The sequence below is a fragment of the Corallococcus sp. AS-1-12 genome (assembly GCF_020036995.1).
In the GTDB taxonomy this organism is placed as follows: domain Bacteria; phylum Myxococcota; class Myxococcia; order Myxococcales; family Myxococcaceae; genus Corallococcus.
The window spans coordinates 1-57,671 of record NZ_JAIQDD010000039.1 but is presented as its reverse complement, the minus strand read 5'-3'; the positions used below and the strand labels follow the sequence as shown (position 1 = coordinate 57,671).

The 57,671-nt window shown below is 71.7% G+C and carries 48 protein-coding genes (1 of these 48 running past the window's edge); 17 read left to right on the top strand and 31 right to left on the bottom strand.

Annotated features, from left to right (window positions below):
- The 8 genes from ileS to K8556_RS35930 form a co-directional block, all read right to left on the bottom strand.
- Positions 1-1,004 carry the 5' end (the start) of an isoleucine--tRNA ligase gene (ileS, locus tag K8556_RS35965; RefSeq protein ID WP_223744642.1) on the bottom strand. Its footprint begins 1,891 nt before the window's first position, so only the first 1,004 of its 2,895 coding nucleotides appear in the window; it begins with the start codon at positions 1,002-1,004; its stop codon lies beyond the left edge, outside the window.
- A gap of 53 nt (positions 1,005-1,057) precedes the next feature.
- Entirely contained in the window at positions 1,058-1,348 is a 291-nt protein-coding gene (locus K8556_RS35960; RefSeq protein ID WP_223744641.1) for a hypothetical protein, read from the bottom strand.
- A gap of 30 nt (positions 1,349-1,378) precedes the next feature.
- On the bottom strand, positions 1,379-2,068 hold the full coding sequence (locus K8556_RS35955) for a hypothetical protein (RefSeq protein ID WP_223744640.1): 690 nt from the start codon (positions 2,066-2,068) through the stop codon (positions 1,379-1,381).
- 10 nt (positions 2,069-2,078) lie between these two features.
- Entirely contained in the window at positions 2,079-2,402 is a 324-nt protein-coding gene (locus K8556_RS35950; protein WP_223744639.1) for a hypothetical protein, read from the bottom strand.
- Positions 2,403-2,404: 2 nt separating this feature from the next.
- Entirely contained in the window at positions 2,405-3,400 is a 996-nt protein-coding gene (locus K8556_RS35945) for a TadE/TadG family type IV pilus assembly protein (protein ID WP_223744638.1), read from the bottom strand.
- The gene (locus K8556_RS35940; RefSeq protein WP_223744637.1) at positions 3,400-5,067 is read right to left on the bottom strand and encodes a pilus assembly protein TadG-related protein; all 1,668 of its coding nucleotides are present in this window, start codon (positions 5,065-5,067) and stop codon (positions 3,400-3,402) included. The genes K8556_RS35945 and K8556_RS35940 overlap by 1 nt, the downstream gene beginning before the upstream one ends.
- Positions 5,068-5,072: 5 nt before the next feature.
- On the bottom strand, positions 5,073-5,879 hold the full coding sequence (locus K8556_RS35935; protein WP_223744636.1) for a TadE/TadG family type IV pilus assembly protein: 807 nt from the start codon (positions 5,877-5,879) through the stop codon (positions 5,073-5,075).
- A gap of 168 nt (positions 5,880-6,047) precedes the next feature.
- On the bottom strand, positions 6,048-7,481 hold the full coding sequence (locus tag K8556_RS35930) for a sigma 54-interacting transcriptional regulator (RefSeq protein ID WP_223744635.1): 1,434 nt from the start codon (positions 7,479-7,481) through the stop codon (positions 6,048-6,050).
- Between the two features lie 77 nt (positions 7,482-7,558).
- Here K8556_RS35930 and K8556_RS35925 point away from each other — a divergent pair, with 77 nt between their 5' ends.
- Positions 7,559-8,578, top strand: coding sequence for a RimK family alpha-L-glutamate ligase (locus tag K8556_RS35925; protein WP_223744634.1), 1,020 nt, complete (start codon positions 7,559-7,561; stop codon positions 8,576-8,578).
- A gap of 195 nt (positions 8,579-8,773) precedes the next feature.
- Positions 8,774-9,445, top strand: coding sequence for a DsbA family protein (locus K8556_RS35920; protein WP_223744633.1), 672 nt, complete (start codon positions 8,774-8,776; stop codon positions 9,443-9,445).
- Positions 9,446-9,509: 64 nt separating this feature from the next.
- Here K8556_RS35920 and K8556_RS35915 read toward each other — a convergent pair whose 3' ends face one another.
- Complete coding sequence (locus K8556_RS35915) at positions 9,510-10,493, bottom strand: hypothetical protein (protein ID WP_223744632.1); 984 nt, start codon at positions 10,491-10,493, stop codon at positions 9,510-9,512.
- Positions 10,494-10,677: 184 nt separating this feature from the next.
- Here K8556_RS35915 and K8556_RS35910 point away from each other — a divergent pair, with 184 nt between their 5' ends.
- The 3 genes from K8556_RS35910 to K8556_RS35900 all read left to right on the top strand — a co-directional run bounded on the left by K8556_RS35910 (position 10,678) and on the right by K8556_RS35900 (position 14,771).
- A complete protein-coding gene (locus K8556_RS35910; RefSeq protein ID WP_223744631.1) occupies positions 10,678-11,574 on the top strand; it encodes a hypothetical protein in 897 nt (298 codons plus the stop codon).
- A 219-nt stretch (positions 11,575-11,793) separates the two neighbouring features.
- Positions 11,794-12,642 (top strand): carboxypeptidase-like regulatory domain-containing protein, encoded by an 849-nt coding sequence (locus K8556_RS35905; protein WP_223744630.1) that lies wholly within the window; start codon positions 11,794-11,796, stop codon positions 12,640-12,642.
- Positions 12,643-12,809: 167 nt separating this feature from the next.
- Positions 12,810-14,771 carry a cell wall metabolism sensor histidine kinase WalK gene (locus K8556_RS35900; protein ID WP_223744629.1) on the top strand — a complete coding sequence of 654 codons (1,962 nt, stop codon included), beginning with the start codon at positions 12,810-12,812 and terminating at the stop codon, positions 14,769-14,771.
- Here K8556_RS35900 and K8556_RS35895 read toward each other — a convergent pair.
- Positions 14,768-15,814, bottom strand: coding sequence for a tolB protein precursor protein (locus K8556_RS35895; RefSeq protein ID WP_223744645.1), 1,047 nt, complete (start codon positions 15,812-15,814; stop codon positions 14,768-14,770). The genes K8556_RS35900 and K8556_RS35895 overlap by 4 nt on opposite strands.
- A 76-nt stretch (positions 15,815-15,890) precedes the next feature.
- Positions 15,891-17,510, bottom strand: coding sequence for an N-acetylmuramoyl-L-alanine amidase (locus K8556_RS35890; RefSeq protein WP_223744628.1), 1,620 nt, complete (start codon positions 17,508-17,510; stop codon positions 15,891-15,893).
- Positions 17,511-17,907: 397 nt separating this feature from the next.
- Between K8556_RS35890 and K8556_RS35885 the strand changes: the two genes are divergently transcribed.
- On the top strand, positions 17,908-18,645 hold the full coding sequence (locus K8556_RS35885) for a metallophosphoesterase (protein WP_223744627.1): 738 nt from the start codon (positions 17,908-17,910) through the stop codon (positions 18,643-18,645).
- A gap of 172 nt (positions 18,646-18,817) precedes the next feature.
- Complete coding sequence (locus K8556_RS35880; RefSeq protein ID WP_223744626.1) at positions 18,818-19,399, top strand: DUF2378 family protein; 582 nt, start codon at positions 18,818-18,820, stop codon at positions 19,397-19,399.
- 4 nt (positions 19,400-19,403) lie between these two features.
- On the opposite strand, the gene K8556_RS35875 is transcribed toward K8556_RS35880, so the two are convergent.
- Both K8556_RS35875 and K8556_RS35870 read right to left on the bottom strand, forming a co-directional pair.
- Positions 19,404-20,420, bottom strand: coding sequence for a hypothetical protein (locus tag K8556_RS35875; protein ID WP_223744625.1), 1,017 nt, complete (start codon positions 20,418-20,420; stop codon positions 19,404-19,406).
- 399 nt (positions 20,421-20,819) lie between these two features.
- Positions 20,820-22,817: a potassium transporter Kup gene (locus K8556_RS35870; protein ID WP_370640022.1), complete on the bottom strand. Its 1,998-nt coding sequence runs from the start codon at positions 22,815-22,817 to the stop codon at positions 20,820-20,822.
- 182 nt (positions 22,818-22,999) lie between these two features.
- On the opposite strand from K8556_RS35870, the gene K8556_RS35865 reads away from it, so the two are divergent.
- The gene (locus tag K8556_RS35865; protein ID WP_223744623.1) at positions 23,000-25,570 is read left to right on the top strand and encodes a GAF domain-containing protein; all 2,571 of its coding nucleotides are present in this window, start codon (positions 23,000-23,002) and stop codon (positions 25,568-25,570) included.
- Here the strand turns inward: K8556_RS35865 and K8556_RS35860 are convergent.
- The 3 genes from K8556_RS35860 to K8556_RS35850 form a co-directional block, all read right to left on the bottom strand.
- Positions 25,567-26,553, bottom strand: a complete 987-nt coding sequence (locus tag K8556_RS35860; RefSeq protein WP_223744622.1) for a hypothetical protein — start codon at positions 26,551-26,553, stop codon at positions 25,567-25,569. The two genes, K8556_RS35865 and K8556_RS35860, sit on opposite strands and share 4 nt — an antisense overlap.
- A 34-nt stretch (positions 26,554-26,587) precedes the next feature.
- Positions 26,588-27,133: a hypothetical protein gene (locus K8556_RS35855; RefSeq protein WP_223744621.1), complete on the bottom strand. Its 546-nt coding sequence runs from the start codon at positions 27,131-27,133 to the stop codon at positions 26,588-26,590.
- Positions 27,134-27,223: 90 nt separating this feature from the next.
- Positions 27,224-29,257: an alpha/beta fold hydrolase gene (locus tag K8556_RS35850; protein WP_223744620.1), complete on the bottom strand. Its 2,034-nt coding sequence runs from the start codon at positions 29,255-29,257 to the stop codon at positions 27,224-27,226.
- Positions 29,258-29,583: 326 nt separating this feature from the next.
- Here K8556_RS35850 and K8556_RS35845 point away from each other — a divergent pair, with 326 nt between their 5' ends.
- A complete protein-coding gene (locus K8556_RS35845) occupies positions 29,584-31,071 on the top strand; it encodes a DUF4397 domain-containing protein (RefSeq protein WP_223744619.1) in 1,488 nt (495 codons plus the stop codon).
- A 2-nt stretch (positions 31,072-31,073) separates the two neighbouring features.
- On the opposite strand, the gene K8556_RS35840 is transcribed toward K8556_RS35845, so the two are convergent.
- The 12 genes from K8556_RS35840 to ureA all read right to left on the bottom strand — a co-directional run bounded on the left by K8556_RS35840 (position 31,074) and on the right by ureA (position 48,355).
- Entirely contained in the window at positions 31,074-31,748 is a 675-nt protein-coding gene (locus tag K8556_RS35840) for an autotransporter outer membrane beta-barrel domain-containing protein (protein WP_223744618.1), read from the bottom strand.
- A gap of 144 nt (positions 31,749-31,892) precedes the next feature.
- The gene (locus tag K8556_RS39900) at positions 31,893-35,474 is read right to left on the bottom strand and encodes a M1 family aminopeptidase (protein ID WP_223744617.1); all 3,582 of its coding nucleotides are present in this window, start codon (positions 35,472-35,474) and stop codon (positions 31,893-31,895) included.
- Positions 35,471-36,367, bottom strand: a complete 897-nt coding sequence (locus K8556_RS35830) for an ABC transporter ATP-binding protein (protein ID WP_223744616.1) — start codon at positions 36,365-36,367, stop codon at positions 35,471-35,473. Before K8556_RS35830 ends, K8556_RS39900 begins: the two co-directional genes overlap by 4 nt.
- An 85-nt stretch (positions 36,368-36,452) precedes the next feature.
- Positions 36,453-38,030, bottom strand: a complete 1,578-nt coding sequence (locus tag K8556_RS35825; protein ID WP_223744615.1) for a response regulator — start codon at positions 38,028-38,030, stop codon at positions 36,453-36,455.
- Positions 38,031-38,167: 137 nt separating this feature from the next.
- Positions 38,168-38,533 (bottom strand): VOC family protein, encoded by a 366-nt coding sequence (locus K8556_RS35820; RefSeq protein WP_223744614.1) that lies wholly within the window; start codon positions 38,531-38,533, stop codon positions 38,168-38,170.
- Between the two features lie 33 nt (positions 38,534-38,566).
- On the bottom strand, positions 38,567-39,340 hold the full coding sequence (locus K8556_RS35815) for a helix-turn-helix domain-containing protein (RefSeq protein ID WP_223744613.1): 774 nt from the start codon (positions 39,338-39,340) through the stop codon (positions 38,567-38,569).
- A complete protein-coding gene (locus K8556_RS39600; protein WP_370640021.1) occupies positions 39,340-41,814 on the bottom strand; it encodes an ATP-binding protein in 2,475 nt (824 codons plus the stop codon). The genes K8556_RS35815 and K8556_RS39600 overlap by 1 nt, the downstream gene beginning before the upstream one ends.
- A 71-nt stretch (positions 41,815-41,885) precedes the next feature.
- Entirely contained in the window at positions 41,886-44,366 is a 2,481-nt protein-coding gene (locus K8556_RS35800) for an ATP-binding protein (RefSeq protein WP_223744612.1), read from the bottom strand.
- 73 nt (positions 44,367-44,439) lie between these two features.
- A complete protein-coding gene (ureG, locus tag K8556_RS35795) occupies positions 44,440-45,156 on the bottom strand; it encodes an urease accessory protein UreG (RefSeq protein ID WP_223744611.1) in 717 nt (238 codons plus the stop codon).
- A gap of 28 nt (positions 45,157-45,184) precedes the next feature.
- A complete protein-coding gene (locus tag K8556_RS35790; protein ID WP_223744610.1) occupies positions 45,185-45,847 on the bottom strand; it encodes an urease accessory protein UreF in 663 nt (220 codons plus the stop codon).
- A gap of 13 nt (positions 45,848-45,860) precedes the next feature.
- Positions 45,861-47,576: an urease subunit alpha gene (gene ureC / locus K8556_RS35785; protein ID WP_223744609.1), complete on the bottom strand. Its 1,716-nt coding sequence runs from the start codon at positions 47,574-47,576 to the stop codon at positions 45,861-45,863.
- Positions 47,573-48,355, bottom strand: a complete 783-nt coding sequence (ureA, locus tag K8556_RS35780) for an urease subunit gamma (protein ID WP_223744608.1) — start codon at positions 48,353-48,355, stop codon at positions 47,573-47,575. Before ureA ends, ureC begins: the two co-directional genes overlap by 4 nt.
- A gap of 122 nt (positions 48,356-48,477) precedes the next feature.
- Here ureA and K8556_RS35775 point away from each other — a divergent pair, with 122 nt between their 5' ends.
- Positions 48,478-49,683 (top strand): cell division protein ZapB, encoded by a 1,206-nt coding sequence (locus tag K8556_RS35775; protein ID WP_223744607.1) that lies wholly within the window; start codon positions 48,478-48,480, stop codon positions 49,681-49,683.
- Here K8556_RS35775 and K8556_RS35770 read toward each other — a convergent pair whose 3' ends face one another.
- A complete protein-coding gene (locus K8556_RS35770) occupies positions 49,684-50,514 on the bottom strand; it encodes an urease accessory protein UreD (RefSeq protein ID WP_223744606.1) in 831 nt (276 codons plus the stop codon).
- Positions 50,515-50,705: 191 nt separating this feature from the next.
- Between K8556_RS35770 and K8556_RS35765 the strand changes: the two genes are divergently transcribed.
- Positions 50,706-52,067: a hypothetical protein gene (locus K8556_RS35765; protein ID WP_223744605.1), complete on the top strand. Its 1,362-nt coding sequence runs from the start codon at positions 50,706-50,708 to the stop codon at positions 52,065-52,067.
- Positions 52,068-52,290: 223 nt separating this feature from the next.
- Positions 52,291-53,682: a hypothetical protein gene (locus K8556_RS35760; RefSeq protein ID WP_223744604.1), complete on the top strand. Its 1,392-nt coding sequence runs from the start codon at positions 52,291-52,293 to the stop codon at positions 53,680-53,682.
- A gap of 109 nt (positions 53,683-53,791) precedes the next feature.
- Here K8556_RS35760 and K8556_RS35755 read toward each other — a convergent pair whose 3' ends face one another.
- Positions 53,792-53,995: a YtxH domain-containing protein gene (locus tag K8556_RS35755; RefSeq protein ID WP_223744603.1), complete on the bottom strand. Its 204-nt coding sequence runs from the start codon at positions 53,993-53,995 to the stop codon at positions 53,792-53,794.
- Positions 53,996-54,207: 212 nt separating this feature from the next.
- Here K8556_RS35755 and K8556_RS35750 point away from each other — a divergent pair, with 212 nt between their 5' ends.
- From K8556_RS35750 to K8556_RS35730, 5 genes are all read left to right on the top strand, one after another.
- A complete protein-coding gene (locus K8556_RS35750; protein ID WP_223744602.1) occupies positions 54,208-55,749 on the top strand; it encodes an alpha/beta hydrolase-fold protein in 1,542 nt (513 codons plus the stop codon).
- Positions 55,746-56,078, top strand: coding sequence for a hypothetical protein (locus tag K8556_RS35745; protein ID WP_223744601.1), 333 nt, complete (start codon positions 55,746-55,748; stop codon positions 56,076-56,078). Before K8556_RS35750 ends, K8556_RS35745 begins: the two co-directional genes overlap by 4 nt.
- 259 nt (positions 56,079-56,337) lie before the next feature.
- The gene (locus tag K8556_RS35740) at positions 56,338-56,739 is read left to right on the top strand and encodes a hypothetical protein (RefSeq protein ID WP_223744600.1); all 402 of its coding nucleotides are present in this window, start codon (positions 56,338-56,340) and stop codon (positions 56,737-56,739) included.
- Between the two features lie 7 nt (positions 56,740-56,746).
- Positions 56,747-57,109 (top strand): hypothetical protein, encoded by a 363-nt coding sequence (locus K8556_RS35735; RefSeq protein ID WP_223744599.1) that lies wholly within the window; start codon positions 56,747-56,749, stop codon positions 57,107-57,109.
- Positions 57,109-57,408 (top strand): hypothetical protein, encoded by a 300-nt coding sequence (locus K8556_RS35730; RefSeq protein ID WP_223744598.1) that lies wholly within the window; start codon positions 57,109-57,111, stop codon positions 57,406-57,408. Before K8556_RS35735 ends, K8556_RS35730 begins: the two co-directional genes overlap by 1 nt.
- Before the next feature lie 51 nt (positions 57,409-57,459).
- Here the strand turns inward: K8556_RS35730 and K8556_RS35725 are convergent.
- On the bottom strand, positions 57,460-57,671 hold a 212-nt coding region (locus K8556_RS35725; RefSeq protein ID WP_223744597.1), incomplete at its 5' end, for a hypothetical protein.

The window sequence follows — 57,671 nt, the reverse complement described above, 5'->3', positions numbered from 1 at the left end:
TGCTGATACGTCACGTGCTCCAGGTCCTCGCCCGTCGCGTACGCGAGGATGCGGGATGGGTCCACCAGCGCCGGGGACGACACCTCACCCGTGGGCAACTGCACGTGCTTCACGGCCAGCTCGTCCGACTTCACCTCCGCCAGCACCTTCGCCAGCAGGTCCTTCGCCACGCAGAGGACGCGGTCCTCCAGCCGGTAGAACACGTATTCGAACGACGGGTTCACCGCGATGGCCAGGTTGGCCGGCAGCGTCCACGGCGTGGTGGTCCAGATGACGAAGGACACGCGCTGCCCCTTCAACTGCGGCAGCTTCTCCACCAGCGCCGGCCCCGCGTCGAAGGCCACGTACGTGGACGGTGACGTGTGCTCCGCGTACTCCACCTCCGCCTCCGCGAGCGCGGTCTGGTCCTGGAGGCACCACGCCACGGGCTTCTTGCGCCGGTACAACATGCCCCGGCGCGCGAACGCGGCCAGCTCGCGGACCTCCTGCGCCTCGTAGCTGAAGTCGAGCGTCCGGTAGGGCGCGTCCCACGTCCCGAAGACGCCCAGCCGCTGGAACTCCGCGCGCTGGATGTCCACGAACTCCAGCGCGTACTCGCGGCAGCGCTCCAGCAGCGCGTCGCGCGACAGCGTGCGCTTGTCCAGCTTCTGTTCCTTGAGGCGCTTCTCCACCGCCTGCTCGATGGGCAGCCCGTGGGTGTCCCAGCCGGGGATGAAGTCGCAGGGACGTCCGGAGAGGTTCCGGAACTTCACCACGATGTCCTTCAGCACCTTGTTGAGCGCATGCCCGGCGTGCAGGTGGCCATTGGCGTACGGCGGCCCGTCCGCCAGCACGAAGGGCTCACGGCCCGCGTTCTTCTGGAGCAACCGCGTCCACACGTCCTGCTCCCGCCACCAGGCGAGCAGGCGCGGTTCGAGCTGGCCCAGGTTCCCCTTCATGGGGAACTCCGTGCGCGGCAGGTGGACGGTGGCGTCGAGGTCCTTGCGGGAGGGGGCGTCGCTCATGGCTTCAGCGCCCGTAACACCCTCCCGCCGGTCCTTCAATCACAGCCAGGGGCTCACTCGTCGTGGTCGTCGTGGTCGTGCGAGTGCGGCTGGGGCGTGGACTTGCCCTTGCCCTTGGGACACTTCTTCGCGCACTTCGCCTTCGCGGCCTGGAATGCCTTGGTGCACTTGTCCGTGCAGTTCCTGTCCTTGGCGGAGCACTTCTTCACACAGGCCTGCATCGTGGGGCCGGCGTTGATGGAGCACTTCTCGTCGCACGTCTGCGCGAGCGCCTGGGGCGCCACCAGCACGGCTCCCAGCGCCATCAGTCCCAGCCATCCCCGCACCGCGATACGCGTCGTCATGTCACTCCCGTCTTCCGTTGCCCGCTGGCGTCACTCGCCCGGGCGCATGTCATCGTCCGGCGTCGCGGCCCGGCGCACCAGCCGCACCGCCACCGGGCCTTCCTTGGTGACCGCCAGCTTGAGCGAGACCTCCTCCGTGGAGGACTTGAACACGCGGGGTTCGATCTCTTTGAAGCCCGCCTTGGTGAGCACCTCGCGGTAGAAGGCCTCCACGTCCGCGGTCGTCTTGCCCGGCACCGAGTAGCTCACCGTGTGCGCGCCCTCCGTCTGCGCCGTCAGCACCCCGGAGCCGCCGGGGAACACGGGCAGCCCCGCGGGCTGGGGCGGCTTCGCGGCGCCCAGGTTCGCCTGGCCCAGGAACACCGTGGTGGTGTTGTCCGGGTTCACCTGGAGGATGGCCGTGTAGGAGATGAAGTTGCGCGTGTCGATGGCGGTCACCATCGGCTCGCGCAGGAGCTGCGGCTGCTTGTACGCCTCCGGCACCACGAAGCCCCAGGAGAGGAAGCGGTCCACCACGCTCTGGAGGATGACCTGCGCCTTCTCCTTGCTGCGCACCGCGAGCAGCTTCACCGGCACGCCGTTGGCGTCCACCTGCCCCGGCACGTCCACGACGCTGACGGTCTTCGGGATGTCCCAGGTGAAGTTGGCCCGCTGCGCCCAGGCAGGCGCGGAGAGCCCCAACACCAGCACCAGGGCCGCCCCACGAATCGCGCGCATCATCCCGTCTCCCCTAACCGCGGTTCGACCGCGCGGCCTTGACGGACTTGCCCGACTTCGGCCCCGTGTCGCCCTCCGGCTTGGGGCAGCGGGACTTGCACTGGTTGAACTGGGCCTGGAACTTCTGCGCGCAGCGCGCGGAGCAGGTGCGGCTGCTGTCCTTCGCCGCCCCCGGGCTGCTCGGCGCCGGACAGGCGGTGATGCAGGCGTTGAGCGTGTCCCCGTTCTTCGTCGCGCAGTCCGTGTTGCACGAATTGCTGTCCGCGCGCGCGGGGGACGCCGTCAGGCACAGCACGAACGCCAGAACTCCACCCGACAGCAGGCTTCGCATCTTCATCTTCAGCAATCCTTTCCAAGGAAACAGCCGTTACGGTCCAGATAGCCCAGACCGTAGTGGGGCGTGGTGATGCCAATCAGCGCGCCGGGGGACGTGTTCCACAGGTTTCCCAAGGGCGCGGGCTTGAGGGCAAAGGCCTGCATGAATTGGCTCTCCTCACCCGCAGCGCTCATCCAGAAGGTGTTCTCCCGCTGCATCAAGACCAGGGGCGGCAGCGGGTTGAAGAAGAGGGCATCCATCGCCAGGAAGCTGGCGTAGGTCGGGATGGGCAGCGTGGTGGGCTCGTAGACGCCCTTCGTGGCCGTGTAGAACGGCACATTGGTGCACGGCACCGCCAGGTCCTGGAACAACAAGCAGGTGGAGGACTCGACCTCGTTCGACAGGCCCCAGTCATCCACGAGCATGGAGAAGCGGCCCCGGCAGGTGCCGCCCACCGCGCGGCCAATGCCACACACCTGGATGTTGGCGTGGGCCGGGTCCTGGTGCTGCTCCTTGTACAGCCCCGTCTCCGAGGTCTGGTCCAGGTACCGGGTGGGGATGTTCCAGGAGCTCAGGTTCGCCTGGGACGTGCACCCCGTGCCGCCCTCGTCGCGGTACATCAGCCGGGTCAGCACGGGGCCATCCCAGTCCAGCCCCCCGTTGCGGTCGCAGCTCACGCGCAGGTCCGAGCCCCGCGTGAACACCTGCGTGATGGTGTCGCCGCGGTTGACGGACGACAGGCCGTTGAAGTCCGCGTACCGCGCCTGCGCGTCCTCACCTGCCCGCCGCATGGAGTCATGCGCCGAGCCGTAGTCCACGGGGATGTCATGCATCTCCCCGTGCGTGCCGTTCCACAGCGCGGACACGGCGGCCTCCTGCACCTTCAGCGACAGGAAGCCCACCTCCGCGAAGTGGATGCCGAACACCAGGATGGTGATGAACAGCGTGACGCCGAGGGCCGCCTCGACGATGGACTGGCCCCGCGCCTGCCTGCGGTGACGACGAAGGTGGCTGTGCATCACTGGAACCCCCTGAAGCCCACGCGCCGCAGCTCCTGGATGGTGGCGGCGGAGGCAGGAGAGCTGGAACCCAACGTGTCGATTGCGTCCTGAAGCCCCGTCTCATCCGTGTCCACCGGCACCAGCGTGGCGCGCCAGTACGGGTTGAGCAGGTTGGGCGGCTCGCTCCAGTGGGAGACGCCCAGGCTGCGGCCACGGTGGTAGTACGCAATGCCCGTGGACAGCGCCGTCTGGATGCCCAGCGGCGTGCCGTCCGCCATGGTGGCGCTGCGGTTGTCGAACTTGCCCGCGTTCGGGTTCGGGTTGTTGGCCTCGAAGCGGAAGCGGAACGCCAGGTTCCACGGGTCCTGCTGCGCCGCGGGCATGTTGCTGCGGTCTCGCTGGATGACCGCGAAGTTCTTCGGCTGCCCGAAGTTGTTGTCCTCGCCGTTGGGCCACAGCTCCGTCAGGTTGTAGTCCATGAACGGCGGCCAGATGCCCGGGCAGCTCGACGGACCGCCCAGACACGGCGCCAGCATGTGCCGCGCGAAGGGCGCCGGGTCCGTGCCGCCAAACCACATATGCGTGGGCGTGGGCATGACGCCGCCGGAGGCCGCGAACAGGGCGAGCGTCGGCACCGTCCCGCCCACCATCACCGGGCACGGCGGTCCACCGCCATGCGCGATGTGGTTGTAGACGAAGGCCACGGTGCTCTGGTCTTCAGCCGTGACGGCGGGAGCGTAGGGAGGAAAGAGCCCGTACTGGAGGATGGGCTTGCCGAAGTGCGCCGTGCCAGCGGCATGCAAGAGCGTGACGATGTCCGGCGGCGTGATGACGAACGCCAGGTTCGCCTCGTGCGCGATGTACTGCTCGATGGTGCGCGACGTGACGAAGGTGAAGCCGCGGCTGCCCATGGCCGCGTCCACGCTGTGGGCCACCGTCAGCGGCAGCGGGTCACACACCGCGCCTCCACCCAAGCACGCCGTGTTGTCCGCCAGCTCGTTGCGGGAGACGTTGCCCGCGGACGGCGCCAGCCACCCGGCGTCGCGCGGGTTCTTGCCCGGCACCAGGTCCCCCAGGATGTCGTTGGCGAACCCCTGGTTGCCAATCTTGTCCTCGAGGTTCATGTAGTCGTTCAGGGAGGAGGCATACAGCGCGCCCGCCGCCACCTGGTGCAGGCGCATCTGCAGGCCCACCATGGGGTCCAGGGACTGGAAGACGGCCTCCACGCGCAGGTCCTCGCGCTGCAGCTTCGTCATCAGCCGGCCCAGGTCCGACACGCCGCGCGTGCCGCAGCGGCACATGCGGGCGCAGAAGCCGTTGCTCCAGGCGCAGGGACAGCCGGCGATGGCGAAGGCCTGGTAGACGGGCACCCACGCCGCGTAGCCGGCCTTCGCCGCGTTCAGCTCGCCGCGGTAGAGGCTGGCCCAGTTGAGCAGGCTGGCCGCGCCGGCGTTCGCCACCATGTGGGCGATCTCCGCGCGGTTGCTGACGGCGATGGTGTTGAACGTGCGCGCCGTGGCCACCGCGTTCGAGTACGCGGCCGCGTCCGCCACCGTCTGCACCTCGATGCGCTCGCGCACCTTCATGGTGAACGACAGCGTGAGGGCCACCATCAGCAACAGCAGCAACATGCTGAGGACGAACAGCACCAGGGTCTGACCGCGCTGGAGGGGGGAGCGCTTCATCGTTTTCACCGGGGACAGGCCATGGTGGCGAAGAAACGCGACTTCACGGGCGTCATCATTCGCATGGTGAACGTGGTGATGATGGGGAAGACGTACTGCCGGTTGAGCACGCGGTCCGCCAGCTCCGCGCCCAGCTCGCCGTCCAGCACGTGCGACGCCGTCACGTCACTGCCGTTCCAGTTGGCGTTGCGCTCCGGGACGATGAGCGGGTTCGCGTCCGTGTAGGAGCGCAGGCTGAAGTGCGCCAGGAACATGCGCGACATCACCCAGTTGGCGAACGGGATGCGCAGCGGGTACCAGAAGACCAACTGCACCTCCAGCCGCCGCAGGTGCCCCGGCCGGTCGAAGTCGCTGTCCTCCGGGCTGTCCACGCCGCCGCCCGCCAGGTCCCGCTGGATCCACACGATGCTGCGGTTGTGCACGCCGTCCAGGCCCGGGCCCGGACCGCCGGAGCCCGCGTAGCGGTTGTTCATCCGCGCCGCGAACGCCTCCGCCAGCAGCCGGGGCGCGTCCGAACCCGCGCCGCGGCCCAAAGGACCGTTGAGCGACCCCGTCCCCTGCCCCATGAACGAGTGGAAGGTCGGAATCAGCGCCAGGATGGCCGCGTGGGTCATCCGCTCGCAGTCCCCGTGCGCCACGCTGCCCGCGCGCGTCGCCCGGAAGGCCGCGTAGTGCGTCATCACCCGCGCCTGCATCATCAGGAAGAGCTGGAGCGCGCCCAGAATCAGGAACACGACCAGCGGCAGCGACAGGGCGGCCTCCACCAGGGCCTGGCCGGATTCGCCTGCTTCACGGGGGGATCGTGCGCTCATACGGAGGCTCATCCTGCGGGACGGGGGAATCTCGCAGTATCCGTCAAGTGACCGCCGACACACTGCGTCGGGGTCGGAAGGGGGAACCGGGAGTGTCTCAGAGGACGGGCCCGGTGAAAACTTCCTGGGGATGAAATACCCCCAGTGAAACCGTGTAACGACGCTGTTTCAGCGCGGTTTCAGCCCCTTGGCGTCGAGTTGATACTTCTTCACCAGCCGCTCGATGGACTTGCGGTGCAGCCCGCTCTCCCGGGCGGCGCGGGAGAGGTTGCCCTCGCAGCGGGTGAGGACGCTGGTGACGTACTCGCGCTCGAAGTTCTCCAGGAGCAGCTCCTTGGCGTCCTTGAAGGCCAGGTGCTCGTTGAAGGGCAGCGGCCCCTCGCGGGCCTGGCCCCGGACGCGCGGGGGCAGATGGGAGGGCAGTATCTCCTCGCCCTCGGAGAAGGTCAGCACGTGGGAGAGCACGTTCATCAGCTCGCGCACGTTGCCGGGCCAGGCGTAGGCCATGAGCAGCCCCAGGGCCTCCGCGGAGAAGCGCTTGCGGCCGTGCTTCTCCACCACCTCCGGCTCCGCCAGCGCCTGCTTGAGGATGAGCGGGATGTCGTCCCGGCGCTGGCGCAGGGGCGGCAACTGGATGTGGATGACGGACAGGCGGAAGTAGAGGTCCTCGCGGAAGTTGCCCGCGGCGATCTCCTTCACCAGGTCGCGGTGGGTGGCGGCGATGACCCGGCAGTCCACTTCAATGACGTCGTTGCCGCCCACTCGGCGCACCTCGCGGTTCTCCAGCACGCGCAGCAGCTTGGGCTGCAGGTCCAGGCGCAGCTCGCCCAATTCGTCCAGGAAGATGGTGCCCCCTTGCGCGCGCTCGAAGGCGCCGGGGCGGCTGGACGTGGCGCCGGTGAAGGCGCCCTTCTCATGGCCGAACAGCTCGCTCTCGATGAGGTTGGGCGGGATGGCGCCGCAGTCCAGCACCACCATGGGGCCCTTCTTGCGGCCGGACAGCTCATGGATGGCGCAGGAGACCAGCTCCTTCCCGGTGCCCGTCTCCCCCTGGATGATGACGGACACGTCCATGGGCGCGATGCGCTTGATGAGCCCGAACACCTGCCGCATCTTCACGCTCTGGCCCACCATGCCGCACAGCTCGCCCTCGCGGTCGGGCTCCACCGCCACCTCTTCATCCAGGGGGGCGAAGGTGATGACGGAGGAGCCGGCGCGGATCTGCGAGCCCGGGGACAGGTAGGCCCGTTCAATCCGGCGGCCGTCCAGGAAGGTGCCGTTGGTGGAGTTCAGGTCCACCAGGAGGTGGCCGCGCTCGGTGTACTGCACCTCGAAGTGGTGGCGGCTGGCGGTGCGGTCCTCCACCAGCACCAGGTCGTTGCCCGGGTGCGCCCCGCAGCGCAGCCGCTCCTTGTCGCTGACCATGGAGCGCCCGGTGTCCGGACCGGACGTCACCACCAGCCGGCACTTGTGCAGCTTCACGCTGGCGCGCGGATCCACCACCAGCGTCTCCCCCAGGAGGGGGGACTGGGAGGACAGTTCGAGGCCGACGTCTCCGGGGTTGGTGTGGATGTCGTCGGGATGCGGGTTGGGTGCGGTCATCAGTGAACGCGAGGATAGCAAAGGGTGCCCACGCGCCGTGCCTCCACGCCCGTGCGTGCTAGTGTCCCGCGCCCCGCATGTCCCCCCGAAAAGCCCAGCCGAAGAAGGCGCCCGTCCCGCCTGGCGCACAGGCACCCGAGCGCGGTGACGCACCGCGACCCAAGCGGCCCCGCGCGAAGAAGACCGTGGCCATCCTGTCCCGCAAGCGCTCGCTGTACTCGACGCGCCGGCTGGTGGAGGCCATCAAGGCCCAGGGGCACCGGGCGCTCGTGTTCGACACGCTGCGCTGCTGCCTGCTGCTGGCGCGCGGCCAGCCGCGCATGACCTACCGCGGCGCGGAGGTGAAGGGCGTGGACGTGGTGATTCCGCGCATCGGCGCGTCCATCACCGCGTACGGCCTGGCGGTGGTGAACCACTTCGAGATGATGGACGTGCCCGTCCTCAACCCGCCCACGGCCATCGCGCGCAGCCGCGACAAGCTGCGCGCGCTCCAGTTCCTCGCCCGCGCGGGCCTGGACATGCCCAAGACGGTGATGGCGCACGACCGCGGCAACGTGCGCAAGCTGGTGCAGGAGGTGGGCGGACTGCCCGTCATCATCAAGCTGATCAAGGGCACCCAGGGCGTGGGCGTGATGATCGCCCACACGCTGCCGGAGGTGCAGACCATCCTCGACACCTTCTGGGACCTGGGCCAGGAGATCGTCCTCCAGGAGTTCGTCGCGGAGAGCGAGGGCCGCGACGTGCGCGCGCTGGTGGTGGGCGACACCGTGGTGGGCGCCATGCGCCGCAAGGCGAAGAAGGGCGAGTTCCGCTCCAACATCCACCGCGGCGGCGAGGGCCGCGCCATCACCCTGCCCCCGGACTACGTGGAGGCCGCGGTGAAGGCGGCGCGCATCATCGGGCTGGAGGTCGCGGGCGTGGACATGCTGGAGGGCCGCGAGGGCCCGCGCCTGATGGAGATCAACTCCAGCCCCGGCTTCGAGGGCCTGGAGGGCGCCACCGGCAGGGACATCGCGGGCCACATCGTGGAGCACGCGTTGGTGTACGCGGGGACCCGGGCCAGCGTGTTGAGCACACGGGCGGGCCGCGCCTCGTGATCAACCCGTGGTGTTGGAAGCAGGCGCGCGAGCAGCACCTGCGTGCCTGCCCGCCTGCTCCATGGCGTGCGTGCGGGGATTCACGGTGCGCACGGTGCCTTGGATGCTCCTCAGGAATACGGGAATGCCTTCGGGCGTGGATTGTCCGTGGGTGTTGGCAGCGGCGGGGATGCGCCTCTAATCTGGCGACCCCCGATGAAAACGCTGCACAAGCCGCTGCAGATCACCGTCTACCAGGATGTGCTTTGTGCCTGGTGCTACCTCGCCGACCAACGGTTGGAGGTGCTTCGCCAGGAGTTTGGCGACGCCGTCCGCTGGAGCGTGCGTCCCTACCCCCTGCGTCTGCACGACGTCCTGCCCACGGAGCGCGAAGTGCGCGGGCTGGTGGAAGAGGTGAAGCGCGCGCAGCGCGAACCCGACCCCACGGCCTCGCTGCTCTCCACGGACCTGTGGCTGGGCGGTGATCCGCCGCGCTCCAGCGTGCCGGCGCTGGCGGCGCTGGAGGCGGCGCGGTTGCAGGGGCCGCAGGCGCGGGCCTTCCTCGCCCGGTCCATGCAGCGCGCCGCGCTGGAGCAGGGCGTCAACGTGTCGCGCTCGGATGTGGTGTTCGAGCTGGCGTCGCGCGTGGGCCTGTCCATGAACCAGTTCTCCGCGGCCTTCCGTTCGGAGGAGACGCGCCGGCTCATCTACGACGAGCACCGGCTGGCCGGCAGCCGCGGCGTGCGCGGCGTGCCCACGCTGGTGATTGGCGGCCGGTGGATGCTGTGCGGCCTGCGCGAGCTGTCCGAGTACCGCGAGCACATCCTCGCGTGCCTGGGCAAGGTCGCCGTGCCCCGCTCGGGCTCCTCCGAGCGGCTGGTGCACTGAAGAGCGTCCCCGCGCGCGCCTTCGCCCCGTTCGCGAAGGCGCGCGTCCCCGCGTCCCGCGGCCCTCAGCCCGGGAAGGACTCCGCGTCGTCGCGCGGGGAGCGCAGGCACAGGAACATCCCCGCGATGAGCAGTTGGGCCAGCGCCATGCCGGGGATGAAGCCCACGCAGCACGCGAAGACACCCGCCAGCATGGCGGCCGCCCCCGCGAGCCCCACGCCCAGGATGCCCAGGCGCTGACCGCGCGCGGCCTCCCAACTGCGGCGCAGCACCTCGAGGGGAGAGGGCGGCGCGTCGCTATAGGCGAGCTCCGGCTGGACCAGGTAGAGCGGCAGCGCCAGGTACATGAGGGGCCCCACCAGCACCAGGAACCCCAGCCCCATCACGCCGAAGATGGGCACCAGCGCGTTCCAGAACTGCTCGGAGGAGGAGCCCAGGTCCACGCCGCTCATCAGGCCCGTGCCCACGAGCGCGAGGATGCCCAGGAAGGACAGCAGGGCCAGCGGCACCATCACGATGACGAAGACGAGGAGCATCGTCAGCGTGTAGGGGACCGCCTTGTGCATCTGGCTGAAGAGGCGCGCCACGTCCGCGCGGCCTCCGTGCAGCACGTCGAAGCACACGCGCAAGAGCCCCAGTTGCACCAGGCCCTGCACCAGTTGCTGCGCCACGAACCCCACCCCGCCCAGCACCATGGCCACGACGACGCTGTCCGCCGCCGCGCCAATGCCCGTGGCCACGTTGAGGAGCAGGTTCGCGCCCAGGGACACGCCCAGGTAGATCAACACCGCGAGCGACAGCATGCCCCACTCGCGCTGGAACGCGGGCCAGCACACGTCCCACAGCTTGTTGAAGGTCCACGTCTCCCGGCTCAGCGGGAACGTGGCGCCGGAGCGCTCCCGGCACGTGGGGCAGCGCGGTGACGCGCCGTCCTGGCTGCACGCGTCGCACGTGAAGTTGCCACAGCGGGCGCAGGTGCCCGTGGCCTCCCGCCCCGGGTGCAGCGCGCAGGACGCCCCCATCGCGCGTCCGAAATCCACATCCGACATCCGCATGCCTCCGAAGGCGCGGCGCCCCCAGAGGGCCGCGACCCGGGTGTCATATCAGGCGGGCCCCTCCCCTTCCCGGCGGGCGGGCAGTCCGGGTGAATTTCCCGGGCGGCCGGCCGTCATGGGGGCAGAGGTTGCGGAGCGGGACGCTTTGAGGGTCCACTTCCGCGCCAGGAGACTCCTCATGAACCGCTTGCTCGCCCTGGTCGTCCCCGTGGCCCTGCTGATGGGGACGGGCTGTGTCGTCGAGGCCCACTCGCACCGCCCCGTCCGCCGCGTGGCCTACGTCGCCCCCGTGGCGGAGTACCGGTTCGCCGGCGCGCACCCCGTCCCCGACGACTACGGCGGCGGCTGGTGCCCGGAGGACTACGCCCACGTCCACGACTACGAGCCGCCCTCGACGTCCTACGTCTACACGGACAACGTCTACTACTACCGGGGCCCGACGGTGGTCTGGTACTGGGACTACCACCCCACCCCCAGCGGCGCGTACTGCAACTTCCACGGCCGCCACCAGCACGACTTCTACCCGCACGGCTCGTGGGGCGCGGGCTACTCCTACGACCGCGGCAGCCGGGGCTACCGCTGGAGCAACAGCCACTCGGCCTCCGCGGTCCCCGGCGGCCGCAACAACGTCGGCCCCTCGCGGCCCGCGCCGGCCCCCGTCAACCAGGGCCGCAACCCGCCCCCCGGCGGCACGGGCACCGGCGCCCGGCCTCCCAGCGGCTCCGGCTGGGGCCGCGGCAACAGCGTCGCCCCCTCCAACAACTCGCGGGACAACGACCGGGACCGGGACAATGACCGGGACAACGGCCGGAGCAGCGGCGGCTGGGACACCCCGGCCAGCAAGAGCCGCGAGAAGGACAACGACCGGGACAACAACCGCGGCAACAGCGGCAACAGCAATGGCCGGAGCAGCGGCGGCTGGAGCAGCCCTCCCAGCGGCAGCAGCGGCAGCAGCGGCAGCAGCGGCAGCAGCGGCGGCGGCAATGGCCGCGGCAGCGGGAGCGGCAACAGCGGCGGGGGTTGGAACACCGGCAAGAGCTCCGGCTCCTCCGGCAGGAGCGGCTCGGGCTGGTAGGCGCTCCGCGTCCCCCTCCCTGGCGTGACCCGCGGCACCGGGCGTCCGCCTTCCGTCTCCAGCGGAAGGCCGGCTCCCGGTGCCGACGTGTTTTCAACACCCGGAGGGCCCGGTGTCCGGGGTGTCCGGCCCGCGGGAGCAGCGGTGCGTCTTGAAGGGGACGGACGCCACCCGGGGACGGATTGCGTGCCCCCCGAGCCGTGAAGATGTTGCCGCCCGATGAAACACTACATTCGGGCGGCGGGTGGTGCCGTGCTCGGGCTGTTGGCGATGGCCTGTGGCGACGGCGGCTTCACACCGGACCCCGGCGTGCGGACCGAGGACGCCGAGGCGGTGGACCTGGAGAACCTTCGCATCCTCGTGAGCGGCGAGGCGCGCGTGTTCCCGGAGGCAGAGGGCATGGCCTCGGCGCCGGCGTCGCTCACCGGGATGGCGCTCACCGTGGAGGAGCCGCTGCGCGTGGCCGTCAACGACGCGGCCGCCACCTTCGCCACCGGCGAGGTGTCCGAGGACGGCGCCTTCCGCATCACCGGCGTGCCCGTGCGCGACGTGCACCAGGGGCTCGCGGTGGGCCTCTCGCACGACGGCCTCGTGCGCAGCACCACGCTCGTCTACGACACCGCCTTCACCGGCACCCGTCCGCGCACGGACATCATCGACGCGCACGCGTGGGCCCTGCCCTCCGCCTTCGTGGATCAACTGGGCGCCGCCGTGGGTGCGCCGCGCCTCCAGGTCCACACCGGGGACGCGGCGGTCACCCTGGCCTCCGCGGGCTTCGTGCTGGGGCGTGTGGTGGACCTGAACGGTCAGCCCGTGAGCGGCGCGCGCGTGGCGCTGGACCGCGCCGAGCTGGCGGACCGCGTCTACTACCCGTCCGCGGACCTGACGTCCGTGGACACCGCGGGCACCGCGGCCCACGGGCTGTTCCTCTTCGTGCACTCCGGCGCCGGGGTGTCGTCCTTCCAGGTGTCCGTGGAGGGCACCAGCGCGTACGTACCGCGCAACGTCGACGTGGGCCCGGGGCTGGGCGTCGTCCTCACCGTGTATCCAGGCCGCTACGCACCCTGACCCAACCCTGGACAGGTCGGACATCCCCGCCTAGAGCGGACATCCCCCAACCCCGGCGTCCCATTGCCGGGGGGGGCGCCGACACGAGATGTTGTGGCAGGATGCAGGGCTGGCGTTCCGGGGGGACGCGGATGATGAGCGGCCGATCCATGCCACGAAGCACGGCGATGGTCCGTGCCCTTGCGCGCAGCTCCGCGGTGGCCGCCTGCCTGGTGGGGCTGCTGGTGCTGACGGGCTGGGCGCTGGACGTCATGCTCCTCAAGTCCATGGGCGCCGCGCTCCCGGCCATGCGTCCCAGCGCGGCGCTGGGGTTGCTGCTGGGTGGGGCCGCGCTGGGCCTGAGGCTGCGGGCCACGCCCTCCCGCTTCCAGCACCGGCTGGGCACGGCGCTGGCCCTGACCACGGCGCTGCTGGGCGCGGCGAGCCTGGTGGACGGCGTCATCACCGGAGGCACCGGGGGCCTGGACGCGCTGTTCCTGCGCATGCTGGGCGATGCCGGCGGCGCGGCGCCCGGCGTCGCGTCCTCGCCCCTGACGGCGCTGTGCCTGATGCTCCTGGGCCCGGCGCTGGCGCTGGTGGACCGGGGCCACCCGCAGCGGCTGTCATGGTCGGATGGGCTGGTGGTGCTCGCGCTGATGGCGGCGCTGACGGGGCTCAACGGCTTCCTGCTGGGCCCGCTGGTGACGCCCTTCGCCGCGCCGTTCTTCCAGGAGCGCAGCATGGGGCTGCACACCACCTGCGTGCTGATGCTGCTGGCCATGGGCACGCTGTGCGCCCGGCCGGAGCTGGGGCTGATGGCGCGGCTCACCCGGGACACGCTGGGCGGCTTCGTGGCGCGGCGGCTGGTGCCGGTGACGCTGCTGGGGCCGCCGGTGCTGGGGCTGACGCTGGTGCTGCTCCACCTGACGGGCGGGCTCAGCCACGACGCGAAGCTGCCCCTGTTCGCCACGGTGGTGGCCGCCGGCGGCGTCACGCTGGTGCTGCTGGCGGCGCGGGCGCTGGACGTGCTGGACACCGAGCGCATGCGGGCCACGGCCGCGCTGGAGGCCTCCGAGGAGCGCTTCCGCACCTTCCTGGACACCGCGCCGGACCCCATGGTGGTGGTGGACGCCACCGGCCGCGTGCGCTTCGCCAACGCGGAGGCCGAACGCGTCTTCGGCTACCGGCGGGAGGCCCTGCTGGCGCGCGAGGTGGAGCTGCTGGTGCCGGAGGGGCTCCACGGCCCGGCCGCGCCCGGGGAGGGTCCGGAGCGCGCCCGGGGCGGGCGGCTGGTGTCCGGTCAGCGGCAGGACGGCACCAGCGTGCCGCTGGAGGTGCGGCTGAGCCCGCTGCCGCTGGAGGGCGAGGACGACGCCACGCGCATCGCCATCCTGCGCGACGTCACCGAGCGCCGGGACCTGGAGAAGCTGCGCGAGGAGTACGTGGGGCTCATCTCCCACGACCTGCGCAACCCGCTGAACACCATCAACCTGCGCGCCCACCTGCTCCAGCGCGCGCTGCACGAGCGGAAGCTGGAGCGCGAGGGCCACATGACCCAGGCCATCATCCACAACGTGGAGTGGATGAGCACGATGATTGAAGAGCTGCTGGAGGGCTCGCGGCTGGAGTCCGGCCGGGTGAACCTGCGCCGCGAGGCGCGCGACCTGGGCCGCTTCCTGGAGGAGGTGCTGGAGCGCGACGTGCCGCCCGACGCGCGCGAGCGCTTCCGGCTGCACCGGCAGGAGCCGCTGCCGCCGGTGCCCATGGACGCCGCGCGCATGGAGCGCGTGGTGACCAACCTGCTGACCAACGCGCTCAAGTACAGCCCCACGGGGACGCCGGTGGACGTGCGGCTCTCCGCCGTGCACGACCACGCCGTGGTGTCGGTGACCAACCAGGGCGCGGGGCTGTCCCCCCGGGACGCGGCGCGCCTGTTCGACAAGTACTACCGCACGGAGGACGGCCGCTCGGCGGACGGCAAGGGGCTGGGGCTGGGGCTCTACATCAGCCGGCTCATCGTGGAGGCCCACGGCGGCCACATCTGGGTGGAGAGCGAGCCGGGCCGGGGCGTCACCTTCTTCTTCAGCGTGCCCATGGAGTCCCCCGCCGTCCCCACGGTGCCCGAAGCGCTGCGCCAGCGCGCGGGCTAGCGCGGCGCGAACCAGCGCGGCAGCCAGTCCGCGCCCTTCGCCGTGGTGAGCCGCGTCTGGCCGGTGCCGTCCGGGCGCATGAGGTACAGGTCGGTGTCGCCGTCGCGCTCGGACACGAACACCAGCGCCTTGCCGTCCGGGCTCCACGCCGGCATGTCGTCGCGGTGCCGCCCGTCCGTCAGCGCCACCGGCGCGCCTCCCGCCACGTCCGCCACCCAGATGCGGCTCCTGCCGTCCTCAAGCCGGGCCACGTACGCCACGCGCCTGCCGTCCGGGCTGAAGACCGCCTCCCGCTCGTCTCCCGCGAAGCCCTCTCCGGACACGGCGCGCAGGTCCGAGCCGTCCGCGCGCACCAGGTACACGCGCTCCTTGCGCTCGCGGTTGCTCACGAACAGCAGCCACTTGCCGTCCGGGCTCCACTGCGGCGTCCGGTCCTCCATGTAGAACGTGGTGATGCGGCGGGGCTCGCCCGTGCCGTCCGCGCGGAAGACGTAGACCTCCGGGTCGCCGTCCCCGCTGCACACGCACGCCACCTCCGTGCCGTCCGGGGACACCGCGGGCTCGAAGCAGCCCGCCTTCACGTGCGTCAGCCGCGTGTCCACCGCGTTCGCCCGGGGCAGCACGCGCACCACGTCGCTGAAGCCCTGCGCGTCGGACTCCACGGCCAGCCACGTGCCGTCCGGCGCCCAGCTCGCGTTGCGCGCCCGGGGCCGGGGCGGATGCAGCGCCACCTGGGGGCCTCCCTGGAGCGGCTGCAGGCGCAGTTGCTGGAAGACGCGCCCGTTCGCCTCGCCCGACGCGATGACCAGCAGCGTGCGGCCGTCCGGCGACGGCGGGCCGGGGTACTCGTCCTCCGGCGCGGAGGTGACCTGCGTCTCCTCTCCGGCGGGCGTCACCCGCCAGACGTCCTTCTGTCCCGCCCTCTCGGAGAGGAAGACGATGGTGCCCGGCAGGGCCCGCCGCTCCGCCTCCGACAACGCGCCGGGCGCCGGGACCGCGGCGGCGCCGCCGCAGCGGCCCTGACAGCCCATGGCGCCCAGCAGGGCGAGCACGGCCCACCCCCGCCGTGCCCGCGAGGGCCCGGAACGCTTCCGCTGTTCAAGGCCCTCGTGCATCACGTCAGCGCACCCGGACGGCGTCGGCCATGACCACGTAGCCCGGGGTCGTCCAGCGGCTCAACTGCACCTTGTTCCAGCCGGCGGAGAAGCTGTACGTGCCCAACTGCACCCACTTGCCGCCGTTGGTCTGCTGGTTGACGGACACGCGGCCCACCTCGGAGCCCGCCGCGTTGTAGGCGATGAACGGCGCCGTGGTGGAGCGGTTCGTGCCCTCGACCCACCAGGCGTCGACGGTGCGCGTCTGCGCGGTGGGCAGGTAGAACTCGAACGTGGCCGGCGCGGAGATGGCCTCCGTGGCCGCGTAGTAGTAGCCGCTGCCGTAGTAGCCGGCGCTGTAGCCGTCCGACCACGCGCCCGTCAGCGAGAACCTCGCCTTGGACGCGTCGTTGTTGGCGCTGTTGCTGTCGATGATGATCTCACCGGACGGCGTGGCCGTGCCGCAGTAGCTGTTGATCTTGCTGAGGTACGTGGACCACGGCCAGTTGGGGCCCGGGTCCGTGCGCGTCGCCGGCTGCAGCTTGCCGTGCGCCACGATGTGGTAGCTGTCCTTGATGATGGCGTTGTCGCGCGCGATGTCGCACGACAGCTTCGCGGACGCGTCAATCTGCCCGGCCGGGAAGGACGACTGGCTGGCGTAGCCGCCGTGCTCGATGCCGATGGTGAAGTGGTTGGCCTGCACGCCGTTGAGCCAGCACTCCTTGCTGCTGTTGAGCGAGCAGTCGTACGTCGCGCCGATGTGGTAGGCGCGGTTCGCCTCGCGCACCAACTGGGAGATTTCGCTGCCGCTCTCGTTCACCACGTAGTGCGCGCTCACGCCCGCCGCGCTGTTGGTGAGCCAGCTCCAGCACGAGCTGTAGCTGCCCTCACAGGTGTGGATGATGATCATCGACGGGTCGCCCGCCGCGCCCGACGTGCGCGTGCCGTAGTTGCCCGTGGGCGCCGGCCGCCAGATGGACGCCGCGTAGTCCGGGCCCGCCGCCATGGCGCGCACCTGGGGACGCTCGAACTTCGCCTCCACCTTCACCGGCTCCAGCGACACGGCCACCGAGCCGTCCTGGTTGAGCGCCACCGCGCCCTGGTTCAGCACCGAGTACACGCCGCGGTGCACGTGCTCCGCCTGCGCCTCCGGGAGGGTGATGCCGCTCAGCTCGGCCACCACCGGCGCCCACGCGGCCAGGTCCCCGCGCTCCACGTTCGCGTCCGTGGCCAACTGGGACAGCCGCGCCGCGCCCGCGCGCACGTTGGACAGCGCGTCCGTGCTGGCCGCCTCCACCGTCACGCCCGCCAGCGCCGCGCCCCGCGCCAGGTGCTCACCGCGCAGCGCCATCAGGCCGAACGCCGGCTCCTGGCCCGGGAACTCCGCCTCGCCCCGCACCATCTGCCAGCGCGTCTCCGCGTAGGAGACCGCCTTGAGCAGCTCCGCCGGGACGTTGAACTCCTGGGCGGCCTGCGCGAACAGCGGGTCCAGCTCACGCGGCAGCGCGCTGCCGGCCGTGTCCGTGGAGGGCTGCGACGGCGTCTCGGCCGGAGGGGCCTCGGTGGGCTGCTGCGCCTGGGGACCGCACGCGGAAAGCACCAGGGCCACGGCGGCCGCCGCGAAGGGATTGCGGAAGGTTGACATGAGGGGACTCCAAAGTCGGGGGAGGAACTGCGCGCCTTCTCAGCACCGTGCGTGCCAGCCGCCTCCAACCCGTCACCTTCGTCCAGTTTTCTTCCGCGACCGGTGCATGCATGCTCCACCCGCACTCGGGGCGCGGCGCGCCTCGTGACCTCAAGCACCTGAAATCACGGAATTACCTACATCCCTGGACCCACTGTTTCACCCGGAGTCCGGCGTGGTGCATGGATGCCGCACCGCCGTGTTTCAGGACATCCATGATGTAACGTTTTGTTACATCATTTCTTGTATCAATCACTATTTGAACCCTTGGCGGATGGGGGGGCGGGAGGCCATCCGGGCGCGCACCGCGCTGGAAGGGCCGACATGGGGCCGGGGCATCCGCTATGACGCCAGCATCATGCGGCTCTTCGGTATTGGCGACACGCACCTGCCCTCCACCCGGCAGAAGGACATGCACCGCTTCGGCTGGACGGACCACCCGCTGCCCCTGCAGCGCGCGTGGGACGAACGGGTGCGGCCGGAGGACGCGGTCATCGTCGCGGGGGACATCTCCTGGGCCACCCGTCCCCACGAGGTGATGGAGGACCTGGCGTGGCTGGACGCGCGGCCGGGGCGCAAGGTGCTGGTGCGCGGCAACCACGACTACTGGTGGGGCGACTCCGCGTCCAAGCTGCGCAAGCTGCTGGAGCCGTTCCGCACGCTGGAGGGCTTCCTGCACAACAACGCCTTCGTGCTGGGGCCGTGGGTCATCGCCGGCACGCGGCTGTGGACCGCGCCGGAGGCGCCGCCCATGCCCGGCGGGGAGATGGGCGACGAGCAGGGGGACTCCGGCTACGTGGAGCGCGAGACGCGCCGGCTCTCCACGTCCATCGACGATGCGCTCAAGAAGGAGGCGGCCCACCCCACGCCGCTCACCCGCATCGTCGCGGTGCACTTCCCGCCCGTGTACGCCAACGAGCGGGCCACCGCGTTCAGCGCCCCCATCGAGGCGTTCGCCCCCAAGGTGTGCGTGTACGGCCACCTGCACTCGAGCGGCATCCCCGCGGGCTTCACCGGCGAGCGGGCGGGCGTGCGCTACGTGCTCGCGTCCTGCGACGCGGCCGGCTTCGCGCCGGTGCTGCTGGACGAGCGCTGACGGACGCCGGGCCCGGAGTCACGGGGGCTCCAGGGAACCCGCCGCGTCGGCCCGGGCACCGGACATGGCGGGTCCTGGCGGGTGTGACGCCCGGTGAAACGCTTTGTCGACAGGTGAAGCGGGGCCGTTAAGCTGACCGCCGGGTTCGCTCGTGAACCAAGGAGTGGAAGTCATGCCGTCGGACAAGGCCGAACTCGCCGCCCGGATCGCCAGCCTCCAGCAGGGGGACTCCATCCGTGGGCTCATCTTCAAGTCCGTCTTCGGCCTGGTGCAGCAGCACGCGGGCGCCATCGGGATGGAGCAACTGCGCGTGGGGGAGCTGAACCACGACTTCGCGGAGCTGCGCTCGTACCCGGCGCGGGAGTTCCTCACGCTCCTGTACAGCGCGGCGGACGTGCTGGAGGGCGCGCTCGGCCCCCAGGACGCGGTGTTCCACGCGTGCGGCGAGGTGAGCATCACCCGCTACTCCACCGGGCCCGGGATGCTGGTGTTCGGCATCATCTCCCGGGGAGACCCGCAGAAGCTCTTCGCGGGCGCGCAGATGGCGTACAGCGCGGCGGTGTCCTACGGCAACCGCGAGTACCTCACGACGGGCCCCAAGTCCGGCACCCTGCGGATGCGCCGGGACATGATGCCGCCCGCGTACCACGTGGGCATCCTCACCGGCTCGCTGAAGGTGCTGGGCTTGACGGGCAAGGTCACCGCGAAGCCGCAGGGCATCGACCGCGTGGACTACGACATCGAGTGGGCCTGAGGGCTCAGTCCACGCGGGTGTAGGTGACTTCCAACTGCGCCACCACGCGCTCGCCCACGGACGCCTGGCAGGCGAAGGTGTGGTCCGCGCCGCGCACGCGGGTGCGGCGCGCGCCGAACACCACCGTCTGGCCCGCGTAGGCCAGGCTGTCCGCGGACAGCTTCACGTCCCCGGCCACGAAGCGGGCGCCGGGCGCGTGCTCCAGCGCGCGGCCCAGCGTGGTCGCCATGCGCGTCATGCCGCCCGCCACGACGGCCACCGGCATCACCGGGTGCATGGCGAAGTGGCCCTTGCACAGCTCCGGGGTGACGACGAGCGACGAGCGCATCATGTCGCCGTCCATGCGGAAGTCCTGGAGGTCCAGCGGCTTGCTGTACGGGTTCTGCCGCAGCTTCGCCCACTCCTCCGGGGTGCGCTGCACGGTGTCCGCGGGGCGCGGCTCGCGGCGCATCTCCTGGCGCGCCTCGCCGAACAGGCGGGTGAAGGCGGCGGCGGACAGCACGTTGTAGTCCACCTCCAGCTTGAACAGCGGCGTGCCGTCCGAGGCGGACAGCAGCGTGCGCGCCGTGCAGGTGCGCTTGCCGGTGTACTCCGCCTGCGCCAGCGCCCAGAGCATGTCCGAGGCGCGCTCCTGCGGGGCCGGCTGCAGCCACTGACCGCGCGCCGCGCTGGCCAGGTAGAAGTGCTGCCCGTCCTTGGGCGCCACCAGCGCCGCGCCGCACGAGCCCAGGATGGCCAGGTGACGGCCCGCCTCGCCCAGGCCCAGCGGCATCGCCTCCGCGTCCGGCGCCATCTGCACCGGCACGCGCGCCACCACCTCGCCCGGCAGCACCGTCACGTCCTTCAGCGCGAAGTACGGGTCCCGCACGCAGATGCGCGGGTACAGCTCCTGCGCGCTCAGCACCGTGTACGGCGCCGCGTCCGACAGCGGCATCCGGGGCTCGGCCATCCACGGCATGACGGACTTCACCGGAGAGACGACCGGGGACGACACGGGGGCGGGGGCGATGGCCTGGAGCATGAAGGGCTGACCTCGTTTCAGACGCCGGGTGCCGGGGGACACCTGGCCGCAGGGTAACCAAGTTCTGTTACATCGGGGCAGTATTTTTCTCTGCCCCGCGAAAAGATTCTCGATTCATCGGCGGAAGAGTTGCTGCCCTGACGTATTTTTCTATTCGAGCCGGAAAAAGACGGCCGGGGGCGGTGCAATCTGAAGCAGGCAAGCCCCTGCGTAAAGGGCTGTCTGGCACCCACTTGTAGACACCCCTGGGTCTGGATAACCCCTCCCCCGGGAACGTTGCCCATGTCTTTTCAAGGGGTTACGGGGCGGAATAAACCTCAAGACCCGCAAAACACGTGCATCACACCCCGAGCAGTTATTCTACTCCCGGGGTGAAGTCCCCATGCGGTATGGGCCGGGTTACAGCTCCACCTGACTGCCCAGCTCCACGACGCGGTTGGGCGGGATGCGGAAGTAGGCGGTGGCGCTGCGGGCGTTGCGGCTCATCCAGGTGAAGAGGGCCTCGCGCCAGACGGCCATGCCGGGCTTCTTGGTGGGGATGAGCGTTTCGCGGCCCAGGAAGAAGCTGGTGCCCATGAGCTGGAACTGGAGCCCCTTCTCCCGGCAGCGCTTGAGGATGTCCGGGATGCTGGGGTTCTCCATGAAGCCGTAGCGGGCCACGACGCGCACGAAGCCCTGCTCCAGGGGCTCCACCTCCACGCGCTCCTGGGCCACGACGTGGGGAATCTCCTCCGGGATGATGGTGAGAAGCACCACCTGCTCATGAAGGATCTTGTTGTGCTTCAGGTTGTGCAGGAGCGCGGGCGGGGTGCCCTCCGGGTTGCCCGTCATGAAGATGGCGGTGCCCGGCACGCGCACGGGCGGGTGGTCCCCGAAGCTGCCCAGCAGCTCCTTGAGGCCCAGGCTGGCCGCGCGCAGCTTGCCGGCGAGGATGTCCCGGCCGCGCTTCCAGGTGGTCATCAGCGTGAAGATGCAGACGGCGAGCAGCAGCGGGAACCAGCCGCCGTCCGAAATCTTCACCGCGTTGGCGCCGAAGAAGGACAGGTCCACCATCAGGAACAGGCCCGCGACGGGCAGGGCCACCGCGCGGCCCACGCCCCAGCGCTCGCGGGCCACCACGTAGGCGAGCACCGTGGTGATGGCCATGGTCGTCGTCACGGCGATGCCGTACGCCGCCGCCAGCCGGCTGGAGGAGCCGAAGCCCAGCACCAGCGCGATGACGCCCACCAGCAGCGCGGTGTTGAGGCCCGGCAGGTAGATCTGCCCCATCTCCTCCGCGGAGGTGTGCACCACCTCCATGCGCGGGCTGTAGCCCAGTTGCATGGCCTGGCGGGTGATGGAGAAGGAGCCGGAGATGAGGGCCTGGGACGCGATGACCGCGGCGCCGGTGGCCAGGGCCACCAGCGGGTAGCGGGCCCAGTCCGGGGCCAGCAGGAAGAAGGGGTTGCGGGCGGCCTCCGCGTGGCGCAGGAGCAACGCGCCCTGCCCCAGGTAGTTGAGCACCAGCGAGGGCAGCACCAGCCCGAACCACGCGCGCTTGATGGGCCCCGCGCCGAAGTGGCCCATGTCCGCGTAGAGCGCCTCGCCGCCCGTCACCACCAGGAACACCGCGCCCAGCACCAGGAAGCCGTGCCCCCCGTTGTCCATGAAGAAGTGCACGCCGTGCACGGGCGACAGCGACCAGAGCACCGCGGGGTTGTGCAGCAGCTCCTTCACCCCCAGGACGGCGATGGCCACGAACCACAGCGCCATGAAGGGGCCGAACACGGCGCCGATGCCGCCGGTGCCCTTGCGCTGCGCGAGGAAGAGCAGCCCCAGGATGATGAGCGAGATGGGGATGACGTAGGGCTCGAAGACAGGCGTGGCCACGCTCAGCCCCTCCACCGCGCTCAGCACGGAGATGGCCGGGGTGATGAGGCCGTCGCCGTAGAGCAGCGCCGCGCCGAAGATGCCCAGGGTGATGAGCACGGGCCGCGCGCGGTGCGCCTGCCCCCGGGGCCGCTGCATGGCCAGCGCCATCAGCGCGAGGATGCCGCCCTCGCCCCGGTTGTCCGCGCGCATCACGAACAAGAGGTACTTCACCGACACGACGATGATGAGCGACCAGAAGATGAGCGACAACACGCCCATCACGTTCGCCGGCGTCGGCGTGATGCCGTGCGGGCCGGTGAAGCACTCGCGCAGGGCGTAGAGCGGGCTGGTACCGATGTCCCCGTAGACGATCCCCAGCGCGCCCAGCGCCAGCGTCAGGATGCGTTTGGGAGAATCCGGCCCCTCCGAAGGGGCGGCCGGTGATTCCGAGGGTGCGTTCACGGCCCCCGCTTTAGCCGAACCCGGGCCCGGAGCAACCGAAGCCGTGACGCTCCTTTGCTTTCCAACCGCCCCGGGTGCGCCCATGTGCGCGCCTGGCGCCCTGCCCTCGGGGGTGCCGGGCCCCGGAACGAGGCGGGTGCCCGTCACCAACGCTTCCGGGGGGTGGGTGTCGAGCATCCGCAGAAGTCAGGGATGGCGGGACCTGGGACGCAGAGCGCCGCGAGCCGGGGCGTGCTCCCATGGCGGGTGCGACGGGGGGTCGTGGCATGACGATGGTGGCAACCAGGCTGGGGGAGGCGCGGCAGTACGGGGCGCGGCTCGCGGAGATTGAGGAGCGGCTGGCGCTGCTGGCGGAGGCCTCGCGGGTGCTGGCGGACGCGTCGCTGGAGCCCCCGGCGGTGATGGAGCGGCTGTGCGGCCTGGTGGTGCCCCTGTTGGGCTCCGCGTGCGCGCTGCGGCTCCTGTCGGAGGACGGGCTGTGGCTGCGCACGGTGGCGTCCGCGGCGGCGGTGCCGGAGGCGCGCGTGCGGCTGCAGGCGCTGTTCACCCAGCGGATCCGCGCGGACGAGGGCGTGGCGGCGGAGGTGCTGGACACGGGCGAGGCGCAGGGGGTGGAGGCGGTGCTGGTGCTGCCGCTGCGGGCGCGGGGGCGTCCGCTGGGGACGCTGACGGTGTGGCGCGAGGCGCCGGAGCCGGCGTCGTTCGACCCGGGGGAGCAGTTGCTGCTCCAGGAGCTGGCGGACCGGGCGGCGCTGGCGCTGGACGTGGCGCGGGCGTACGCGTCCGAGCGGCAGGCGCGGCAGGCGGCGGAGGTGGCGGCGGGGAGGCTCGCGCGGCTGCAGCACGTCACCGCGGAGCTGTCCGAGGCGCTCACCGCGGCGCGCGTGGCGGAGGTGGTGCTGGAGCAGGGGCTGGCGGTGGCGGACGCGAAGGCCGGGGCGCTGTGGGGCGTGGCGCCGGACGCCACGAGCGCCACGCTGCTGCGCTGCGCGGGCTGCACGCCGGACGCGGCGGAGCGGCTGAAGCGGATGCCCCTGGAGGGGGACTCGCCGGTGGCCCGGGTGCTGCGCGCGTCGCGGCCGGTGTGGCTGATGGCGGAGGACGCGCTGTCCGGGTCGGAGCGGCCGGCGCCCTCGTCCGCGTGCCTGCCGCTGGTGGCGGACGGGCGGGCCCTGGGGGTGCTGGTGTTCACCTTCGGCCTGCCGCACGGGTTCGACGACGACGAGCGGGCCTTCCTCCAACTGGTGGCGCACCACGCGGCGCAGGCGCTGGCGCGGGCGCGGCTGCTGGAGCGGGAGCAGCGGGCGCGGGCGGCGCTGCGCGAGGCGCACGGGACGCTGGAGGCCATCATCCAGGCGAGCCCCACGGCCATCATGCTGCTGGACCCGGACGGCACCGTGCGGCTGTGGAACCCGGCCGCGGAGCGGATGCTGGGGTGGACGGCGGAGGAGGTGCTGGGGAAGGTGTTGCCGGCCGTGCCGGCGGAGCACTGGGAGGCCTTCCGCCACGGCCTGGAGCGCGCCACGCGGGGCACGGTGCTGGACGGCGCGCCGCTGGCGGCGCGGCGGCGTGACGGCGGCGCGGTGCAGGTGGCCATGTGGACGGGGCGCGTGCACCCGGCGAGCGGCCCGCCGCAGTGCCTGAGCGTGATGGTGGACATCACCGAGCGCCAGCGCGGCGAGGCGGCGCAGCGCTTCCTCGCGGAGGCCGGCGGGGTGCTGGCGGGGAGCCTGGAGGAGGAGGAGACGCTGGAGCGCGTGGCGCACCTGGCGGTGCCGCAGTACGCGGAGGCCTGCGGCGTGTTCCTGGAGGACGAGTCCGGCGGCGTGCGCTGCGTGGCCACGGCGGGCGTGGAGCCCGCGGAGGTGCCGCCCCCGGGGCTCGCGGTGGTGGCGCGGGTCATCCAGTCCGGGAGGCCGGAGTCGCGCTCCGGGCTGTCGCAGGGGGACCCGGCGTGCGCGCGGGCGGGCGGGACGTGCGCGTACCTGTGCGTGCCGCTGCGGGTGCGCGGGCACACGCTGGGGGCGCTGACGTTCGTCACGTCGAAGGGGGCGTACGACGCGCAGGACCTGGCGCTGGCGCAGGAGCTGGCCCGGCGGGCGGCGCTGGCGCTGGACAACGCGAGCCTCTACCGGGACGCGCGCCAGGCCATCCGCCTGCGCGAGGAGTTCCTGTCCATCGCGAGCCATGAGCTGAAGACGCCCATCAGCGCGCTGCAGCTCCAGGTGCAGAGCCTGCTGGCGGGGCTGGCGCGGTCCGGGGCGACCTTCGACCCGGAGCGGCTCAAGCGCGGCCTGGAGCGGGTGGACCGGCAGGTGAAGCGGCAGACGCTGCTGGTGAACGACCTGCTGGACGTGTCCCGCCTGAGCGCGGGGAAGCTGGAGCTGGTGCGGGAGCCCCTGGAGCTGGGGGCGCTGGTGCGCGAGGTGGCCGAGCGCTTCGAGCAGGAGTACGCGCGCTCGGGCACGCCGCTGGAGCTGTCGCTGGCGCCGGCGGTGACGGGGCAGTGGGACCGGCTGCGGTTGGACCAGGTCTTCACCAACCTGTTCTCCAACGCGCTGAAGTACGGGCGGGGCAACCCGGTGCACGTGTCACTGGAGGTGGAGGGCGACCGGGCCCGGCTGCGGGTGAAGGACGGCGGCATCGGCATCGCGAAGGAGCACCTGCCGCGCCTGTTCCACCGCTTCGAGCGCGCGGTGTCCGAGCGCAACTACGGCGGCTTCGGGCTGGGGTTGTGGATCGCCCGCCAGATTGTGGAGGCGATGGGAGGCCACATCGAGGTGGACAGCGTCCTGGGCGAGGGCTCCACGTTCACCGTGGAGCTGCCGCGAGGCTAGCGGTGGCGGGCGGGGAGCCCCTCCGCGATGAAGCCGCAGCCGCGCTGGGATTCGCGGCGGTGGAGGGCGTGGCAGCGCTCGGGGGCGCGGCAGTCGGTGTCGCGGGTGCAGGGCTGGAAGCAGTAGCCGCTCGCCTCATCGCAGGTGAGGCCCGGGCCGCACGGGGCCTGGTCATCGCAGCGGGTGCGGCACTCGAAGGCCTCGGTTTCGAGCGTGGGCTCGGCGAAGCCGCGCAGGCAGTCCTGGTGCGCGGCGCAGGGCGCTTCGTCCAGACAGGCGGGGCCCACGAAGGGGCGGCAGATGGGCACCTCGCCCGGGAAGTCCGTCTCGCAGCGCTCGCCCTTCGGGCAGGCGCGGTCGCGGCAACTGGGGACGCAGGCGCCCTGGACGCGGTAGGGATTGGGGGCGCACTCGGTGCCGGTGGCGCAGGCGCCCGGGTCGTGCACGTCGCACGGCGGGCCGCAGAACTCATGGACGCAGAGGAGCCCCGGCGCGCAGCGGCCCTCCGGCTCCTGGGAGTAGCCCGTGCACCGCGCTCCCGCGCGCAGCGTCCCCTGGGGCACGCAGCGGCGCAGGGCCTGGCCTGACGCGGACGTGCCCACGGGGTGGCAGGTGTCGGACGGGGTGCAGTCCGACGCGTCGTCGCAGAAGCGGTGCAGGGGCTCGCAGTCGCGGAAGCCGTAGTCCGGGTGGCGCGCGCACACGGTGTCTGCGGGGCACGCGTCGTCCGAGCCGCAGCGGTCCTCGCAGGCGAGCGAGCCCCGGGTGTCCGCGTGGCAGTTGGACGGGACGTTCGACAGGCGGATGCCGTTGCTCAGCACGACGACGCCGTCACGGGGCTCGAGCCCGCCCCGTGCCGGGTCGTCCGACAGGTCCGCCTGCGCGGCGAGGTCCGGCCCGGGCCACGCGAGCCACACGCCCGTGCCCACGGCGGTCACGAGCGCGGTGAAGGCGATGAGGAGGCAGAGCTTGCGCGGGTTCACCGGGGACCGCCTCCTCGAGTCGCGGGGGCGGAGCCTACAACGCCAGGAGCAGCAGCGACGCCTGCTCCTCGGGCGAGGCCGCGAGGAAGGCGTCCGGCAGCGTGATGACCGTGGGCGGCATGAACGAGCGGTCGCAACTGCGCTTCCCCTCGTAGGTGCGGCCCTCCTCCTTCGCCTTCAGCCGGTAGGTGCAGTCGCGCACGTACACGGTCAGCTCCCGCGGCGACAGCGTCAGGGTGACGGGGCGCCCGTAGAAGCCGCCCTTCGCCTTCACCGCGTCGCCGTCCTTCTTCACGTCCAGGTTCACCACCGAGGTCCCGATGTTGCCCTTCACCTTCTCGTCCTCCAGCTTCAACGCCACCGGGGCGTCCGCCACGCGGCCTCGCAGCTCGCCGGGAAGGCGGGACACCTGGAACTCCGGCCCCGTGACGTTGTCCGGCGTCATCCGCAGGTTGAACTGCGTCCGCGCGACGCTGAAGGCGAGCTGGTCCTGCTCGGAGGACGCCCACGCTCCGCCCACACCCGCGAGCACCGCCAACACTCCCACACCCCGACGCAATGACTGTCTGTCGCGCTTCATGGTTAGGAATCTCCTCGCTGACCTGGACAATGTGTAACGTCCCCGGGCCGCCGACATACCGGCGGCGGCCCGGTTCCTCCGAAGCGGGGCCTACCTTCCGCCCGCTGCCCCGCTCCCCTGCTCCGCCCCCGGGGCCTGGAGGTGCTTCTCGAAGAACATCAGCGCCGTCGTCTGGGCCATGTCCCGGTTGGTCTTCTTCTGGAAGCCGTGGCCCTCGTCCGTGGCCAGCAGGTACCAGACGTCCGAGCCCTTCTTGCGCACCGCCTGGACGATCTGCTCCGCCTCCGACTGCGGCACGCGCGGGTCGTTGGCCCCCTGCTGCACGAAGAGCGCCGCGCGAATCTTGTCCACCGAGCCCAGCGGGGAGATGCGCTCCTGCACCTTGCGCACCGCCGGGTCGCGCTCGTCGCCGTACTCCGCGCGCCGCAAATCCCGCCGGTACGCCTGCGTGTTCTGCAGGAACGACGGCAGGGACGAGATGCCCACCACGTCCACCGCCGCCTTGATGCGCTCCGGGTAGAACGCCACCGTCGCCAGCGTCATGTAGCCGCCGTACGAGCCGCCGTAGACGCCCACCCGAGCCGCGTCCAGCTCCGGCCGGGAGGCGACGAAGTCCAGCGTGGCCCCGATGTCCGCCAGGCTCGCCTCGCGCTTCACGCCGTCATCCATGGCGCGGTACGCCTTGCCGTAGCCCTCCGAGCCGCGCACGTTGGGCAGCAGCACCGCCATCCCCAGCTCCGTCACCATCAACTGCGTCTGCGCGCTGAAGATGGGCTGGCTCTGCCCCTCCGGGCCGCCGTGGAACATCACCACCACCGGCACCTTCCCCTTCGCGTTCTTCGGCAGGTACAGGAACGCCGGCACCTTCACGCCATCCGTGGACGGGTAGCGCACCAGCTCCGGCTCCACGAACGTCTCCGGATCCAACCCGCCCACCTCCGAGCGCGTCCAGCGCGTGGTCTTCTTCGTGCCCAGGTCCACCGTGAAGATGTCCAGCGGCACGCGCGCCGACGTCAGCGAGAACGCCACGCGGTCCGAGCGCTTGTTCGGGAAGTGGACCTGCGAAATCACCCCGCGCGGCGTCTCCACCGGCGACAGCGCCTGGGTGCGCGTGTCCAGCAGGTACAGCTTGCCGTAGCCCTCCTCGTTGATGGCCACCGCCAGCTTGCGCCCGTCCGGGGACAGCTCCAGGTTCTGCACGTTCCAGCGCACCGACTTCGTCAGCGACTGCGGCGCGGCCGGGGGCGCGCCCGTGAGCGGCAGCCGGTACACCTCCGCGAAGTCGCTGTAGCGGTCCGTGGCCACGTACACGCCCTGCCCGTCGTGCGTGAAGACGGCGGCGTCCACGCTGCCCTTGCCCTCCTTGGGCGTGAGCTGCGTGCGCGCGTTCGTCTTCACGTCCACCACGCTCAGGTCCGCGTCGTCCGCCGCGCGGAACTGGCGCACCAGCAGCTTCGAGCCGTCCGGGGAGAACTCCAGCGGCGCCCAGCTCCCCGCCGCCTCCGTCACCCGCTTCGCCTGCCGGGGGTCCGCCGTGGGCGCCACGTACACGTCCGTGTCCTTGCCGTTGCGCCCCGTGCCCGCGTACGCGAGCCAGCGCCCGTCCCTGGACACCACCAGCTCCTCATGCCGGCTCTTGCCGTCCGTCAGCAGCTCCGAGCGGCCCGTGCGCCGGTCCAGCTTGAGCACCTGGTAGAACTCTCCGCCGCCCGTGTCCTGCAGGTAGAAGACAATCTGCGGGTTGCCCGGCAGGAAGCGCGCCCGGTTGATGGGCTCCTTCGCGAAGGTGAGCTGCGTGCGCGCGCCCAGCGGCATCTCCACCAGGTGGAGCTGGTTGACGTCCGCGAAGCGCGTGGAGATGAGCACCTGCTGGCCATCCGCGCTCACGTCCAAAAGCTGCGCGGAGCGGGACTCCAGGTACTGCTGCACGCGCTGGGAGAGCGCGGGCGGCACCGGCGGCACGCCGCTCACCCACAAATTGGGCAGGCCGGGCAGCGGGGCGATGCCAGGGACGGCGGACGGCGCCTTCGCGGCGGCCGGCGCGGGGGCCGCCTTCGACGGCGCGGGCGCGGGCGTCTGCGCCGTGAGCAGGGACACGATGAGCGGGAGGGACGCGAGGTTCATGGTGCCGCCGACCCTACCAGCGCCGTCGCGTTCCCCGGCATCCCCGCGCGATGACGCGTTCTGAACACGGGATGCCCCCGGCCGGGTGATGCGGCGCGGCGGCCGGGCGAGCGCGACGGCGGGGCCGGGTGATCGCCCTGAACTCCACGCGGGAGCCCTTGGCGCCCGTGATGCCCGGGACTTGCGACGTGCGCCAGTGCACAACGTCGCGAGCGGACAGTGGCCCTTGCGTGGGGGTTCGCCCGCGTGGGGGTGATGCCCACCCTTCCCCCTGTCGACATCGGTGCCGAGCCGCGTCCGCGGCCCGCCGGGAGGGGGACTTCGACATGGCCTGGATGCGGGGGAAGACACTGCTCGTCGTCGCGCTCACGTCGCTGGGGGTGTTCGCGCCCGCGTGCGGCGGCGGCCCGGCGGAGGACTCCGGCGCGCCGCCCACGCAGGACGGGCCGGTGCTCGTCCCGCCCACCCAGGCCCAGTTGCGCATCGTGCAGGCCGCGCCGGGCGCGCCCGCGATGGACGTGTACCTCGCGGGCGACCCCACGCCCGTGGCCCGGGCCGTGGCCTATGGCGCCACCACGCCCTACCTCACGCGCGACGCGGGCGCCGTCACAGTGGAGCTGCGGCCCACGGGCTCGGCGGCAAACTCCGCGCCCGTCGTGTCCCAGCGGGTGGGCATGGAGGCCGGGACGCGCTGGACGGTGGTGACCGCGGGGGCCTTCGCCTCCCCGGACTCCGACGCGGCGATGCGCGCGCTGCTCCTGCGCGACAACACCGTGCCCGCGGACGGCGGCCAGACGCGCGTGCGCATCGTCAACGCCGGCACGGACGCGCCGACGGTGGACGTGGACCTGGGCAATGACGGCTCGGTGGAGGTGGCGTCGCTCGCGCGCTTCAAGGAGTCCGGCGAGGAGGCCCAGGTGCTGCCCTCCGGCGCCGCGTTCCAGGTGGGCCTGCGCACGGGCGGCAGGGCGCTGACGTCCTTCACGGTGCCCGCGCCCGGCTCCGGCACCGACACGCTCATCGTCGCCACCGGCCTCATGTCCGCGCCCGCGCGCGCGGGCGACGGCTTCTCGCTGCTCACCGCGGGCCGGGACGGCACGCTGGCCATCCTCCGGCAGAACCCCACGGTGTACGTGCTGCACGCGTCACCAGACGCGCCCGCGCTGGACCTCTTCGCCAGCGACCGCGAGCTGTCCGGGGGCCTCTCGTACGGCGCGCTGTCCTCGCCGCTCCAGGTGCCGCCGGGCGCGTACACGCTGGACTTCTTCGCCGCCGCGCCCGGCACGGAGCGCCCCGCGGGCGCGCCGGTGGTGACGGCGACGACGCCCACGCTCGTCCCGGGCGAGCGCTACCTGATGGTCGCCGCGGGCTACCTCGCGCCGCCCCGGCCGGCGGCGTCCGCCTTCACGCTGCTGCCCCTCACGGACCGCTTCGCGAGCGACCCATCCAACCTGCGCCTGCGCTGGGTGCACGCGGCCGCGGACACCCCCGCCGTGGACGTGGGCCCGCTGGGCTCGGAGCGCCGCGTGCTGCCGGACGCGCCCTTCCTCGACGTGCCCTTCGCCTCCGCCACCGCGCAGGACGGGCTGCCGCTGCCGTCCGGTGGCACCGTCACCCTGGGCGTGGTGCCGTCCAACGACGCCAACCGCGCGCCGCGCACGAGCTTCTCCGTGACGCCCCAGCCGGACACGCGCGTCTTCGCCGTCGCCACCGACACGCCGGGCTCCATGCCCGGGAGCTGGGACCTCCAGTTGCTGTGGGTGGACACCACGCGCACGCCGTGGACCGTGAGCACGCGGGCCCACGCGCCCTGACGTCAGAAGGCCCAGCCCAGGTTGAGCAGGAGGCGCTGGGTGAGGTTCCACGACGACTGGTGGAGCCGCACCCACTCCGTCCCGCCGCCACTGCCCAGCCGGACGGTGTCATAGGCGAGCGCGTCGCGCCGGGCTCCGAACCCCACGCCGCCCTGCACCGTGAAGCCGGGCTCCACCACCACGGTGTATCCCAGGACCGCCATTCCCCCCACGAACCAGTTGTCCGCGTGGGTGTCCTCGGGCTCTCCCAGGAGGCTCCCCACCATCCCGTTGGAGCTCCGGCCCACGCCCACCTCCAGGCGCGGTGACAGCCACAGCCCCTGGGGGGCCCGGCCCGTCAGGTAGAAGCGCGCCGAGGGCGCCAGGCCGACTTGAAAGAACGAGCGGTTGTAGCCCTCCGCCCCGCTGAGCTCCTCCTCCTCGAACCGCGTCCGGTCGTGGCTGAACGTCGCGGACACGCCCAGCCCCAAGGAGAAGCGCTCCCCCAGCACGCGCTCCCCCTCCAGGGACAACTGACCCAGGTTCTGGAGGGGGACGGACACCGTCACCACGTTGCGCCGCTCCACCGGGAACGACCCCGTGGTGATGCCGTCCTCCGCGAACGCCGCCGCCGACACCAGCACCAGCGACACACCCAGCTTCCACTGCATCGCGACCATGTGATGAACCCCCGTCATGAAGCCGGACCCCCAAGGTCCGCCATGCCGGGGATGCCCATCGCAATCGATGTGCCAGCCTGACGACAGAGGGAGCGACGCGCCGGTGGCGCCCGGCCGCGTGACAACGTGTCCCCGGCGCGAGCGGACACGCGTGTCACCGTGTCACGGCGACGGGAGCTTCGCCTGGGCCTGCTCGCGGCGCAGTTGGAGCACGCGCACGTCCGGATCCACCAGCAGCCGCTCCGGCGGGAACGCCGAGCGCAGCGTCACCCGCACGGACTCACCGGCGCCGGGCTCCACGCGCGTCACGGCCTCCGCGGCCTCCGCGGGCACGGCGGACTCCCCGGCCTTCGTCACCGTCACCTCCACCGGCATGCGGCCCGTGCCCACGTTCGTCACCGTCGCCGTGGTCACCCACTGGCCGCGCTCCTTCGTCACGCGCGCGTCGCTGACGCGGTACTCGGGCACCACGACCTCGAAGAAGGCCTGGCGGGTGAAGCGGTCGAACGCCTCAGGGGACGGCGCGAAGGGGCGCATCACCGCGATGAAGTCCTGCAGCACCGGGTGGTCGGCGTTGTTCATGGAGTGCTTCAGGAAGGCCTGGAGCCCCGCGTGCATCGCGTCGCGGCCCATCAGGTCCTCCAGCATCCAGAACGTCCAGCCGCCCTTCTCGTAGAGGACCACCGTGTCGCCCTCGCGCGAGTCGTCCAGCTTCACCAGCGGCTGCTCGCCGTCCACGCGCCGGCCCTTGCCGTAGCGCTCCTCCAGGCGCTTCGCGGTCTGCCGGCGCGCCTCCTGTCCGTCGAGCTGCTCGATGAGCTTCAGCGCCGAGTAGTGCGACATGCCCTCCGACAGCACGTTTCCGCCGGGCCCCTTGCCGGGGATGAGCAGGTTGCCCCACCACTGGTGCGCGGCCTCGTGCGCGGTGACGAGCAGCACCGCGTTCGACTCCGGCGTCGTCCGCGTGAGGAACCCGATGGACTCCGAGAACGTGATGTTCGTGGGGAAGCCCTGCGCCTGGTTCGCCAGGCCGGCGAACTCGGACAGCTTCAGCTCCGCCCACGGGAACGGGTGGAACCACTCCGAGTAGTACCGGCGCGCGGCCTCCAGCCCCCGCATCATCTCCGGCACGTTGTAGCCATGCGCCGGGTCGTGGAACACCACCGCGCCCGCGCCGTCCACGCGGGTCCACCGGCCCGCGATGACGTTGAAGAAGCTCACCGGGTGGTCGCTGCGCCACACGGTGGTGCGCCGGCCGTCCTTCACCGTGTCGCTCTCGCGCACGCCCACGGAGTTGAGCGTGTAGGCCTCCGGGCCGCTCACGCGGATGCGGAAGGGGAACGGCAGGTTGCTGCCCCAGGCGGACTCCGTGGGCCCCTCGTGGAAGTCGTCCGGGTACACGCGCGGCTCGTACTTGTTCTCCTCCGGGTCGATGCCGCGCTCCTCCTCGTAGCCCACCACCGGCGCGAACGTGGCCGTCTCGCTGGTGAGCACCGCGCCCGCCGGGAGGATGAACTCCCGGAACGCGCCGCCCGCGCGGGACACGCCCGCCGGGACGTGGCCCGCGTACTGGAAGCCCACCGTCACCTTCGCGCCGGGGGGCAGCGGCGTGGGCGGGGTGAAGACATACAGCCCGGCGCGGTCCTCCGGCGTCACGTCCTTTCCGTCCAGCGTCCAGCGCACGTCCGTCCATCCGTCGCCGCCGCTCAAGGCGAAGCGAGGCAGCGCCACGGCGTGCCGGTTCAGCAGCGTGTACGTGCCCTTCATGCGGAAGGCGCTCGCCTCCGGCTCCAGGTCCACGTCCAGGTCCACGTCCGCCAGCATGGGCCGCGGCGCGTCCTTCCACGTCGCCAGGTTCTTCTGCCAGTACTCCTTCGCGCGCTTCTTCGCCGCCGCGCCCTGGTGGCCCTGCCCCACGAGGATGCCCAGCCACGTCAGCGCCACCACCGGCACCGCCAGGTACGGCGCCAGCCGCCACAGCCCGCGCGCGAGGCCCGCGGGCTTCAGTCCCTCCAGCGTCGTCACCGCGTCGCGGACGCGCCGGCCGTCCAGGCGCACCGCCAGCGCGGTGAAGAAGACGGCCCCGCCCAGCGCGGCCACGCGGTTGAGCACCAGCGCGGCGCGGTCCACCTGGAAGGCGCCCAGGTCGGTCCACCGCACCGCGTCCCACAGGGGCCAGTTCGTCACCCAGGTGAGGTCGCCTCGCACGGCGACGTAGCCGGTGAGCCCCAGCGCGGACAGAGCCAGCGCGTAGGTGCCGAAGCGGCCCCCCGTCACCGCGCGCGCGGCCAGGATGAAGCCCGTCCACAAGAGGAAGGTGGGGAACAGCAACAGGCCCCACACCAGCACATACGGCGTCAGCGACAGCGGCACCGTGCCCTGGAACACCTGCACCAGCGAGCCCGCGAGCGCCATGGCCGTCAGCAGCGCCACCGCCACCAGGGTGTTCGCCAGCGCCTTGCCCAGCAGCACCGACAGCGTGCGCACCGGGGTCGCGTCGTGGATGGGCGCGAAGTGGGAGGCCTGCTCGCGCTCCAGCGACTCCACCACGTAGAACATCAACAACAGACACACGAGCACGGACGCCTGTCCCATCGTGTGCACCGCGAAGCGGCCGGGCACCAGCAGCACGCGCGTGTCGAAGGGGCCCACCCCCGTGGCGCCCTGGGACATCATCTGGAACCCCAGCAGCGGCAGGAACAGGTAGAGCCCCGGCTGCGACAGCAGGCCCCGCCCCTCCGCGCGCGCCACCGTCCACAGCCCCGTCCAGAAGCCCGGCGGACGGACGGACATGCGCAGCGCGGACAGCGGCGCCTCCGCGTGCGACAGCGCCACCTGCGCGGGAGGCGCGTCCAGGAGGACGCTCTTGCGAGGGCCCTTCGCGCGCACCTCGCCCCGGAGCGCGCGGCGGAAGTGGCGCTCACTCCAGGCCACCGCGCCCAGGCCCAGGGCCATGAACACGAAGCGGCTGGTGACGAAGAGGGCGTCCAGGCCCACGGGCTGCGTGTTGTAGAAGTCCACGCCCCGGTCCACCTTGAGCCACTCCTCCGTGAGCCACCGGAAGCCGCCGGGGTCCAGCGCCATCAGGAGCCGGTTCACGCGCGGATCCAACCAGCCGGGGGACCAGTCCCAGAGGAAGAACGCGCAGAGGAAGAACAGCCCCACCGGCAGGAAGTACACCGGCACCGCGCGGCGCGTGCGCTCGCCCGTGGCGAAGGCCATGCCCGCCATGAAGACGATGAGCGGCAGGCCAAACCCCGCCGCGGCGCCCACGTAGTTCCCCCACGCGAAGGGCCCGCGGAACTCCGCGTCCGCGCCCGCCGGCACGACGTGGTGGAAGAAGACGAGCAGCCCCATCATCCACCCGAGCGCCAGCACGTACGCGCCCAGCACGCCCGCGAACTTGCCCCACACGTACTCCGCGGGCGTCAGCGGCGTGGTGTGCAGCAGGTGCTGCACGCGGGCCTCGTCGTCGGAGATGACGGACATGCCCGCGCCCACGGACACGAAGAAGGTGAACAGCATGAACGTGAGCAGCACCACCGTCTGCGCGACGGCGAAGGCGCTGGTGATCCACGCCTTCTTGCCTCCCACCTCCGTGCTGCCCGCGTCGATGGTGACGTTGCCGGAGGACACGCCCCACACCACCAGCACCAGCAGCACCAGCAGCACCCAGAACAGCGGGCGCCGGGTCTGGTGACGCCCCTCCGTGCGCGCCACGCGCCAGAGCCGGGCCGCGTTCACGCGCCCACCGCCGGGGCCTTGGGCTCGTCCTTCATCAGGAGGAGGTAGGCGTCCTCCAGCGTGGGCGGCGTGCGCTCGAAGCCGGGGGGCACGGGCGTGCCCGGGGCGGCGTGGATGCGCACGCGGTTCTTCCCCTCGAAGAGCACGGCCTGGGTGACGCGCCAGGCCTGCTGGAAGGCGGCCATGTCCGCCGGGGGGACGGTGCCCTCGAAGAGGGAGTCCTGGAGGGCGGCCTTCGCCTCGGTGGGGCTGGTGATGGTCATCACGCGGCCGTGGCGGATGACGGCGAAGCGCGGGCAGAGCATGGCCACGTCCTCCACGATGTGCGTGGACAGGAGCACCGTGCGCTCGTGGGCCATCTCCGCGAGCAGCCGGTAGAAGCGCTGGCGCTCCTCGGGGTCCAGGCCTGCGGTGGGCTCGTCCACGATGAGGAGCTTCGGGTCACCGGCCAGGGCCTGCGCGATGCCCAGCCGCTGCCGCATGCCGCCGGAGTACTCCTTCACCTTGCGCTTCGCCGCGAAGGTGAGGTTCACGCGCTCCAGCAACTGGGCGCACAGGGCCGTCAGCCCCTGCGGCGCGGTGACGCCCTTGAGCTCCAGCAGGTAGCGCAGCATGTCCTGGCCGGAGAGGTACGGGTAGAAGCCGAACTCCTGCGGCAGGTAGCCCAGGTGCGGGCGCAGCGCCTCCGGGTGGCGCACCAGGTCCAGGCCGTCGAGCGTCACCTCGCCGGAGGTCGGCTCCAGCAGGCCGGAGAGGATCTTCATCAGCGTGGACTTGCCCGCGCCGTTGGGCCCGAGCAGGCCGAACATCCCCTTGGGGACGTCCAGGTCCACGCCACGAAGGGCCGTCACCGGCCCCGGATACACCTTCACCAGGTTGCGCAGGCTGAGCATGTGGCCCGTTCTACGACGAAGCGGGGGCCTCCATTTCCAGCGTCGCGCATGAAAGGGGCACGGGAGCGCCTTCGCGCGTGCGGCCCTACGCGCTCTTCAACCGGGGCCGGTGGCGCGTGCCGCGCTTCACGGGCTCCAGTTGCGCGAGCACCCGGCTGATCTCCACCAACTCCACGGGCTTGACCAGGTGCAGGTCGAAGCCGGCGTCCTCGCTGCGGGCCCGGTCCTCCGGCGTCCCATAGCCCGTGAGCGCGATGATGTGCGCGTCCGAGACCATGCGCCCGCGCAGCTCCCGCGCCACCTGGAACCCGTCCAGGCCCGGCAGGCCGATGTCCAGGATGATGACGTCGTAGGTGCCGGGGGTCGCCATGCGGAGCGCCTCCGCGCCATCCGCGGCCACGGCGACGGTGTGGCCCCACATCTGGAGCATCTCGCACAGGCCTTCGCGCGCGTCCGGGTTGTCGTCCACCAGGAGGATGCGCCACTCGCCCCGGGAGGGCTCGATGCGCTCCAGGGGGGCCTCCGGCCTCACGTCATCCGTGAGCAGCGACAGCGTGACGGTGAAGGTGCTGCCCCGGCCGGGGCCCTCGCTGAAGGCCTCCACGTGGCCGCCGTGCTCCTCCACCAGGTTGCGCACCAGCGTCAGGCCAATGCCCAGCCCGCCCCGGCTGCGCGCGAGCCCCGCGTCCAACTGCGCGAAGAGCTCGAAGATGCGCTCCTGGTCCTCCGGCAGCAGGCCGATGCCGGTGTCCTGCACGGAGACGCGCACGCGCGAGTCATCGGACCCATGGGCGCTCACGGTGACGGTGCTGCCCGCGGGGGAGTACTTGGCGGCGTTGTCCAGCAGGTTGATGAAGACCTGCTCCAGGCGCGTCCGGTCGCCGTCCACCCAGCAGGGCTCGGTGGGGAGGGACTCCCGCAGGAGGAGCCCGCGCTCCTCCATCACGGGCCGCGCGGCGGCGAGCGAGTGCTGCAACACGGTGTTGAGGTCCAGCCGGCCGCGGCGCAGCGAGTACTTGCCGCGCGTGATGCGGCTGACGTCGAGCAGGTCGTCCACCAGGTGGCGCAGGTGCTTCACCTGCCGCTCGATGATGTCGCGGCGGTGCGTGTCGGCTTCGGACAGGCCGTTCGAGTCCTTCTGTCCCAGCATCTGCACCGCGAGGGAGATGGCGGCCAGCGGGTTGCGCAGCTCGTGGGCGAGCATGGCGAGGAACTCGTCCTTCTTGCGGTCGGCCTCCTCCAGACGGGCGGCGTTCGCCAGGGCCTCGCGCTCCACGCGCCGCAGGCGCAGGACGCTGTTGACGGTGGCGATGAGCTCCTCGGGGTCGAAGGGCTGGGTGAGGTAGACGTCCGCGCCGGCCCGCAGGCCCGCGACCTTCTTCTCCGCGGTGATGAAGGTGGCGGAGGTGTGGATGATGGCGATCTCACAGGTGCGCGGGTCCTCCTTCAGCAGCCGGCACACCTCGTAGCCGCTCATGTCGGGCAGCTTCACGTCGAGCACGATGACGTCAGGGCGGGAAGCGAAGGCGACCCCCAGGGCCTCTTCCCCGGTGACCGCCTCCAGCACGTGGTAGCCCGCCTGCCGCAGCGAGAAGGTCCCCAGGTAGAGGCTCGCGGGCGTGTCGTTGACGTGGAGGACGGTGGCTTTGGCGGTAGCGAGCACGGGCGACGTTCCCAGGGAGGAGCCAATTCCACTTCTACCCCGGGCCCGGAACCCACGCGATCCGGCATCACTCCGCGTCCCGCCCATTCGCGCACCACGCGTCATGGGGGGACCGGGAGTGTTGGGACCGCGACAGCTCAAGGCTCCGTCCACACCGCCAGCTCATTGCCCGTGGGGTCGGTGAAGTGGAAGCGCTTGCCTCCGGGGAAGGAGAACGTGTCCTTCACGATGCGCCCCCCGGCCTCGCGCACCCTGGCCAGCGTCGCGTCCAGGTCCTTGGAGTACAGCACCAGCAGCGCGCCGCCCTTCGACACCTCCCGCTCCTTGTCGAAGCCCCCGTTGAGCCGCCCGTCCATGAAGCTCGTGTAGTCCGGGCCGTAGTCCTCGAACCTCCAGCCGAACACCGCGCCGTAGAAGCGCTTCGCCTCCGCGATGTCCTTCACGGGGAGCTCGATGTAGTCGATGCGGTGGTGCTGCTCGGCCTGCTGCGGTGCGGTGGACACGGTGTGCCTCCTCGAAGTGGGAACACCCCCACCTTACGCACCCGCCTCCTCCGGCGATTGGACGAATCCGACCTCCGCCTGCTCGCGCACGTACGCCCCCGGCGTCAGCCCCGTCAGCGCCCGGAATTCCCGCACCTGGTGCGCCTGGTCGTAGTACCCCGCCGCCAACGCCCACTGCGCGCCCTCCAGCTCCCGCGACAGCTCCACCGCGTGCTGCAACCTCGCGATGCGGCACAGCACCTTCGGCGACAGCCCCACCGCCGCGTGGAAGCGCCGCTCCACCTGCCGCGCCCCCACCCCCATCACCTCCTCCAGCGAACGCACCGGCACCTGCCCCCTGGCTCCCAGGATGAGGTCCACCGCGCGCCGGACCCCCACGTCCCCCTCCTGCGCGGGCAGCCGGCCCAGCAGCAGCCGCTCCAGCAGGGCGAAGCGCGCCGCCGTCCCCTGCACCGCGCCCAGCCGCTCCCGCCACTCGCGCGCCTCGCGCGGCCAGAGGTCCCCCAGCGCCACCTTCGCGTCCGTCAGCTCCAGCAAGGGCAGCCGCAGGAACGGCTGCGCGCCTCCGGGCCGGAAGCGCACCGCGACGAAGGACGCTCGCGCGGACAACGGCACCACCTCCGCCGTCCGCATCGCGCCCACGACGCGCGGCCCCGCCCCGTCCGTCAGGTCCACCAGGATGTCCAGGCACCCGTCCGGCAGCACCCGGTGCACCCCCACCGGCGCCGCGCCAGACGACTCCAGCGCCCAGTAGCACTGGACGTACGGCGCCAGCGCCGCGCAGGGGCTCGCCTCCACGTAGCGCATCAGGCCGCGTCCGCGACGGCCGCGCGGGGCAGCCACACCGTGAAGCACGTGCCCTTCCCCGGCCCCTCGCTTCTCGCCTGGATGCGGCCGCCGTGCCGCTCCACGATTTCACGGCAGATGGCCAGCCCCAATCCCAGCCCTCCGGCGTAGTGCTCGGTCGCGTTGCGCGCCCGGAAGAAGGGCGTGAAGAGCTGCGGCAGGCTCTCCTCCGGGATGCCGATGCCCCGGTCCTCCACCTCCACCCGCACCCCGTCCGCCTCCTCGCGCACCCGCACGAGCACTGGCGTCCCCGGCGGCGAATAGCGCAGGGCGTTCTCCACCAGGTTCGTCAGCAACTGGTCCAACCGCTGCTCGTCCCACCGGCCCACCAGCGGTCCGTCCGGGACCTCCAGGGACAACACCCCCTGGCGCTCCGGCCGCGAGACCTGGATGCGCTCCATCACGTCGCGCGCCAGCGCCGTCAGGTCCATGGGCGCCACCGTCAACGCGAAGCGGCCGGACTGCAGCCGCGACACGTCCAGCATGTCGCCAATCAGCCGCGTCAGCCGGTCCACCTGCCGCGACAGCCGCTCGAAGGCGGCGCGCCGCCGCTCCGGCGTCGGCCCCGCGCCGGACTCCGACTGGCGGATGAGCAGGTCCAGCGTCGCCTTCAAGGGCGTCAGCGGCGTGCGCAGCTCGTGGCTCGCCATGGACAGGAACTGGTCCCGGATGGCGATGGCCTCGCGCAGCTCCTTCTGCGTCCGGTCGATACGCGCCGCCATCTCGTTGAAGCCCGACGCCAACTGCGCGACCTCGTCGTCGCCCTCGGCCCGCACCCGCAGCTCCCGCGCGGGCGTGCCCAGCGCGGCGAAGCCGTCCCGGAGGCTCTCCAGCCGCACCGCCACGTCCCGCCCCACCCACTGCGACAACATGAGCGCGATGGCCCCAGCGAGCACCGCGATGGCCACCACCCACGCGCCCATGCGCGTCACCGGCGCGAACGCCTCGCGCAGCCGCGCCGTCACCCCCACCGTCCACGGCGTGCCCGCCACCTGCGCGTGCGCCACCAGCAGGCGGCGCCCCGACGCGTCGAGCGCCTCCCACATCCCCTCCGCTGTCGACAGCGCCTCTTCTCCCAGCAGCGCCAGCAGGGGCGCGCGGGTGAGCACGCCGCCGCGGTCCGTCTCCCGCAGCAGCGTCCCGTCGCGCCGGTCGAACAGCTCCACGTGGTAGCTGCGCGAGGCGAGCGTTGGCTGCAACCCCAGCCGCTGCAATGACAGCCCGCCCACGAGCACGACCCGCGTGCCGTTCCCCGCGTCCACCGGCACCGTGAAGACGACGAAGGGCAGGTTCGCGCGGGTGAGGAAGGGCCGCGACAACAGCACCTGGTCGCCCCCCTTCATCGCGTCCTGGAAGTAGTCCCGGTGCGCGAAGTTGCCGACGATGCGGTTGAGCCGCGCGGAGGCCACCAGCGTCTCACCGGAGGCGTCCAGCAGCCACGCCGCGTCGAACAGCGCGACCTCGCTCTCCAGCAGCTCCACCGTCTCCCGCATGCCCTCGCGGTCCCCGGCGCGCACCGCGGCGAGGAAGCCCGCGTTCCGGCTCTGCGCGCGCAGCAGCGAGCGCGCCAGGGTGACCGTCTGCTCCAGCCACGCGGTCTCCGCGGCCACCGCCTGCCGCGCCTTGCCGCGCAGCTCCACCTCCAGGGCCCGCTGCGCCAGGTACGACGTCACCGCGCCCACGCCCAGGATGGGCAGCACCGACGCCAGCGCCATGCCGCGGAACAGCCGCCAGCGCACGCCCGCCAGCGTGGGCCACCGGCGCACCGCCGCCAGCAGCGCGCACGTCAGGGTCAGCACGGCGTACACGCTCATCCCCGTCCATGAGCCGCGCACCGCCAGCACGCCCATCATGTAGAGGAAGGCGGCGCTCAGCCCGCCCAGGGCCACCCGGCCAGCCCCTGGCCACCGGCGCCACAGCCCCACCGCCAGCAGGGCCCCCGCCCCCAGCAGGGCCGCCCCCAGCGGCTGGATCCCGGCCCCCTGGAACGAGAAGCGGTCGAAGCCGTGGGGGACCAGGAGCATCAGCGTCCCGAAGCACAGCGACACGCTGGCGATGAGCACCGTCAGCAGGCCGCGGCCCTGGAAGCGCGCGCTCCGCTCCGCGAGGAGCGTGGCCGCGATGAGCGGGTACAGGATGGCCCCCGACGGACTGAGGAACAGGATGCTGGCGCACCACCAGTAGACCCCCACCGCGCCCAGGAAGAGCGCGCGCCCCAGCCACCCCACGAAGCCCGGCCAGGCGGGGTACAGCAGCGAGGCGATCATCATCGCCGAGCCCACCAGGAACAGGCTGCCGAGCGGGCGGACGTACGGGTAGATGAGCTGGAAGATGGCGGCCCCGAACTCGAAGGGCACGAAGACCATCGTGGTGCCCACGACGAGCCCGCAGGCCGCCGCGAACCACTCCACCCGTGCGCGTTCCAGGATGCCCACGGAGGCAGAGTACACAACCCGGGCGGGAGCGCGCGGTCCGGTTGCCGCCGCCGCGGGCGCCCTGTCGCGTATCAGGCTGCTTCCGCGGCAGCCGAGCGGGGCAGCCACACCGTGAAGCACGTGCCCTTCCCCGGCCCCTCGCTGCGCGCCTGGATGCGCCCCCCGTGCCGCTCCACGATTTCACGGCAGATGGCCAGCCCCAGGCCCAGCCCTCCGGCGTAGTGCTCGGTCGCGTTGCGCGCCCGGAAGAAGGGCGTGAAGAGCTGCGGCAGGCTCTCCTCCGGGATGCCGATGCCCCGGTCCTCCACCTCCACCCGCACCCCGTCCGCCTCCTCGCGCACCCGCACGAGCACTGGCGTCCCCGGCGGCGAATAGCGCAGGGCGTTCTCCACCAGGTTCGTCAGCAACTGGTCCAACCGCTGCTCGTCCCACCGGCCCACCAGCGGCTCCGTGGGGAGTTCCAGCGTCAACTGCGCGGCGCGCTCCGGCCGCGTGACCTGGACGCGCTCCACCACCTCGCGCGCCAGCGCCGTCAGGTCCAACGGCGCCACCGTCAGCGTGAAGCGCCCGGACTGCAACCGCGACACGTCCAGCATGTCGCCAATCAGTCGCGTCAGCCGGTCCACCTGCCGGTTCAACCGGGCGATGGTGTCCCGCTGCCGCTCCGGGTTCATCCCCTGCCCGGCCTTGAGCTGGCGGATGAGCAGGTCCAGCGTCGCCTTCAGGGGCGTCAGCGGCGTGCGCAGCTCGTGGCTCGCCATGGACAGGAACTGGTCCCGGATGGCGATGGCCTCGCGCAGCTCCTTCTGCGTCCGGTCGATGCGCGCCGCCATCTCGTTGAAGCCCAGGGTGAGCTGGGCAATCTCATCATCGCCCCGGGCCTGCACGCGCTGCTCCACCGACGGCGTGCCCAGCACGGCGAAGCCGTCCCGGAGGCTCTCCAGCCGCACCGCCACGTCCCGCCCCACCCACTGCGACAACACGAGCGCGATGGCCCCCGCGAGCACCGCGATGGCCACCACCCACGCGCCCATGCGCGTCACCGGCGCGAACGCCTCGCGCAGCCGCGCCGTCACCACCACCGTCCACGGCGTGCCCGCCACCCGCGCGTGCGCCACCACCATCCGGCGCCCCGTGCCGTCGAACGCCTCCACGAGCCCCTCCGGCCGCGTCAGCTCCTCCGCCCCGACGAGGTCCAGCACCGGCGCCCGCGAGAGCGCGTTTCCCCGCTCCGTCTCCCGCAGGAGGCTGCCGTCGCGGCGGTCGAAGATCTCCACGTGGTAGCCGGGCGAGGCGAGCGCCGGCTGCAATCCCAGCCGCTTCAGCGACAGCGCGCCCACCAGGAAGGCGCGCCGGCCCGAGCCCAGCTCCATGGGCACCGTGAACACGACGAAGGGCAGGTTCGCGAGGGAGAGGAAGGGCCGCGACAGCAGCACCTGGGCGCCGCCCTTCACCGCGTCCTGGAAATAGGTCCGGTCCGCGAAGTTGCCGCTCACCCAGTCGAGCCGCGCGGAGGACATCAGCGTGTCGCCGGCTTCATCCAGCAGCCAGGCCGCGTCGAACAGCCCGGCCGGCCCCTCCAGCAGCGCCAACCGCTCCCGCATGCCCTCGCGGTCCCCCGAGCGCACCGCGGCGATGAGGCCCGGTCCCTGGCTGTACACGCGCAGCAGCGAGCTCGCCATGGAGGCCGTCTGCTCCAGCCACGCGGTCTCCGCGGCCACCGCCTGCCGCGCCTTGCCGCGCAGCTCCACCTCCAGGGCCCGCTGCGCCAGGTATGACGTCACCGCGCCCACGCCCAGGATGGGCAGCACCGACGCCAGCGCCATGCCGCGCAACAGCCGCCAGCGCACGCCCACCAGCGTGGGCCACCGGCGCACCGCCGCCAGCAGCGCGCACGTCAGGGCCGCCACGCCGTACACGCTCATCCCCGACCACGAGCGCCGCGCCACCACCGCGACCGTCAGGTGCAGGAACAGGAGGGCCAGGCCCCCCAGGGCCAGCCGGCACGGCCACGGCTTGCGGCGCCAGAGCCCCACGGCGAGCAGGGTCCCCATCAACAGGAAGAGGAGCCCCACCCACCGGACGTAGGGCCCCATCGACGCCAGGGCGAAGCGCACGAAGCCCTGGGGCGTCCAGAGCATCAGCGGCCCGAAGCACAGCGCCACGCAGGCCAGGAACACCAGCAGCAGCCCCCGCCCCCGGCGCAGGGCGCGCCGCTCCAGGACGAGCAGGGCCATGAGGAGCAGGTAGATGACGGTGCCCGTGGGGCTGACGGGCAGGACGCAGACCGCCCACCAGTAGCTCGCGATCGCCGCCAGCAGCAGCGCGCGCCCCACCCGGCCCACGAAGGCGGGCCAGGCCGGGTACATGAGCGCGACGAGCGTCATCCCCGCGCCGACGAGGAACAGGCTCCCCAGCGGCCGGATGTGCGGATAGACGTAATGGAAGAGGACGGAGCCGAACTCATAGGGCACGAACACCATCGAGGTGCCCACGACGAGTCCCACCGCCGCCGCGAACCACTCAACGCGAGCCCGCTCCAGGAGTTCCACGGCGCGCACCCTGACACAACCCGCCCCGAGGTGTCGGCGCGGGCATCGGGTGGGGACACCATTCGTCCAGTGCTTAGCGCCGCCGCCAGGCGTCGAGCAGGTGGCCCACCACCGCGTCCACCCCGACATCGCGTGTGACCTGCGTGAAGACGAAGGGGCCCTCGCCCCGCATCTTCCGGGCGTCCCGCTCCATCACGCCCAGGTCCGCCCCCACATGCGGTGCCAGGTCCGTCTTGTTGATGATCAAAAGGTCCGACTGCGTAATACCGGGCCCGCCCTTGCGCGGCACCTTGTCCCCGCCCGCCACGTCGATGACGTAGACCGTGTAGTCCGCCAGCTCGCGACTGTACTGGGCGGCCAGGTTGTCACCGCCGCTCTCCACGATGAGCAGCTCCGGGTGCAGCTCCTCCATCAACTGCTCCAGCGCGAGCAGGTTGTGGCTGATGTCCTCGCGGATGGCGGCGTGGGGGCAGCCGCCCGTCTCCACCGCCTTGATGCGCTCCGGGGACAGGGCCTGGTTGCGCACCAGGAACTCCGCGTCCTCCTTGGTGAAGATGTCGTTGGTCACCACGCCCAGGCGGTACTGGTCCCGCAGCTTCTTGCACAAGGCCAGCACCAGCGCCGTCTTGCCGCTGCCCACCGGCCCGCCAATCCCAACCGTGAAGGCCCGCTGCGAGTAGTCCCGCCGGTGCGGCTTGTCGCGCGCGTTGAAGTGGCCCGGGTGGTCCCAGTCCTCGTGCGTGTGCTCGTGCCCGTCCTGCCCATGGCCGCGGTGGTCGTCGTCGTGCATGTCTCGCGCTTCCTTTTCGTGTCTGGCTTCAGGACAGGAACAGCCGGGAGTACAGCCGGTCGTGCGTGGCGCCCACCAGGTCCCACAGCGGCGCGGGCTGGGCCAGGTCCTCCACGCCCAATGACTTGCATTGCTCCAGGACGGCCTCCAGGAGCGGCGTGGCCGCGTGCTGCACCTGGTGGGACTCATGCGTGCCGATGACGCCCATGCGCACGCCCGCGGACAGGGCGCCCCGCAGGGTGAGCGACAGGAAGAGGCGCAGCGCGTCCTCGTGCTCCACGTCCAGCGCGCGCAGCACCGCGCCGAACGCGGGCGCGTGGTGGAACTTCACGCCGGCCGCGCGGGCCGCCTCGCGCACGGGCCCCACGGCCTCCGGGAAGATGCGCGCGCAGGTGTCCAGGAAGGCCCGGCCTTGCGTGCGGCTGGCCCGGTTCGCGACGTGGTTGGTGAGGAACGCGTCCGCTCTCGCGTCCAGCGCCGGCACTGAAGCGGGCTCGCGCCACGCCGCGCCCACCAGCGGCAGGCCGCCCAGGCCCGCCTGCCACGCCAGCGCCTCCACGAAGCGCCGCACGTCCCCCGGGCCGCGCACCTCGCCCGCCTGCACCGCGGCCTCCAGCCCCCCCGAGTGCGCGAAGCCGCCCGTGGGGAACCCCGAGTCCGCCAACTGCAACACCCTCCAGCCGGATGCCATGGCGCGCGTTCCTTCAGAACAGCGAGTAGCGCTGCGCCAGGGGCAGCCAGGTGGCGGGCTCGCAGCGCAAAAGCTCCCCGTCCGCGCGGACCTCGTACGTCTCCGGGTCCACCGTGATGACCGGCAGCGCGTCGTTGAGGCGCATGTCCTTCTTGCCCAGCGCGCGGCAGCCCACCACCGCGGACAGCCGCTTGGTGAGCCCCAGCCCCTGCACGGTGCCCTCGCGCAGCGCGCGCCCGGACACGAAGGCGAGGCTGGTGGAGCCGCGCGCCCTTCCGCGCGCGCCGAACATGGGGCGCATGAGGTACGGCTGCGGCGTGGGGATGGACGCGTTCGCGTCCCCCATCTGCCCCCACGCGATGAAGCCGCCCTTGAGCACCAGCTCCGGCTTCGCGCCGAAGAAGGCGGGCCGCCACAGCACCAGGTCCGCGAGCTTGCCCGGCTCCACGGAGCCGACTTCATGGGACAGCCCGTGGGCGATGGCCGGGTTGATGGTGTACTTCGCCACGTAGCGGCGGATGCGCAGGTTGTCGTTGTCCCCCTGCTCACCGGGGAGCCGCCCGCGCTGCTCGCGCATCTTGTGCGCCGTCTGCCACGTGCGGGTGATGACCTCGCCCACGCGGCCCATGGCCTGGCTGTCGGAGGCCATCATGCTGATGGCGCCCAGGTCGTGGAGGATGTCCTCCGCGGCGATGGTCTCTCCGCGGATGCGGCTCTCCGCGAAGGCCACGTCCTCCGGAATCTCGCGGTCCAGGTGGTGACACACCATGAGCATGTCCAGGTGCTCATCCAGCGTGTTCACCGTGTACGGCCGCGTGGGGTTGGTGGAGCTGGGCAGCACGTTGGGCGCGCCGCACACGCGGATGATGTCCGGCGCGTGGCCGCCGCCCGCGCCCTCCGAGTGGTACGTGTGGATGGTGCGGCCCTTGAACGCCGCCAGCGAGTCATCCACGTAGCCGGACTCGTTGAGCGTGTCCGTGTGGATGGTGACCTGCACGTCCTCCGCGTCCGCCAGCGTGAGGCACGTGTCGATGGCCGCGGGCGTGGTGCCCCAGTCCTCGTGCAGCTTCAGGCCGATGGCGCCCGCGCGCACCTGGTCCAGCAGGCCCTCCGGCAGGGACGTGTTGCCCTTGCCGGTGAGGCCGATGTTCAGGGGAATCGTGTCCGTGGCCTCCAGCATGCGCGCCAGGTTCCACGCGCCCGGCGTGCAGGTGGTGGCGTTGGTGCCGGTGGCCGGGCCGGTGCCGCCGCCCACCCAGGTGGTGATGCCGCTGGCGATGGCCTCGTCCGCCTGCTGCGGGCTGATGAAGTGGATATGGGTGTCCAGGCCGCCCGCCGTGAGGATGAGCCCTTCCCCCGCGATGACCTCCGTGGTGACGCCCACCACCATGCCCGGCGTGACGCCCGCCATGACGTCCGGGTTGCCCGCCTTGCCGAGGGCGAGGATGCGCCCCGCCTTGATGCCCACGTCCGCCTTGAAGATGCCCGTCCAGTCCACCACCAGCGCGTTGGTGATGACGCAGTCGAGCGCGTCCGCGTCGCCCGCGCCCGCGCGCTGGCCCATGCCTTCGCGCAGCACCTTGCCGCCGCCGAACTTGCACTCGTCGCCGTACACGGTGGCGTCGCGCTCCACCTGGAGCCACAGGCCGGTGTCCCCCAGCCGCACGCGGTCCCCCGTGGTGGGACCGAACATGTCCGCGTAGTGACGTCTGTCCAGCTTGCGGCTCATGAGCGGTCCTCCTCGGGCTCTTCCTCGTGACCGAAGCCCTGCGCGCGCACCGCGTCCAGCAGGCGCTGGCGGCCTTCGTCGGACACCTTGCCGCTGCCCAGCGCGTTGCCGCCGCGCACCACCTGCTCGCCCGCGATGGGGACCAGCGGCACCGTCTTCACCTCGCCGGGCTCGAAGCGCACCGCCGTGCCCGCGGGGATGTCCAGCCGGTGGCCGTAGGCGCGGCCCCGGTCGAACACCAGCGCGCGGTTGACCTCCGCGAACGCGTAGTGGCTGCCCACCTGGATGGGCCGGTCCCCCCGGTGCGTGACGCGCAGGGTGATGGCCTCGCGGCCCGCGTTGAGCTCCAGCGCGCCCTCCGCCGCGCGCACGGCACCGGGGGCGCCCTCCGGCGACGCGGCGGGCACGGTGAAGCGCTCCAGCGGCGGCACCGGCAGGAAGCTGCCGTAGAGGGCCAGCGACAGGTCCCCGTGCTCCGCCACCACCGGGTGGTGCACGGTGACGAGCTTGGTGCCGTCCGGGAAGGTGCCCTCCACCTGCACCTCCGCCAACATCTCCGGCACGCCGTCCATCACCTGCGCGCGCCCCAGGAACCGGCGCCCCAGGTCCATCAGCTCCGCCACGCTCCTGCCGTCACGGATGTACTCCAGCAACTGCGTGGCGATGAGCGCCACCGCCTCCGGGTAGTTGAGGCGCAGGCCTCGCGCCAATCGCTTCTGGGCGACGACGCCCGCCTGGTGCAAGAGCAGCTTGTCCACGTCACGGGGGGACAGATGCATGGGTCCGACTCCCTCGGTTCTTCCGGGTGCGGGATGCGCCGACCCGTCAGACCCTAGCGCGACGCGTTAGCGTGGGCCAGGATGGGGGCCCCTCGCGCCGTTCTCCCCCTCCGGAGTCCCCCATGAAGAGCTTCAAGGCCGGCTTCCCCAAGACGCCCACGGCGCCTCCTGCTCCGCCGAAGACGACGAACGCGGTGGCGACCCCGACCTTCTCCAAGCCGGGCGCGACGGCCGCGACGCCCACCGCCTCGCCGGCTGTCTCCCGGCCGACGACTCCCACCGGGACGACGCCCCAGGGTGACGCGTTCAAGACGTCCGGACAGCCGCAGGCGTCCTCGTCGCGCCCGAACATCGACGCGCACTCGCTCCAGGGCCCGCAGCTTCAGTCGCCCAACCTCTCCGAGAGCGACATCGCGGACCTGGCCCTGGGCCGCACGCCGGGCAAGGGCAGGGCCGTGGCGCCGCGCCCTGAAATCCAGAAGCTGGTCGAGGACCTGAAGCTGGAGAACCCGGGCGCGGAGGTCCTGCGCTACACGGACCAGGGCGGCCACCCGATGCTGAAGCAGCCGAACCTGCCCGCGGGCACGGACGCGGGCGTGTGCAGCGCGATGACCTCCGAGTGGATCCGCACCGGCAAGGAGGCGGGCGGTGACCCGATGAAGGGCTCGCAGGCGTTCGGCAAGCTGACGGACCACCACTTCGGCAAGCTCATCGACAAGCAGCACGCCGAGCACCTGCAGGGCGACGCGCTCACGAAGCTGAACGGCGCGCACATGGACGACATCTCCAAGCTCCAGGGCCGCGTGGAGCTGCTCCAGGGCAAGAGCGCGCAGCGCAAGGAGCTCAACGAGCTGCTCACGAACCCGGACCTCACGCTGGAGCAGCGCCAGGGTCTGAAGGCGCAGCGCAGCCAGTTGACCCAGGAGCTCAAGGACGGGATGGCCCAGCTCAACCAGGACAAGGACGCCATCGCCCAGAAGCAGACGGCCATCGCCAGCCTGGTGGACGACTTCCGCACCGGCCGTGGCGGCGGCCACCCGGGCGTGAAGGTGCAGGACTTCGAGCCCATCACCTCCGACACCTTCGCGCAGAAGCTGTACGCCGGCACGAAGGAGAACGGCCACTACCGCATCGGCCTGCGCAAGTCGGGCGAGTCCGCGGAGGGCCACGTGCTGGGCCTGCACAAGACGGACGGCCCGAACCGCCTGCTGGACGCGAACACCGCCGAGTGGAAGACGAACAGCCACGAGGACGCGGTCAACCTGACGGCGGATCACCTCAGCGAGCTGTACAAGGCCTACAGCACGTTCGACATCACCCGCTATTAGTCACACCCGCCGGGCCCACGGGTCGTCGCCCAGCAGGCCCGGCAGGAACGACAGCCAGTCGCGCGTGGTGGCCAGCAGCGTCTCCAGCGACACGGCCGCCACGCGCAGGAGCAGCCCGTCCTCGCCCAGGGGGCTGGCGGAGACCACCTCCCGGGCGCGCGGCTGCACCGGCAGGCCCGCCACGCGCGCGGCCAGGGACTCCCGGGCGTCCTTCAACGCGGGGCCCACCAGCAGCACGGACGCCAGCGCGTCGAAGCGGCCCAGCCGCTCCGGCAGCGCGCCGTGCGCGGGGTCCAGCACCCAGCGCTCATCCACCAGCGCGCGCCCTTCCCGCGCGACGCGCAGGCGGGAGGCGTAGTGCAGGAAGGCCCAGCGCTCGCCCCGGGCGCTGCGCCCCGCCGTCACCACGTCCGCGAGCACCAGCGACGCGCCCGGCGACAGCGTCACGTCCAGGGACTGCGCGTAGCGGGCGCCGGTGAAGCAGACGGTGGGGTCCGGCACCCACGCCAGCAGCGCGTCTGGGCCCACGCGCGCGACCAGGTCGCTGCGGCAGCCCTGGGGCGAGCGGTAGACGCGGTTCGCGCCCTGCGTCGCGAGCAGCGCGCAAGCGCCGTCCGCCACGTCCACCTCCAAGCGCAGGTGGTCCCCGTCCACCAGCCCGCCACCGAAGGAGCTGGTATAGGCCCACGCCGCGTGGCCGTGGTTGCGCGGCGTGAGCAGCCGCAAGGGGCTGTGCGCCAGCGCGGTGCGCACCACGGTGCGAGGCCCCGAGCGCTCGAACGCGAGCCGCGCGACGCCCGCGCGCTCCGGGCCGGGAAGGGCGAAGGTCACCCTGCCCTTCTAGCACGCCAGGGCCGCGGGCCCGGCCCTCACGGGCCGCCCCCGTAGCGTTTCGCGCTACAGGTCCGCCGCGCGACAGAGGCGGAGAATCGCTGGCACGCAACCTGCTCTTGGGGCGGCCCGCCAAATCTGACATCGCCTGTCAGAAATGGCGCAACCCCCTCTTCCCAAGGGACAGCACCATGCACCGTCGTTCCCCCTCTCCCTGGCTTCGCGCCCTGACCCTCTCCTCGTTCGCCGTGGGTGGCCTGTTCGTGGCCGCGCCCGCCCACGCCGCCGAGACGAGCGAAGCCCCCGCCACCATCCTCGACGTGTCCATGCAGGACGGCGAGCTGACCGCGCGCATCCGCTGGGCCGCGGCGTCGAAGTCCCTGCCCACGGAGGTGGAGGTCGTGTCCTTTGACGGCACGGACAAGCCCACCGCGGGCGAGCGGCTCTCGCCGAAGGCCGGCGAGGAGGTGGCGGTGAAGCTGTCCGGCGCGGTGCGGGAGCCGTGGGAGACGGGCTGGGCCCAGCGGCTCGTCGTGCGGGAGGCGAAAGGCCGGGAGCTGGCCAGCCAGCCCTATGACGTCAGCCTGGCCTGCGAGGACGAGAAGACCTGCCAGCTCACGGCCACGCCGGGCGTCTCCGCCAGCCGCGAGGTCCTGCACCTGAGCACGGACCTGCAGCAGACGCTCGGCGCCATCGAGAAGGAGCTGGGGACGAAGCAGTTCGACATGGTGCGCGAGGTGGCCCGGCGTGAGCCCTCGCTGTACGGCGAGGCCCTGACCTACGCCCATGGCCTGGTCAAGGTCGGCCCCGCCGAGGGCTGCCAGTGCTCCTGGACGACGTCCCATGCGCGCTCCAACACCCAGGGAACGAGCCTGGGCGCGGCGCACGACCTGTATGCGCGCCCCCTGCGCCAGACGCAGGCCTCGAACGCCCGCCTGTCCACGCAGGGCAGCAGCCGGGTCACCCTGAATCTTCACTGCACGTCGTTGGCCTCGATCCTCACCCAGCACGTGGGCATCCGTCAGCCGGGCGGTCTGGTGAAGACCGTGCGCATGCTCCAGCCCGTCTACAGCACCTGCGCCGGGACGTGCAGCGGCCGCTTCAGCCACTTCGGCCGCATCACCGGCCGCGCGACCGCGCGGACCACCCCCATCTATCCCCCGCCTCCCATGACCCTCCTCAACGCCACGGCCATGGAGCAGAGCAAGTACCACCTGGGCAATGCCCTGAGCCCGCTCCTGAATGAGACCCGCTACGCGCCCACCGACGGTGACTTCGACGTCAGCACCACCCTGAACGACGTGGGCAGCGGTTCCGGCTACGTCCAGACGTCCGGCGAGGCCTTCTACGCCTACAACGGCGACGCCTTCACCTGGCAGCCCTACGGCCGCGCGCAGGCCAACTACGCCATCGCCATCCAGGGAGTCGCGGTGTGCCCGGGCGGAGGCCTGAACCCCATTGGCCGCGCCTGGGACACCGAGTCCACCTATGCGCTCCCGCCGGAGTCGCTCCCCCTCACGGACAGCATCTGGAACTTCTTCAACGGCCTGTAGCCCGCGGCGCTACACCCGGCGGGGTTTCCGTGACGTGAAGGGACACATTCCCAGCTCAAGCAACGTTTTCGGAAACATAGTGGAAAACCACGCATTTCCTCCCAAGCCCGCATCAATCACAGACGTGGCGCAATCCCTGGCACGGGACCTGCTCTGACGGGGAACCGCCCTCCGGCCCTTCGCGCTGGAGGGCGGACCCCCATTCTCCGCAAGGGATTGCCCCATGCCCCATCCCCCGTCGCGCGGCCCGACCGGCCTCGTTCCGTCCTGGCTTCGCTCGCTGACCGTCTCCTCCCTCGCGCTCGGAGGCCTGCTGGTGGGCGCTCCGGCCCACGCCGCGGATCCGCAAGAGGAGGTCCGCCCGAACATCGCCACCGTGCTCGACGTGGCGCTGGAGGACGGGGAGCTGACCGCGCGCATCCTGTGGACGGACCGGCAGGAGGACCTGCCCGCGTCCTCGAAGCTCGTCTCGTATGACGGCAAGGACAGCGCCACCGCGGGCGTGGACGTGACGCCGAAGGCGGGCGGAATCTCCACGGTGAAGGTGTTCGGCGCGCTGGACAAGCCCTGGGAGACGGGCTGGGCGCAGAAGCTGGTGCTGGAGGACCCGAAGGGCCAGCCGCTGGCCACCCAGCCCTACGACGTCAACCTGGACTGCGCGAGCGACAAGGAGTGCAGCCTCACCGTGTCCAGGGGCGTCACGTCGGACCAGGACGTCGTGCACGTGAGCAGCGAGCTGGACGCCGCCCTCACGGAGCTCGACGCCCGGTATGGCCAGGGCGAGTACGACCTGATGCAGGAGGTGTCCAAGGACTTCCCGCACCTGCGCGGCGAGGCCATGGTCTACGCCCAGCAGTGGTCCTGGTGGTACCCCATCCCCATCTCCGGCCCCTGCACCTGCGGCTGGACGACCACGACGACGCGCACGCCCACCACCACCCAGAACATCTTCGTCTCCTTCCCGGGCCGCGACCTCTACGGCTGGACCGGGCCGGGCGCGAAGCACACGCTGAGCGCCAACGCCCTCACCGCGTACCCGGTCACCCTCAACCAGACCGTCATCGGCTCCAGCCAACTGTCGCTGGGACTGCGGTGCTCGCGCCGCGTCTACTATTACTGGTGGGACGTCCTCATCTACCGGCCGGGCGGGCTGTTCCCGGTGCGCTTCCCCTTCCCCGTCAGCGTGCCCTGCACCTCGCCGTGCCAGGCCCGCTTCGACCACATGGGGCGCGTCACCGGCCGCACGACTCTCAGCGGCGTGGCCTCCGCGTATGAAGCGGGTACCTGGCGCGTGAACGGCGGCTCGCCGTACATCAACCAGGTCATCACCGGGAACAACGCCTTCGACGCGGACGCCATCGCCGTCTCGTTCTCCAACACCAGCGCCTACAACACGGTCAGCACGACGGGCCGGGTGTCGGTGCCCTCCACGTCCAGCTACGCGAGCGCCATGACCACCAACGGCCATGCCCAGGCCATCCACGGCAAGCTGACCTGTCCCCAGATTCCCGCGCTGGCGGGCAGGACCGTGTCGGATTACGGCACGACGCAGGGCACGTCCCACCAGCTCAGCCTGTACTGGTTCATCCAGGACTTCGCGGCGCAGTTCCCGTAGCGCCCGGCTTCAGCCTCCGTGAAAGACAACACCCCGGAGGCCGGCGCCGTGAAAGGGGCCGGCGTCCGGGGTGCTTGTTTCCCTTCCGCGCGCGAACGGCGGCGGACGGCTACTTGTCGGTCGCGTCCTCGATCTTGTCGCCGGCCTTCTCCGCGGCGTCGCCCGTGGCGTCGGCGGCGTCCTCGGCGGTGTCCTTCACCTTGTCGCCCGCCTCCTCCATGTCGTCCTTGGCGGACTCGCGGGTGTTGCGGTGGCAGCCCGTGCCCACGGACAGGGCGCTCAGCGTCAAGGCCAGCAGCGTCAGCTTCTTCATGCGGTGTGACTCCTTCGCTAGAAGGGGGTGGCGGGATGCGACCCGCCTTCCCCCGTGCGCGCCGCAAGGTAGGCACTGTCCGCTAGCTGCCAAGGGGCAGCCTTCCGGGATGTCCACTCCGGGGCATCCGGGCCCCACTGCGGCGTGTCGGAACACGCTGCTAGGGTTCGCCTCCACGAGGGGCCTGCTCCCGCCCCCGGAGGCCCCCACCCATGTCGCTCCCAAGGCCCACCCTGCTGCTCGTCCTGGCGTTGACGGCCCTCTGGGGCTGCGCCTCCGACGAGCCGAAGCCCACCGAGCAGCTCTTCTCGGACGTCCAGTTCGACGTCACGGTCCCGCCGGAGACGCCGGTCGCCGCGGAGCTCTTCCTCCAGGGCCCCAGCGCCACGTTCGGCGGCGCGGACGGGCGGGGTCTGGCGCTGGTCTACCAGGGCGGCCGGCAGTTCAGCCTGAAGGCCCGGCTGCCCAAGGGCACCGCGTTCACCTACGCGGTGCGGATGGCGGCGCCCACGGCCCAGGTGGCGCTGGACGCCCAGGGGGCACCGGAGCCGGAGCACACCCTCACCGCCCAGGAGAACGAGGAGCGTGTCGCCTTCACGGTGGAGCGCTTCGGCGCGGAGGGGGGGCAGACAGGCGCGAGGACCGTGTTCATTGTCCAGGTCCCGGACATCACGCCGGTGGATGCCAGGGTGTGGCTGTCCGGAAACCAGCCGGAACTGGGGAACTGGAATGGCGCGGAGGTGGAGCTCTACAAGGCCGTGGACAACGCCTATGCCGGCGCCGTCACGTTCGCGGCGGCCACGGGCCTGGAGTTCAAGGTGACGCGCGGCTCGTGGGACACGGTGGAGAAGAGCGAAACAGGCGCGGAGGTGGCGAACCACACCTTCACCACCGGCGGCCACTTCGAGCGCGTGTCCGTGGGGGTGAAGGGCTGGGCGGACCTGACCACGCCTCCGCCGCCCCCGCCGCTCACCGGCGACGTGCGCTACCTGCGCGACGTCGTGCCCCAGGACGCCACGCTCAAGCCGCGCGACGTCATCATCTGGCTGCCGCCCGGCTACGAGGCGGACACCGCGCGCCGCTACCCGGTGCTCTACATGCATGACGGCCAGAACCTGATGGACGTCAGCACCGCGTTCGCCGGCGAGTGGAACGTGGACGAGACGGCGCAGGCGCTGGTGGAGTCCGGCCAGGTGGAGCCGCTCATCATCGTGGGCGTCTACAACACCAGCGACCGCATCGCGGAGTACACGCCCGTGCCCTTCCCGCCGGGGTACCCGGACGCGGGCCGCGCGGACGTGTACGGCCGGTTCCTCATCCAGGAGCTGAAGCCGCGCATCGACGCGGAGTTCCGCACGAAGCCGCAGGCGGAGTTCACGGGGCTCGCGGGCTCGTCGCTGGGCGGGCTCGTGTCCATGTCGCTGGGGCTCAAGCACCCGGACGTCTTCACCCGCCTGGGCGTGGTGTCGCCGTCGGTGTGGTGGGCGGACCGGGAGATTGTCGCGCAGGTGAACGCGCTCACCGCGAAGCCCGCGCTGCGCATCTGGGAGGACATCGGCACCCAGGAAGGCTCCGGAGCGGAGGCGGAGACGGTGGCGGATGCGCAGGCGCTGCGCGACGCGCTGGTGGCCAAGGGCTGGGTGCTGGACGACGACCTCAAGTACACCGTGGTGGAGGGAGGCCAGCACAACGAGGCCGCGTGGAGCGCGCGCTTCGGAGACATCCTCCGCTTCCTCTATCCCGCGAAGCAGTGACGAAGCCGCCGCCCCCCACCACGCCGGATGGGCGCTACCTGGTGGTGGACGGGAGGCTGTGGCGCCGCTCCAATCCGGCGCTCGGGCCCCGGCAGCGAGAGCTGCTGGTGGCCGCGCTGATGAGGGCCCGCGCCGACGTGGGCCGGGCGAAGCGAGCGAAGGACGCGGCCCAGGAGCGCAGGGCCCGGGACCGCGTGCACCGGGCCAAGGTGGGCCTGGGAGAGCGGGGCCCGCCGTGGTGGACGGACGGCACGCCGGACCTCAACCGGCGCCTCGTCCGGAACACGCCCTACGCCGCCTGGTACCAGGACCTGCCCCAGGCCCCCTGAGCCGGGGCTGACGTGAACGCCCACCTCCGGGCATGAACCACGCCTCCCGCCCCGAAGCGGCATTCCCCCAAGACAAGGAGGAACGGGTGTCTGCGTCACGCCTGGAATCGGCGGTGATGGCTGGTGCCGTCGTTGTTCGTGGCGGCGTGTGGCTCGTCGTGGAAGCCGGAGACTTCGCCAGAAGCGCGGGAGGTCGGCGCGAGCACGCAGACCATCCTGTACCCGCCGCCCGTTGGACAGTACGGCGTACCTGGGCCCGATGGGACCGAACGACGCGGTGCGGACGCAGTTCACGACGAACCCGCAGTACCTGTCCTTCAGCTTCAACGTGGCCACGGGCGCGCAGGTGAGCCTGGAGGTGACGCACCTGGGCAGCAGCATGTACCTGGACACGGGCCTGTTCATCTACGGCCCGAAGAACGCGAGCGGCAGCGACGGCACCCCGGTGCTCGCGCAGGACGACGACGCGGGCTACGGCCAGATGTCCAAGGTGGCCAGCCTGACGCTGGCCCACGGCGGCGAGCACCTGGCGGTGGTGAGCACAGGCACGGGCGCGGGCAAGAAGTTCCGCCTGGCGCTGGGCTGCATCAACGGAGCCTGCGCGCAGGAGGACCTGTTCACCGCATGCGACCTGGACGTGGCCACGCGCATCGAGGTGTGACGAGAGCGTGGTAGAGCCCCAGGGCGTGACGCCCGCGAAGGCGTTGTCGCAGTGCACGGACGCACAGGACGCGCACAACGCCTGGCTGTCACAGTGCGCGGTGTCCTCCGGCCAGAAGCCCTGGTGCACGAACGGAGAGGCGGCCTTCACGTCGCGGATGTGGCCGGCGTGCAAGGACTTCTACCAGCGCTACCAAGGCGCGGGTCCGCTGCCCCTCACGCAGTTGGAGGACAACGACACCATCAAAGAGGCACGGGCGGACGGCCACGCGAGGTGCAAGGCCGAAGAGAACTCCTGCGACGAGTTCCTCTGGACGTTCAACGTGCCCTCCGTGGCGGACACGCAGCCCACGCAGAGTTGGACTGGGTGATGGAGGGAGCCTTCGCCACGCTGCCGGAGCTGTCGTCCAACCAGCGCGTGCAGTTCACGCGGAAGCCGGACCTGACGTACGCGGACTTCGCGAGCCACATCGCCCAGGCCTTCCCGGAGCTGGGCCAGGTACTACCCCAGTCGCCGGGCAACGGCACGGAGGTGCCGGTGGTGGCGCACCTCTACGACGACCCGCTGGTGGCCCCAGGCGCGCATGACTTCCACAACCTCGACAGCATCGTGCACTTCCCCCAGTCGCACCGCACCGCGGTGTTCTGGCTCATCCAGCACGAGTACTGAGCCAGGAAGCCAAAGCGAGACAAAGGCGCCCAAGAAGGCCCCAGCAGTCCGTCACTCCACCCCGCGCCACAAATCCTTCGCGAAGACGCGCGCCTCGTGGAGCGCCGCGGTGGACCACAACGGGAACTCAAGCAGACGCAAAGTCGGGCCCACGAGAAAAGGCACCCGCCCGGGCACGGTGGCCGCGAAACCTGTCCGACAGGAGGTCTGCGCGGAATAGCGAGGCCAGTTGGCCGGCTGCCAAGCGACAAGGGGGACAGGAG

Coding starts and splice junctions, on each gene's coding strand:
- K8556_RS35960 (WP_223744641.1), bottom strand. CDS start 1,348: ATGACGACGCGTATCGCGGTGCGGGGATGGCTGGGACTGATGGCGCTG.
- K8556_RS35955 (WP_223744640.1), bottom strand. CDS start 2,068: ATGATGCGCGCGATTCGTGGGGCGGCCCTGGTGCTGGTGTTGGGGCTC.
- K8556_RS35950 (WP_223744639.1), bottom strand. CDS start 2,402: ATGAAGATGCGAAGCCTGCTGTCGGGTGGAGTTCTGGCGTTCGTGCTG.
- K8556_RS35945 (WP_223744638.1), bottom strand. CDS start 3,400: ATGCACAGCCACCTTCGTCGTCACCGCAGGCAGGCGCGGGGCCAGTCC.
- K8556_RS35940 (WP_223744637.1), bottom strand. CDS start 5,067: ATGAAGCGCTCCCCCCTCCAGCGCGGTCAGACCCTGGTGCTGTTCGTC.
- K8556_RS35935 (WP_223744636.1), bottom strand. CDS start 5,879: ATGAGCGCACGATCCCCCCGTGAAGCAGGCGAATCCGGCCAGGCCCTG.
- K8556_RS35930 (WP_223744635.1), bottom strand. CDS start 7,481: ATGACCGCACCCAACCCGCATCCCGACGACATCCACACCAACCCCGGA.
- K8556_RS35925 (WP_223744634.1), top strand. CDS start 7,559: ATGTCCCCCCGAAAAGCCCAGCCGAAGAAGGCGCCCGTCCCGCCTGGC.
- K8556_RS35920 (WP_223744633.1), top strand. CDS start 8,774: ATGAAAACGCTGCACAAGCCGCTGCAGATCACCGTCTACCAGGATGTG.
- K8556_RS35915 (WP_223744632.1), bottom strand. CDS start 10,493: ATGTCGGATGTGGATTTCGGACGCGCGATGGGGGCGTCCTGCGCGCTG.
- K8556_RS35910 (WP_223744631.1), top strand. CDS start 10,678: ATGAACCGCTTGCTCGCCCTGGTCGTCCCCGTGGCCCTGCTGATGGGG.
- K8556_RS35905 (WP_223744630.1), top strand. CDS start 11,794: ATGAAACACTACATTCGGGCGGCGGGTGGTGCCGTGCTCGGGCTGTTG.
- K8556_RS35900 (WP_223744629.1), top strand. CDS start 12,810: ATGGTCCGTGCCCTTGCGCGCAGCTCCGCGGTGGCCGCCTGCCTGGTG.
- K8556_RS35890 (WP_223744628.1), bottom strand. CDS start 17,510: ATGTCAACCTTCCGCAATCCCTTCGCGGCGGCCGCCGTGGCCCTGGTG.
- K8556_RS35885 (WP_223744627.1), top strand. CDS start 17,908: ATGCGGCTCTTCGGTATTGGCGACACGCACCTGCCCTCCACCCGGCAG.
- K8556_RS35880 (WP_223744626.1), top strand. CDS start 18,818: ATGCCGTCGGACAAGGCCGAACTCGCCGCCCGGATCGCCAGCCTCCAG.
- K8556_RS35875 (WP_223744625.1), bottom strand. CDS start 20,420: ATGCTCCAGGCCATCGCCCCCGCCCCCGTGTCGTCCCCGGTCGTCTCT.
- K8556_RS35870 (WP_370640022.1), bottom strand. CDS start 22,817: ATGGGCGCACCCGGGGCGGTTGGAAAGCAAAGGAGCGTCACGGCTTCG.
- K8556_RS35865 (WP_223744623.1), top strand. CDS start 23,000: ATGACGATGGTGGCAACCAGGCTGGGGGAGGCGCGGCAGTACGGGGCG.
- K8556_RS35855 (WP_223744621.1), bottom strand. CDS start 27,133: ATGAAGCGCGACAGACAGTCATTGCGTCGGGGTGTGGGAGTGTTGGCG.
- K8556_RS35850 (WP_223744620.1), bottom strand. CDS start 29,257: ATGAACCTCGCGTCCCTCCCGCTCATCGTGTCCCTGCTCACGGCGCAG.
- K8556_RS35845 (WP_223744619.1), top strand. CDS start 29,584: ATGGCCTGGATGCGGGGGAAGACACTGCTCGTCGTCGCGCTCACGTCG.
- K8556_RS35840 (WP_223744618.1), bottom strand. CDS start 31,748: ATGACGGGGGTTCATCACATGGTCGCGATGCAGTGGAAGCTGGGTGTG.
- K8556_RS35830 (WP_223744616.1), bottom strand. CDS start 36,367: ATGCTCAGCCTGCGCAACCTGGTGAAGGTGTATCCGGGGCCGGTGACG.
- K8556_RS35815 (WP_223744613.1), bottom strand. CDS start 39,340: ATGCGCTACGTGGAGGCGAGCCCCTGCGCGGCGCTGGCGCCGTACGTC.
- ureG (WP_223744611.1), bottom strand. CDS start 45,156: ATGCACGACGACGACCACCGCGGCCATGGGCAGGACGGGCACGAGCAC.
- K8556_RS35790 (WP_223744610.1), bottom strand. CDS start 45,847: ATGGCATCCGGCTGGAGGGTGTTGCAGTTGGCGGACTCGGGGTTCCCC.
- ureC (WP_223744609.1), bottom strand. CDS start 47,576: ATGAGCCGCAAGCTGGACAGACGTCACTACGCGGACATGTTCGGTCCC.
- ureA (WP_223744608.1), bottom strand. CDS start 48,355: ATGCATCTGTCCCCCCGTGACGTGGACAAGCTGCTCTTGCACCAGGCG.
- K8556_RS35775 (WP_223744607.1), top strand. CDS start 48,478: ATGAAGAGCTTCAAGGCCGGCTTCCCCAAGACGCCCACGGCGCCTCCT.
- K8556_RS35765 (WP_223744605.1), top strand. CDS start 50,706: ATGCACCGTCGTTCCCCCTCTCCCTGGCTTCGCGCCCTGACCCTCTCC.
- K8556_RS35760 (WP_223744604.1), top strand. CDS start 52,291: ATGCCCCATCCCCCGTCGCGCGGCCCGACCGGCCTCGTTCCGTCCTGG.
- K8556_RS35755 (WP_223744603.1), bottom strand. CDS start 53,995: ATGAAGAAGCTGACGCTGCTGGCCTTGACGCTGAGCGCCCTGTCCGTG.
- K8556_RS35750 (WP_223744602.1), top strand. CDS start 54,208: ATGTCGCTCCCAAGGCCCACCCTGCTGCTCGTCCTGGCGTTGACGGCC.
- K8556_RS35740 (WP_223744600.1), top strand. CDS start 56,338: ATGGGACCGAACGACGCGGTGCGGACGCAGTTCACGACGAACCCGCAG.
- K8556_RS35730 (WP_223744598.1), top strand. CDS start 57,109: ATGGAGGGAGCCTTCGCCACGCTGCCGGAGCTGTCGTCCAACCAGCGC.